The sequence below is a fragment of the Psychromicrobium xiongbiense genome (assembly GCF_030271165.1).
Lineage (GTDB): Bacteria > Actinomycetota > Actinomycetes > Actinomycetales > Micrococcaceae > Renibacterium > Renibacterium xiongbiense.
Genome location: NZ_JASSZH010000026.1, coordinates 1 through 57,367 on the forward strand (window position 1 = coordinate 1; position 57,367 = coordinate 57,367).

The window sequence follows — 57,367 nt, forward strand, 5'->3', positions numbered from 1 at the left end:
CCACACCCCTTTAACACCCCACCCACCCACCAATGAACACCAGGCGACCGGGCACGCGCCACTCCGAGTCATGTAGCCAGGATTCGTGAGTTTGCGAAACAACGTCTTAGGCTAAGTCTTGACTCCTCGATCCGGATGACGACAAGGCAGCCGGCTTTGTCGGTGTGATCCCGGGTCAGCGTGACAAGGAACGCAGATGCGAACACTTGTGCTCAATGCTGGATACGAACCGCTTGCGGTGGTCACCTTCCGCCGTGCGCTGATCTTGGTGCTGGCAGGTAAAGCCTCCATTCTGGCCGAAGACGAGGCGCCGGTCGTCGCACCGCGCAAGACTCTCAGCCGTCCCTCGGTCATTCTGCTCCATCGCTATATCCGACTGCCCTACAGCATCGACACGCCCGTCAGCCGTCGGGGGGTGCTCCGACGCGATGACCATCGCTGCGCCTACTGCGGTGGTTCGGCGAGCACTATCGATCACATTCAGCCCAAGTCCCGGGGTGGTGCGGATTCCTGGGAGAATCTGGTGGCGGCCTGCCTGAGGTGTAATAACCTCAAGAGCGATCACACGCCGGCTGAGATGGGCTGGCGTCTGCGCTTTGTGCCCAGTGAACCGCGCGGGGGGCGCTGGCAGCTCCGAGAACTGGAGCGCTCCACCCCTCAGTGGGATCCCTTCCTGACACAGTTTGCCGCCTGAGCTGTTCCGGGGCACCCTTGTGAGACCTCGGCAGCTTCGTGGTACGCAGGACGCGCCAGCCGGAGCGCCTCTCCGCGTCGGCATGCATGTGTCAGGGTGGAGTGATCATGACTGAAGTACTGAAACACACCTGGGATGAAGCCCGCGCTGCCGCGTTTGCCGCCAGTGAGCCTTTGGCGTTGCGCATGCTTCCTCTCGACCAGGCTGCTGGTGGGGAGCTTCGGACGGATCTGCATGCACCCCGACCGGTTCCGGATCGAGACACCGCCATGATGTCCGGCTGGGCGGTGAATGGTTCGGGCCCATGGATCCCCGTGATCGATCAGAATCGGCTGTTCCCCGGGCAGGCGCAGCAGGTGTCGGCCGATCGTCCGGTTCCGGCGGCCACTCGCGCCGTAGTGGCAGCGGACGATGCCGTGACGGATCTCGATGACGATGGCTTGCCGCGCCTGCGGCTGAGTGAGCGAGTTGCGCCAGGGCATCCGCGCGCAGGTCAGGGGCTGACGATGCCGGGCGGCGAGATCGGTGCCGACGAACTGCTGGTGAAAGCAGGGGAGCGTCTTGAGGCACGGAGCATCGCCCTGGCGCGGCTCGCCGGCGCGTCGTCTGTCCTCATCCGGCCAAGACCTACCCTGCACGTGCAGGCGGGGTCAGCGCGAGTCGGGCGCATCGTTCGCGATCTCTGTGCAGCTTTCGGAGCATTCGAGGCCATGGACGCCCGCGAAACCGCGCTGGGGGACCTTCCACCGGTACCGGAACCGGACCCCGCGGACCTGACGATCGCCCTGGGGGAAGCCGGGCGGCATCGAACGCTGGAGGCCTGGCGCGATCGTCATCCAGCCGCTGGGACGTCCGTGACGGAGGTGGTAGCGGCGGTTGCCCTCGCCGCGGGCAGCTTCAGGCTGGAACGCCTTGAGACCGCGGGAGTGTGTGAAGATCCGTCTGCCGCGGACTCGGCGTCTGTTCCGCTGTTGTTGACGCTGGCTGAAGAACTGGCGCCCGCGCTGCTGGGCATGCTGCTGGCAGTCCCCTCAATCTATGCCGGGCTGAGCGGCGCAAGCTATCCGGAGATTCCGCAGCTTCCGGTGGGTGCCGCGCTGGAAGCCACCGAGGGTCCCAGTCGTCTGTTGCCTTTCAGGGAGATGTTTGGCTTCGCCTCCCCGACGGGTGCGCCACCGAAATCCACCCGACAGGCCACCGCGGAGCCAGGTCGGGTGGCCGAACTGATGCGGGCCCAGGGCGTGCTGGTGGTGCCGCCGAGCGGCGCCAGGATGGGACAGGAACTCCCGGTCCTGCTCTTCGGCTGATCCGGCGTCGGAGCCGAGTCAGCGATCGAGGTGCGCTCTATTTCCATTCTCTGGAAAGCCCACTAAGATTGTTAAGTCCACTTTAGTGATAAAAATACGCGCTCTGCTTCGTAGGAGAACATCTGTGCATGACGATCGTCTGTTGACCGAAGCCCGTCTGGACCGGTTTATCCGTGAGCGTCTGGCTCCGGCAGGCTATCGACGTCGTCTGGCCCTGACCATGACCCGCTGGGACGCGCCGGGAGAGCCGATTCCCTTTGCCGAAGCGGTGCTGCAGACCTTCCGTCCGACCGCGCCTGGCGAGGCCTGGGGCGCGCCCTGGGCTACCACGTGGCTGCATGTGCAGGGGGAGGTCCCTGCGGCTTTCCTGGCCGAAGGCACCTCGGCCGAGATCGTCATCGACCTCGGCTACAGCGAGGAGCTGCCCGGCTTCCAGTGCGAAGGTATTGCCTGGCGGCCCGACGGCACCATCGCCAAGGCACTTTCTCCCCGGAACCGCTACATTCCGCTGGATCTGGTGGCGGAGGATGGCATCATCGATTTCTATGTGGAAGCCGCAGCCAACCCCAATGTGACCCAGAACTGGACCTTTCAGCCCACCACGCTGGGCGACCGTGCCACCGCGGGAACTGACCCGCTGTACCGTCTGGGCGCCATCGAGCTCGCCGAGCGTGATCTTACGGTTTGGGAGCTGCAACAGGATGTCTGGACTCTCTCCGGTCTGATGCACGAGTTGCCGACGGACCTGCCACGCCGCCACGAGATCCTGCGTGCGCTGGAGCGAATGCTCGATGTCATGGACCCCGATGACGTTCCCGGCACTGCCGCGGACGGCCGGGAGGCGCTGGTCGGAGTGCTGGCCAGTCGTGCTTATCCCTCGGCCCATCAGCTGGTGGCTGCAGGCCATGCCCACATTGATTCGGCCTGGCTGTGGCCGGTCCGCGAAACCATCCGCAAATGTGCCCGCACCTTCTCCAACGTGGTGGCGCTGATGGACGAGCACCCGGATTTTGTCTTTGCCTGCTCCTCCGCGCAGCAGCTCTCCTGGATCAAGGAGTTCTACCCGGAGCTCTTTGAACGCATCAAGATCAAGGTGGCCGCCGGGCAGTTCGTTCCAGTGGGCGGCATGTGGGTGGAATCGGACACGAACATGCCCGGTGGTGAAGCCATGGCTCGGCAGTTCGTGGAGGGTAAGAGCTTTTTCCGCCGGGAGTTCGGCATCGACTGTCGGGAAGCCTGGCTGCCTGACTCCTTCGGTTACTCCGGTGCCCTGCCGCAGATCGTGGCCTCTGCAGGCATCGGCTGGTTCCTCACTCAGAAGATTTCCTGGAACCAGGCGAATGTGATGCCGCATCACACCTTCCAGTGGGAAGGCATCGACGGAACCCGGGTCTTCACACACTTCCCGCCGGTGGACACCTACAACTCGGAACTCAGTGGGCGCGAGTTGGCGCACGCCCAGCGCAACTACCGGGAGAAGGGCCGCAGCAATGTCTCGCTGGTGCCCTTTGGCTGGGGCGATGGCGGCGGCGGGCCCACCCGGGAGATGATCGCTGCCGCGCGACGGACGGCGTCGCTGGAGGGATCGCCCGCTGTCCGGATGGGCTCGCCCCGAGAGTTTTTCGAGCAGGCGCAGGCGGATTATCCGGTACCGCCGGTCTGGCTGGGCGAGATGTACCTCGAACTGCACCGGGGGACCTACACCACCCAGGCGAGGACCAAAAAGGGCAACCGACGCAGTGAACATCTGCTGCGCGAGGCCGAGCTCTGGGCCACGACGGCTTCGGTCCGCACGGGTGCTGACTACCCTGCCGAGGAGTTGAAGCGACTCTGGCAGCTGGTGCTGTTGCAGCAGTTCCATGACATCCTGCCCGGCAGCTCCATCGCCTGGGTGCACCAGGACGCCGAACGGAACTATGCCGCCATCGCCCGCTCTGCGGAGGAACTCATCACCGCCTCGCTGCGGGTCCTGGTGGGTGAGGGTGCTACCCCGTTCACCGTCAACGCGGCACCCCAGGAACGCTCCGGGGTTCAGGCCCTCGGCATATCGCAGCCACATGCGAGTGGCCCCGCGGTGACCCTGACCGCGCAGGACGGCGGCTGGGTACTGGACAACGGGATCATCCGGGCTGAGATTGAGGCCACCGGGCGGATCACTTCCCTGGTCGACTACGCCAGCTGTCGGGACGCCATCGCCCCGGGATCCTATGGCAATGTGCTGGAGTTGCATCGCGATACGCCGAATGCCTGGGACGGCTGGGACATTGACGAGTTCTACCGGCGCAATGTGCAGGAGCTGACCGAGGTGTCCGCCTCCCGCGTGGAGGGCGATGAGCGGGAGATGACGCTGGTGCTCGAGCGTCCGGTCGGTCAGTCCGTGGTGGTGCAGCGCATCAGTCTGGTCGCCGGATCACCCTCCCTGGCCCTGAACCAGCAGATTGACTGGCAGGAGACGCAGAAGCTGCTCAAACTCGGTTTTGCCCTGGATCTGCGTGCCGACCGGAGCTTCTCGGAGACCCAGTTCGGCCACATCGCCCGCCCCACCCACACCAATACCTCCTGGGAGGCGGCGAAGTTTGAAATCTGCGCGCACCGCTGGATTCAGGTGAACGAGCCGGGCTACGGCGTCGCCATCTCCAACAGCTCCACCTATGGACATGAGGTCACGCGGAGCGTCCGGGATGCCGACCAGGGGAGCACCACCACAGTGCGCCTGTCCCTGTTGCGGGCACCCCGCTACCCCGACCCGGCCTCGGACCAGGGGGACCATGAGTTGCTGGTGACCGTCCGGCCTGGTGCCGACATCGTCGATGCCGTGGAGGAGGGCTACCGGACCAACCTGCCGCTGCGTCAGATCACCGGTGGTAGTCCGGTGGAGCCGTTGTTCACGGTGACGAATCCCGCGCTCACCATTGAGGCGGTGAAGCTGGCGGAGGACGGCTCCGGCGACCTGGTGGTCCGGTTGTACGAGGCACTGGGGCAGCGGTCCTCCGGGATGCTGCAGGCCAATTTCCCGGTCACGGCCGTGGCGGCGACCGATCTCCTGGAGGATGCTTATGAGCAGATGCCCGGGGGCATCCTGCTGGGTAGTCTTTCAGTGGTCGACGACTCGGTATCGGCTGGCAACGCATCGGTCGATCCGAGCGTGGTCCAGCTTCGGTTGCGACCCTTCCAGCTGGTGACGCTGCGTTTCTCGCGCTGAGTCCTGGGCCCTGAGCACTGGGGTGCTGGGTCCTGGGGTCCGCGTCCGCTGAGCGGGTTCACTGTCCTTCTGCGGCTTACTGTCGGTGCCAGAGACTACTATCGAACGTGGACTGGCTCTGGATGGTTCGGGGCAGTGAGAGGACAACAACACCATGAGTATGGAAGGTGCCGCCTGGCACTCGCTGTGGAGCGCTTCACGGGAAAAGACGGAGGAAGTGGTCAGCCGGGATACGGTCCGGCGGACCCTGGCCTTCGCCCGCCCCTACCGTGCGCGACTGGCGGTGTTCATTGCGCTTTCGGTGGTGGCCGCGGTGATTGCCGTGGCTACGCCCCTGCTGGCCGGGCAGATCGTGGATGCGATCGTGGCGCGGGCAGACCTTCAGCTCGTGGTCACCCTGGCCTTGTTGATCGCGGCTGTTGCCGTGGCCGATGCTGGGGTGAGCATGCTGGTGCGCTGGATCTCCTCGCGACTCGGTGAAGACGTCATCGTGGATCTGCGCACCGCAGTGTTCGATCACGTCCAGCGGATGCCGATCGCTTTCTTCACCCGGACCCGGACCGGTGCGCTGGTCAGCCGGCTCAACAGCGATGTGATCGGTGCCCAGCAGGCCTTCAGCGGAACACTCTCCGGCATTGTCAGCAACCTGGTGACACTGGTGCTGACCGTCATCGTGATGATGCGAACCTCCTGGCAGGTGACTCTTCTGGCGCTGGTGCTGTTGCCGATCTTCCTGATTCCGACCCGGCGGTTCGGCAGAAGGATTGCGGTGCTGCGTAAGGAATCGGCGAATCTGAACGCGAGCATGAGCACTCAGATGACCGAACGGTTTTCCGCCCCCGGCGCCACACTGGTCAAGCTGTTTGGCCGCCCGGCAGAGGAATCCCGGGCCTTCGAAACCCGGGTGCGGCGAGTCAGGGACATCGGCGTTAAAACCACGATGATGCAGTTCACCTTTGTCACAGCGTTGACCTTGGTGTCTGCCCTGGCCCTGGCACTGGTCTACGGTCTCGGTGGCTACTATGCGATCCGGGGGGATCTTGCGGCGGGCGACGTCGTGGTGCTGGCACTGCTGCTGACCCGGCTGTATGCGCCGCTCACCGCGCTGGTCAGCGCCCGAGTGGATCTGATGAGCGCCCTGGTCAGCTTTGCCCGGGTCTTCGAAATCCTGGATCTCAAGCCACTGATCGATGAAAAGCCGGATGCCCGCGCGCTGCCCGCAGGCCCGCTCGGTGTGGAATTTGATGCCGTGCGGTTTGCCTACCCCTCAGCGGACAAGGTCTCACTCGCCTCGCTCGAAGAGGTTGCCACCCTGGACACCCGGGGAGGCGAGGACGTGCTGCACGGGATCAGCTTCCGTGTGGAGCCCGGGCAGACCGTGGCTCTGGTGGGATCCTCCGGTGCCGGAAAGTCGACCGTGGCCCAGCTGCTGGCCCGACTGTACGACCCGGACTCCGGGACGGTCCGTCTGGGCGGCGTGGATCTGCGGGATGTGCGGTTTGACTCTCTGCGGACCTCGCTGAGTATGGTCACCCAGGACGGACATCTGTTCCATGAGACGATTCGGTCCAATCTGCTGCTGGCCAAGCCGGGCGCGAGCGAGGACGATATCTGGTCCGCGCTGGCCAAAGCCCGGCTGGATACGCTGATCGCCTCGCTGCCCGATGGCCTGGATACGGTGGTGGGGGAGCGAGGCTACCGGCTCTCCGGCGGAGAACGCCAACGGCTGACCATTGCCCGACTGCTGTTGGTGCAACCGGCCGTGGTGATCCTGGACGAGGCCACCGCAGCGCTGGATTCGACCAATGAGGCAGCCGTGCAGGCGGCACTGGGTGAGGCGCTGAGTGGACGGACCGCCGTCGTGATCGCGCATCGACTCTCGACCATTCGCGATGCCGATGTGATCCTGGTGGTGGAAGGCGGGCAGATCGTTGAACGGGGAACGCACGAGGAACTGCTGGGTACCCGGGGTCGTTATGCAGAACTGTATGAAACGCAGTTTGCTTCCGGGGATACACACTCCTAGACGGTGTGGACACTCACTGGTCGGCCCTAACCGAGTGGGCGCTCGTCGAGCGGGATGCGGTAGCGTTCGGCAAGAGCTCTGATCATGACCTCGTAGGCCTCGCGGTAGTCCAGGAGTTGCTCATGAAGGATGCCCTCCGGGTACCGTTCCAGCGCCAGAGCGTACCCGCGACACCGGGAAGCATAGGTGTGGACAATGTTCGCCTTGGCCGTCGGGGTGGCCCTGAAACGACCGACCAGCATGATCAGCCAGAAGACCAGGACCACGCCGATGACCAACACCCAGAACCACGGCTGATGGATGGGCGCTGAAGCCACGTCCGCCGTGCTGGTCGCGGCGCCGGTGCGATAGTTGACACACTGATCGCCCGGGCGCATGGCCTGCCCGCCGCAGCTTGGCCCCTCATTCACGACTCGGTAGCCGATGACCCCCAGCACGATAGCGACGAGCAGAGGCACGATGAGCCAGCCCATCCCGTTTCGCCAACGCAGGGCGCTGCGTCGCTCCTCGGCAACGAACCTGGCGGTACTCATGCCGCGCTGGGCGGCGTTCACCAGGCTCAGGGCGCTGCCTTCGGCATCGAGAACCCCCGCTGGGCGACGGATTGCTGCAGGAGGCCCCTGCTGCGGATGTGGCTGCCGGTTGGGCTGTGAGCTGGTCATGATGATTCACTCAGCCTTGGTCGTGGACGGGCTGAACTGATCGTGGGCCTGTTGCCAGATGTCAGGGCGGAAATGCCGGAGCCATGCGCCAAATTCTGACTCATCCCAGCGTCCAGAGGCACTCCGGGAAGGGTTGATGCCTTGCCAGGGGATGCCGCTCGCCTCATCGATTCCCCAGAGTGTTCGGTGCTGCTCGTACTGGGCCTTGACCAGCCCGGAAGCATCGACATCAAGGGCAAGGACGCCGTGGCCGATGAGGCCCAGCGGGTGGCTCGCTGCGAGAACATTGGCGGCGTTAATGGCGCGTCGGCGTTGAGGGGTGCGGTAAGGCCCGATGTTGGGCACTTTGGTGGCTGCTACCAGATCTTGCCAGGCAATGAAACGAGTGGCGTGTGGTTCCCGTGCGGTGATGCCGCGGGCATCCACCGTCAGTGAAGTCCCTTTGACACTCCTGATGAGCATCCGCACCTTGAAAAACACCAGAATCGCCACGATGACGAGGACGATCCCGGCTGCGTAGAGACGCGAGGTCTCAAGTGGCAGTTTGAGCCACAGGATGAACGGCAGGGTGAGCAGGAACCAGAGGAGCACCCCGGCGACCAGCATCAAGATGGTGCCGACGACGATCTGGCTCACGGTATCCCAGACACTCCACACGAAAGGAAAGGTTCTTGGTTGGCGGGGGTCGACAGGGGCGTCTGTCACGATGTCCTCCTCGGGTGGCATGGCGTTGGCCAGCTGTGGAGTCATGCGGCTGACCGCTTGTCCGATTAAGGCTAAAGCGGCTCGGAGAAGGCCTCAATGGGGAGAAGTCCCCATATAAAGGGGATTCCCCGCAGCAGTCGATGCGGAAAGTGCCCGAGACGGGATTCGAACCCACGACCTGCCCTTTAGGAGAGGGCCGCTCTATCCTGCTGAGCTACTCGGGCCGAGTCAGATCACGCTGCCCGGAACGCCAAGAACCGGGCCATCAGCGGACTATGACCACGAAACAGCTTAGCGCAGCGACTCCAACCATGTGTGCACCAGGGGAACCACGCTGGCCCCCTCGCCGCTGGCCGCCGCGACGCGTTTCATGGAGCCGGAGCGGATGTCTCCCACAGCGAAGATACCGCGGACGGCCGTCTCCAGGCTTTCCGGAGGCAACCCGTCCAGCCAGTCGGCTTTGGGCACATCGCGTCCGGTCAGGATGAAACCTCGTCCATCGCGCCGCACCGCTTCCGGCAGCCACCCGCATTCCGGCTGGGCGCCCAGCAGCAGAAACAGCCCGCTTGCCTCGGTCCGGGTCACCTCTCCTGTCTCCACATTGCGGATATCGATCCACCCCAGGGATCCATGGCCGCCTCCGTCGATGATCTCGGACGATCCCTGAACCAGAATGCGCGGATTGTAGGCAATCTCATTGATCAGATAGCTAGACATCGTGGAGCTCAGATCCGGCCGTCGTACCAGAATGGTTACCGACCGGGCAAAACGTGCCAGGTGCACTGCGGCCTGACCCGCAGAGTTCCCGCCGCCGACCACGAAGACGTCGCGGTCCTCCATCTCCCGGGCCGCCGTCATCGCGGTTCCGTAGAACACGCCCGAGCCGACCAGCGCGTCCACCCCCTCCACTCCCAGCCTGCGGTAGTTCACCCCGGGGGCGATGACGACCGCTCGCGCCCGGATGCTGCCCCCGGCAGTGAGCAGCGTGTGGTCCTTCGGGGAGGATTCCAGGCCGTTGACGGACCAGCCGGTGAAGAAACGGGCCCCGAAACGGATCGCCTGACCGCGCGCCCGCTGCGCCAGCCGCATGCCGGAGATACCCCGCGGGAAGCCCAGATAGTTGCGGATCATCGAGCTCGTCCCGGCCTGTCCACCAATGGCCTCGGCCTCCACCACCACGGTGGAGAGACCTTCGGAAGCGCCGTACACGGCAGTGGCCAGGCCCGCCGGCCCGGCACCGACGATCGCCAGATCCACCACCCGGTCCACATCGATATCGCTCGGTGCCCCGTACAGGGAGATGGCGACATCGTGCACTGTGGGGGCACTCACCGGCGCACGGTCATAGGCATGCAGGACCGGGAAAGCGGGTTCACCCTCGATCAGGGCGAGAGACTCCCTCCCCTGAGGGCTCTCCGGGGAGAAGGTTCGCACCGGCATGCCCATCCGGTAGGCAAAGTCGCGCAACGCCACGCTCGCAGCGTCCATCACCGGCGTGATGATCCGCATCGTGTCCACCTCCGGTGCAGCAACGGTGGAGCCCCAGTCGGAGAGCATTTCGGTGACCGCGGTGTGGAATTCCTCGTCCCGGACGCCGCGCGGCATCAGCAGGAAGGCATCGAACTTGCCCTTGGCCAGCCCTGGCCGAAGGGCTTCGGCGTCCTCGCGGAAGTGTTCCCAGTGCGCCGTGACCAGCCGGCGAGCGGTCGGAACGATTCCGCGCCACTCGTGGAAGGCCCTGAGTACCTGCGCATCCGGCAGCCGAGAATCCGCCACGTACAGTGCCACCTGGATGTCCTCAGCCCGCAACTGGGCGGTGAGGTCCAGGGCCTCCCGCGCGCTGTGCGCCACCCGGACGTCGTATTCCCGTCGATAGCGCCAGAACTGCTCTTCCAGCAGAGGACCATGTTCCGCCGAAACCAGTAGAATTGCCGGATTGTTCATGGCTTGAGTGTAGGACCCTCCGTTGGACTGTGGGGGCTGCTGGATAGAGTCGGGTCTATGGGTCGGATCCTGGAAACCTCAGCACACAGCGTGGGACGCAGAACAATCTTCGGTGCCTGGGCCGCGGTCAGTGTGCTTCATGTCTTCATCGTGGAGGCCATCGTTGGCTCGGCCTGGGCCGGGCCGATGCCGTACAACCCGGTAGCGCAGGTGGTCAGCGATCTCGGTGCCGTCCGGTGTGGTGTGCACAACGGACACCTGGTCTGCTCACCACTGCACACCGTGATGAATGTTTCGTTTGAGCTCCAGGGCCTGGCGATGATCCTTGGCGGGCTGTTGTTGAGCAGCACTCTGCTGGGGATTGCCGGGAAGCGTCCGGGGGCGGAGCCGCAACTGCTGGCAGCTCACTGGTCCCGTGCCCTGCTGATGGTCTGTGGGCTGGGCGTCATCCTGGTGGGACTTTTCCCTGAGGACGTGGTTCCCGGGCTGCACTACACCGGTGCGGCGCTCTTCTTCGGTGCGGGGTCTCTGGCCCAGCTGTTGCTGTGGTGGATCTGGTGGAAGCGCAGCCCGGCCTCCTGGGTGTTGCTGAGCTGCGGAGTGATCTCGGTGGCGGCCACCGTGGTGCTGAGTGTCTGCGTATTTTGGCTCAAACTTCCCGGGTTCCCCACTGGGCTGGTGGAGCGGCTAATCGTCTACCCCGTGATACTGGGGTTTGCTGCGGCAGGTCTCACCATTGCCCGCGGCTTGAGCCGGCCCCGACGCCGCAGACTCAGGAGGTCGGGGCAGAGGTCTCCGCAGACGTCTGCCTGAGCCATCCCGGCAGCCTGGAACTGAGCAGCGCCACGCCCGCGGCGAGCACTGAGAACAGCAGAAGGAGCCAGGAGAGGACGACGAGCGCGCTGGCCCAGCCGGTCAGTGCGGCATCCGGGGCGGCCGGGGACACGGCCGCATCCACCAGGATATTGGCCACCAGCTGAACCAGAGCAAAGGCGATGGGGAATGACCAGAGCACCCAGCGCAGGGTCCGACGGCGCACGGTGACTCCGATCAGCAGCAGCCAGGTGAGGCCGAAAATCAGCGGGAACAGCGTCCCCGCAGTTTTGTGCACGTATTGCAGCTGTCCGCGGGCAGCATCGTCCATCGCATCGTGCAAAGAGCTCAGATAACCGGTGTCAAAACCGCCGAGCAGCGAATCAGGCATGGCCAGCCCGTGGGAGAGCTGCGTCATCTGGTTCAGGGTCAGCACGTGGTAGTACCAGAACATGAAAGCGGAGGCCACGACGCCGGCAATGATGATCAGGTGGGCGTTGTTCCTGGTCTGCTGCGGAGTCTGCTGCGAGCTGCCCGCGCTCTGCATGCCGGGAGCCTGGCCTGCAAGAGCGTGATGCGCCAACGGGAAAGTGCCGGGAACGGCCTTGTCGCCGTGCTTTTTCGCGCGTTGCGCGGGGGTTTTGGCCATGGGGTCATTCTAGGCTGAGCATATGTCCAACTCCTTTGAGCCGTTGTTCCCCTCCGGCCAGCCCACCGATGCTGAACTGGCTCAGGCGCTGGTCCGTGCTGCCGGTGACCTCGCGCTGGGTATGCGTGAGCGGGGTCTGCAGGGTGAGCAGAAGACCTCGGTGTCCGATGTGGTCACGGCGGCGGACCGTGCTGCCGAGGCCTTTATCGTGGAGCAGCTGCGCAGATTGCGTCCCGAGGACGGCATCCTGGGAGAGGAGGGCGCGGCCCACGCCGGCACTAGCGGCCGCAGCTGGGTGATCGATCCGGTGGACGGGACCTACAACTTTCTCTCCGGCTCCACCTACTGGTGTTCAGCGCTTGCGCTCAGCCAGGATGCTGCGGGCCATGACTCTGCGAGCTATGGTGCCGCGGGTCAGAATGCGAAAGACCCCCAGGTGCTCTATGGTGCCGTCTACCAGCCGCAGGAGGGCAAGCTCTGGTGCGGCGGGCCGGGCCAGCCGAGCACTCTCAACGGAGTCTCCCTGGAGCCGCTGGAAGACCTTCCGCTGGGCCTTCTGAGCGCAGGAACCTATCTGCACCCCACCTGGCTGGGGGTCCCCGATGCGCGTGATCCCTGGCTCGCAGCAGCTGGCCAGCTGGCGACTTTCCGTCTGCTCGGCTCCGGCTCCTGCGATCTGTCCCGGGTGGCGCAGGGTGAGTTGGGCTGTTGGTTCCAGCATTCCACTGCGCTCTGGGACTGGCTGCCCGGCAAAGCGATCGTCCGTGCCGCTGGTGGGGACACCGCCATCGTGACCGTCCACGGTCTGGACTGGTTCCTGGCCGGGAGCCCGATGGCGGTCCGTGAGTTGTCGGCGGCCTTGCGTTCTGCCTGATGGCAGGGCTGGCCCGAGCGACTGTCGGACCCAGCGCCTAAACTGGATGGACCATGGATATGCTCTTTGACCCGCGCAGGCCTGCCACCGGGGGACCCGGACCTTTTCCGACTTCCGACGACACCCAGGCAGCGGAAGAGCGGAGCCGGGAGCTGCTGCAGGGGCTGAATCCGCAGCAGGAAGCCGCCGTGGTGCATTCGGGTTCGCCGCTGCTGATTGTGGCCGGCGCCGGCTCGGGCAAGACCCGGGTGCTCAGTCACCGGATCGCCTACCTGCTCGCCACCGGACGGGCACACCCCGGCCAGATCCTGGCCATCACGTTCACCAATAAGGCCGCGGCGGAAATGCGTGAGCGGATCGAGGCGTTGGTGGGGGACCGGGCCAGGAGCATGTGGATCTCCACCTTTCACTCCTCCTGTGTGCGGATTCTGCGCCGCGAGGCGGCCACCGTGGGGCTGAGCTCCAGCTTCTCGATCTACGATTCGGCGGACAGCCTGCGACTGATCACCCTGGTGGCCAAGGGCCTTGACCTGGATCCGAAACGCTTTGCGCCCAAGGCGATGCAGCACAAGATCTCAGCGCTGAAAAACGAGCTGATCGACGATGACGCTTTTGCCAGCACGGCGAGCGACCCTTTCGAACAAGGGGTGGCGGAGGTGTACCGGGGGTATACCCAGCGGCTGCGGCAGGCCAATGCGCTGGACTTTGATGATCTGATTGCGCAGACCGTCTGGATGTTCCGCGCTTTCCCGGGGGTGGCGGATTACTACCGGCGTCGCTTCCGCCACGTGCTGGTGGACGAATACCAGGACACCAACCATGCGCAGTACTCCCTGGTCCGGGAAATTGTCGGAGAAGAGCCCGAGCAGGCGGAGCTGACCGTCGTGGGCGACTCCGACCAGTCCATCTACGCCTTCCGCGGCGCGGATATCCGCAACATCGTCGAGTTTGAGCAGGACTACCCGAACGCTCAGACCATCAAACTGGAGCAGAATTACCGCTCGACGCAGACCATCCTCAGCGCAGCGAACGCGGTGATCGAGAAAAACCCGGACCGGCCCGCCAAGCGCCTCTGGACCGCGGAGGGCGACGGCGAGAAGATCGTCGGCTATGTGGCCGAAAATGAACATGAGGAAGCCCGGTTCATCGCCGAGGAGATCGACCGGCTGCAGGACGAAGAAGAGCTCCGTCCCGGTGATGTGGCGATTTTCTACCGGACCAATGCCCAGTCCCGCTCGATCGAGGAAATCCTGATGCGAGTGGGACTTCCCTACCGGGTGGTGGGCGGCACCCGGTTCTACGAGCGCAAGGAGGTCAAGGACGCGCTCGCCTACCTGCGCGTGCTGGTCAATCCGGACGATGACGTCAACCTTCGCCGTATTCTCAACGAACCCAGGCGTGGCATCGGGGATCGGGCGGAAGGCGCGGTGGCGGCGCTCGCCGAACGCGAACGGACCTCCTTCATGGCGGCTCTGCGGCGTGCCGATGAAGCTCCCGCCATGGCCTCGCGGAGCATCAATGCGGTGCGTGGCTTTGTCACGACCATCGATGAGCTCACCGCCATTGCTGAGGCCTCGGGGGCTGCTGCCGCGCTGGAGGCGGTGCTGGATCGCTCGGGTTATTTGGAGGGCCTGCGTGCCAGCAGCGATCCCCAGGACGAGTCCCGGGTGGAGAATCTGGCGGAACTGGTCGCCGTCGTGCGCGAATACGAGCGGGACAATCCCGAGGGGTCGCTGACCGATTTCCTCGAAGGCGTCGCATTGGTGGCCGATGCCGACCAGATCCCGGACGCTCCCGGTTCCGATACCGAGGCGGCGGTGGCGGAAGCGCGACGCCTGGGCGTGGTGACACTGATGACACTGCACACCGCCAAGGGGCTGGAATTCCCGGTAGTCTTCCTGACCGGTATGGAGCATGGGATTTTCCCGCATGCACGCTCCGCAACGGATGAGAAGGAGCTGGCCGAGGAACGCCGACTGGCCTATGTTGGCCTGACCCGGGCACGGAAACGGCTGTATCTGACCCGCTCCGAGGTGCGCAGTCTCTGGGGGCAGAGTCAGTACAACCCGGCGAGCCCCTTCCTGGACGAGGTGCCGCCCGCGCTGATCGACTGGAAACGCGAAGGCAGCGTCCGGACGATTCCCTCGATCGGCTCCTCCGGCTTCGGGCGGGAACGCTACGGGGGTTCCTCCTGGGGCGCTGGAACCTCCTGGGGTACCCGTGCTCCCGGGGCCGCGGTGGGCGGTCGGGATGAAGGGATTCTGCCGCCGAGCCTGTCCTCCCGGACCGTCTCCGCCAAGGCGGCCCAGGACATTCCGGCGCTGGTGACCGGCGATGCCGTGCGGCATGCGACCTTCGGCGATGGCACGGTGCTCTCGGTGGAAGGGGTAGGAGAGAAGGCTGTGGCCAAGGTGCGTTTCGGCGCAGAAGAAAAGCGATTGATGCTGCGGTTTGCACCTCTGGCGAAAATTACTGGAGAGTAACCGACGAGGTTGTGCAGACCCTTTTCTGTCTCTGGATGTCCGGCTGAGTAATCGGAAGGATAATACCCTTGTCTTGAGCCGAAATGACTAAAAAAATTCATGGTCTAATTCCTTGACAGGGCGTACGCTATGCCTCGTCACATCATTACTTCCGGGGGGAAGACCATGGCTCTGCGTCGTAGCCTGATGAGGATCATTTCCGCTGTTTCACTGATCGGCCTGGCCGTTTTCGGAGCCGGTATTTCACCGGCTGCTGCGGCGACCTCAAGCACTCTCAACGTCACCATCACCACTTCCTCGCCGCAGGCACAGCTGCCTGCTCCCGGGAGTTGTGCAGCAGGTGCGGCAAACCAGTATTACCAGGCCATCACCTTTCAGACGCACGGCGTCGGAAATATCTCCCTGGCGTTCGCGCTGAAGACCGATGTTGCAGTCACAGCGACCCTGTATCAGGGGGCATTTCTGGATTTCGCTCCAGGAGCGAATTGCTACATTCTGGCTAAGAATGTCCCTGCGGGCAGCACCGGTGTGACCATGAACACCGGCTACAACAATTCAGGATTGCCGGCTTTCCCTGACCAGACCTGGGTGGTGGTGTTCTCGACGGCAAGCCCTGGCGCTGGGGTGCATGCCAGCGGCACGCTGACCACCAACCTCGGAACTGTCGACCCCGCGCCCGTGGTTCCGGTCAGCATCACGACGGCCAGCCTTCCGCCGGCGCAGGTAGGCGTCGCATACTCTGCGACGGTCATCGCGAGCGGAGGTACCGCTCCGTATAGCTACACCCTGAGTGGCGGATCGCTCCCTGCGGGCCTGACACTGAGCTCCGCTGGCGTGATCAGCGGTACTCCCACCGCAGCAGGAGCCTTCGCTCCGACGATCACGGCCACGGACACCCTGTCCGCCATCGGTAGCAAGGCGCTCCCGCTGACCGTGAATGCTCCGACCCTGACCATGCTGCCGCCCACCGGTGTCTTCTCCGGCGTGGCAGGCACGCCGTTTTCCTTCAGCTTCACCGCCACCGGTGGCACTGCGCTATACGCCTCCAGTCTGACGCTGCTCAGCGGTAACTTGCCCGCTGGGCTGGTGGTGACGGCATCGGGCATCAGCGGAACGCCCACCGCTGCCGGGTCGGCAACCTTTGCTGCGAAATCAACGGACAGCAGCACGGGCACCGGAGCGCCGTTCAGCGTGACCACCATTTATACCGTCACCATTGCGGCACCTACGCTGGCCATCACCCCCACAACACTTATGCCCATGACGTACGGGGCAGCATTCAGCCAGACCTTGACCACCAGCGGTGGCGCGGCGCCGTACACCTATGTGTTTTCCAATGGGCCGCTACCGGCAGGCCTGACCTTGACGGGCGCCGGAATTCTTTCAGGCACCCCCACCCATAGCAGAAGCTACTCCTTCAGCGTCACCTCCACCGACACCAATGGCTTCAGCGTTCAGCGGAACTACACCGGCACAGTGGCCAGCCCCACCCTGACGCTGACTCCGCCCACCCTGCCGGCTCCGGTCTATGACCAGCCGTACAGTCAGGCCCTGGCAGTCTCCGGTGGCGGCATCGCGCCCTACACCTACGCCGTGACCTCGGGTGCGCTTCCGACGGGGCTGGCGCTGGACGGCTCCACCGGTGTCATCTCCGGGACAACCCACAGTCCAGGCACCTTCACCTTCGTGGTTCAGGCGACAGACGCCTATGGGATGTCAGCGAACACGGCGTATTCGGTGACGGTGCTCGCGCCGCAGATTGTGGTGATCTCTCTGATCAGCCCGCTGGGATGGGTGCAGGTTCCGTACCCACAGCTGGGTCAGGAATTTTCCGTCACCGGTGGTGCTGGGCCCTACACGCTGAGCGTTAGCTCCGGCACTCTTCCGCCAGGTCTGAGCATGGACCCGAGCGGGCAGATCTCCGGGACTCCCACGGCCGCCGGAGTCTTCCCCATCATCGTGCGGGCTACGGATGCCTTTGGCAGCACGGGAGATGGCAACGCTACCGTGTTTGTCGACCCGCCCCAATTCACCCTCACTCCACCCACGATCCCCGCAGCCCAGGTGGGAAACCCCTATTCTCAGCAACTGCAGGCTAGCGGTGGCCTGGGGCCTTGGCACTTCGCGGTGCAGCAGGGCAGCCTGCCCGCGGGACTGACGCTCAGCGATTCCGGCCTGATCAGTGGCACGCCCACCACCTGGGGGCTCTTTTCCTTCATTCTGGGCGTCACTGACAGCAGCCTGGCACCCGGGCCCTATGCGGGAACCTCTTTGCCGTACCTTCTGGTGGTGGTACCGGCACCGCTGACGATCGGCCCTGCGATGCTACCGGCTCCGATGCCCGGTGCTGCCTATACCGCCACCCTGGCAGCACAGGGAGGGGTGGCTCCGTACGGCTATTCCATCAGCACGGGGCACCTGCCCACGGGTCTGAGTCTGAATGCCGCCACCGGCGAGATTACTGGGACCGCCACGATGGTGGGAGCCTTCAGTTTCACGGTCACGGTGACCTCCGACGACGGCCAGACGGCCAGCCAGGACTACACCCTCACGGTGCCTTCCGCGGCGCTCAGCCAGATCGGCTCGCTGCCGGCCGGACAGGTGGGGACTGCCTACCATGGCCAGCTGAACATCCAGGGTGGTACCGGCCCGTATACCTTCAGTCAGCAGGCAGTCCCTCAGGGCGGCTCTGGCACCTCGATTGTGGTGGCTCTGACCGGCGTCGGGCTACCCGCAGGGCTGAACCTTGCGGCGAATGGCACACTCACCGGAACACCCACCACGGCGGGGGACTACACCTTCCAGGTGGTCGTGACGGATGCCTACGGATCCACCGCCAGGCTGACCGTGCCACTGAGCATTGCAGCGGCGCCTCCCGTGCTCAACCCCCGGGCACCCAGTGTTCTCGCCCCCGCCGGGGTGACGGTGAACCCTGTGGTCGCCGACGGTAGCCCGGTACTAGCGGAGACCGGCATCGCCTCGATCGCACCGCTACTGTGGACGGTCGGTCTGCTCCTTGCCGCTGGGCTGGCGCTTCTGACGGTCGCCCGACTGCGTCGACGTCACTGAGCCTGCACCCGGGTGCGGCCCGCGTCTTCGGCAGACAGGTGCCGGGTGAACGGATGGTGAGTGGATGTTGAGCGAATCCGGGCTGATGCGGCAAGCTTGATCCATGAAATGGAGCAAAAAGCCAAGGGTGCTGCTGGCCGTCGCCCTGGCCATTGCGGTGGCCACCCTCTGTTCCGGCTGCTTCACGGTGATTGATCCGGACCCGCGGCTCAGTCCTGCCAGCTCCCCGGCGTCCTATCTGGCCCGGATCAAGGCGGCGAGCCTGGTCCAGCCCACCTCGACGGCGGCACAGACCAGTAGTGCAGGCGTGAACGCCTTTGTGGTGCCGGGGCGCGATGTGGCCTGTGTTATGACGACCTCCAGGGGAGGCCATCTGAACACGCCGCTGGAGCCCAATGACTATGGCAATACCGCCAATCAGCCCTTCCCGGTGGTCCCGGTGGTGAGTTGTGAGCTGGCGGCCTACCCGGACCCGCAACCGCAGGACGCAGCCTCCGACTGTGCGAAGACCGGCATCGGCTATCGCGGCGGCGCCGTTCTGCTCTCGCCGGAAGCGGTGGTGTACGGTTCCTGCCGGGCAGGTCTGAACGGCATGGAAGCGTCCGGTGACGATAGCAGCAGCACCAAGAAGCTGATCGCTTCGCTGCCGGCTCTGGCGGACGGGGCCGCTCTGGAGGCTCAGGGCTATCGTTGCGCCTCACTGGATGGCGGGGTGGCCTGCGCAAATCTGGCGCAGGGCGTCGGCTTCTTCGTCAACAAGACCAGCTACCAACTTTTCGGGCCCGGGCAGCGACCCACGGGCTCATCTACGGGCTCATCTGCGGGCAGTCCCACACCCAGCCATTGACCGCTCCGGGCCGGTCTCAGGGAAGGATTCGCGCCATATCTTGTCCTAAATGTGGGCTTACTCACTAAACGGGTACTCTGGGAGCGGCGGAATACACCGCTGCACTAGAGTTCCCTGTGGGGCGCTGGAAGGTCCTGGATGGACTTGAGGGCTGTGGCCCGGGCCGGTGTCCTGCAGTTGCAGAAGAGATACTTCTGTTCTGCATCCCAAACTACTTCGACGTAGAAGGACTTGAGCCCGTGGACCTGTTTGAATACCAGGCGCGCGACCTGTTTGAAGCACACGGTGTCCCCGTGTTGGCAGGCATCGTGGCGACGACACCGGAAGAAGCCAGAGAAGCTGCTGCGCAGATCGGCGGCGTGACCGTCGTCAAGGCGCAGGTCAAGGTCGGTGGCCGTGGCAAGGCGGGCGGTGTCAAAGTCGCCAAGACCGCAGACGAAGCCTTCACCTATGCCCAGGACATCCTGGGGATGGACATCAAGGGCCACACCGTGCACCGCGTGATGATCGCTCAGGGCGCGGACATTGCGGAGGAGTACTACTTCTCCGTTCTGCTTGACCGGGCCAACCGCAACTACCTGGCCATGTGCTCGGTGGAGGGCGGTATGGAGATCGAGCAACTGGCCGTGGAGCGCCCCGAGGCTCTCGCCAAGGTCGCCATTAACCCGGCCGTCGGCATCGACCGTGCCAAGGCTGAGGAAATCGTGGATACCGCAGGCTTTGCCGCGGATGTTCGCGAAGGCGTCATCGAGACCATCCTCAAGCTCTGGGACGTCTTCACCGGTGAGGACGCGACGCTGGTGGAGGTGAACCCTCTGGTCAAGACCGGCGATGGGCGCATCCTGGCTCTGGACGGCAAGGTCTCCCTGGACGAGAACGCCGCATTCCGTCACCCGGAGCACGAGGCCCTTGAGGACAAGGCTGCCGCCGATCCGCTGGAGGCCAAGGCCAAGGAGCATGACCTCAACTACGTCAAGCTCGATGGCGAGGTCGGCATCATCGGTAACGGTGCAGGTCTCGTGATGAGCACGCTCGACGTGGTCGCCTACGCCGGCGAAAACCACGGCAACGTCAAGCCCGCGAACTTCCTGGACATCGGAGGTGGCGCCTCGGCTGAGGTGATGGCCGCCGGCCTCGACGTCATTCTCAATGACAGCCAGGTGAAGAGCGTCTTCGTCAACGTCTTCGGCGGGATCACCGCCTGTGACGCTGTCGCCAACGGCATCGTCAAGGCGCTGGAAATCCTCGGTGATGAGGCGAACAAGCCGCTCGTCGTGCGCCTTGACGGCAACAACGTGGAGGAAGGCCGCCGCATTCTGGCCGAAGCCAACCACCCGCTGGTCACTCAGGCGGACACCATGGACTCCGGTGCTGACAAGGCCGCTGAGCTGGCCAACTCCAACTCGGCGAACGCTGCGAAGTAAGGGCTTACGACAATGTCTATCTACCTCAACAAAGATTCCAAGGTCATCGTCCAGGGCATCACCGGCGGCGAAGGTACCAAGCACACCGCGCTCATGCTCAAGGCCGGCACTCAGGTGGTCGGTGGTGTGAACGCCCGCAAGGCAGGCACCACTGTCAGCCACACGGATGCCGCCGGTAACCCGGTGGAGCTGCCCGTCTTCGGCGGCGTGGCTGAGGCCATGGAAAAGACCGGCGCGGATGTCTCCATCATCTTCGTGCCCCCGGCGTTCACCAAGGATGCCGTGGTCGAGGCGATCGAAGCCGGCATCGGCCTGGTCGTCATCATCACCGAAGGCGTGCCGGTTCAGGACTCGGCCGAGTTCTGGGCGCTCGCACAGTCGAAGGTCGATGCCGACGGCAAGCAGATCACCCGCATCATCGGCCCGAACTGCCCCGGAATCATCACCCCTGGCGAATCGCTGGTCGGCATCACCCCGAACAACATCACGGGCAAGGGCGGTGTAGGCCTGGTTTCCAAGTCCGGCACCCTGACCTACCAGATGATGTACGAACTGCGCGACCTGGGCTTCTCCACCGCCATCGGCATCGGTGGCGACCCGGTGATCGGCACGACCCACATTGACGCTCTGGCCGCTTTCGAGGCTGATCCGGAGACCAAGGCGATCGTCATGATCGGCGAGATCGGCGGCGACGCCGAGGAGCGGGCCGCGGAGTTCATCAAGGCGCACGTGACCAAGCCGGTCGTCGGCTACGTGGCGGGCTTCACCGCACCGGAAGGCAAGACCATGGGTCATGCCGGCGCCATCGTCTCCGGCTCCGCCGGTACCGCACAGGCCAAGAAGGAAGCCCTGGAGGCTGCCGGCGTAAAGGTCGGCAAGACCCCGTCTGAGGCTGCGCGACTGCTGCGCGAGGTCTACCCCGGCTGACACTATCGCTGAAAATCCATCGGCCGCCCGCTCCCACTGGGAACGGGCGGCCGATGTCGTTATCCGGGCGACTGTTGTCAGGAGGCAAGCATCTGGTCGAGGCGCTCGTAGCCTTCACGGATGCCGTGTTCCATGCCGGACTCGACGAAACCGTCGCGTGAACCCTGGTCCGGGAACACCGAGCGCCCGTGGAGTCGGCATCGGCCGCCATCGAGCCTTTCGAAACTGACGGACTCCAGGGCGACGATGTCGGGGAAGCCGAGATACTCGAAGGTTTGAATCACGAGCTCGTTCTCCCGGATGGTGTGGAAGCTGCCGCGGAAGTCATAGCGGTTGCCTTCGGCATCGAGGTTGGCGTAGGCATAGTGGCCGCCGCTGCGGAAGTCATAGTCGTCGACTTCCAGCGAGAGGCCGTTCGGGCCCAGCCAGTGCTTGAGCAGATCAGGGTTCTGATGGGCGGCGAAGACGGCTTCGACGGGGAAGCCGAATTCACGCTCATAACTCATGAAGGGTTGGCCCTCAGGGACGCTGAGGACGAGCGGATTGGTCATGATCTTCCTCTTTCCGTGCTGTTGTGGTGGGTTGGTGCGCCGTCCCCTTGTCAGGGAGGCCGTGGGTGGAGAGAGCATGCAACGTTGCGTCCAGCTCCCGGAACTGGCGTTCTTTGGTCAGGCGGTACTGATCCAGCCAGGCGGTCAGAGTCTCCAGCCGGGCCGGATTCAGGTGCACGGGTCGGCGTTGGGCGTCCCGTGACCGGGTGACCAGCCCCGCGGACTGCAGAACCTGGATGTGTTTGGAGACCGCCTGTTTGGTGATCCTGAAGGGCTCGGCCAGCTCATTGACTGTCGCCGGTCCGCGACTGAGCCGGGCGATCAGCGATCTGCGGACCGGGTCAGCAAGTGCCGCAAAAGCGGTATCCAGCTCTGCTTCCTCGTTCATCTGCCTCATCTCCCGAGCATCTTTTGTGATCAATTAAATAATTGATCAATCAGATGATTGATTACATCTTCAGCCTTATGGCTGATGCCTGTCAAGGGGTTGGCGGTCTACAGTGGTCAGGCTGTGGAGATGTGGCTGCGCTGTGAGCGAACCGGGGCTGACACACTGTCAGTGGCCAGAGGTACGCTGTCTTTTGTCTCCCCAGCACCCGTTTGCACCCATCCTGTGAAATGTCACGAGCATTTCGCTGACTGCGTGAGGTCACCATGCTTATCAAACTTCTCCGCCGGTACGGCAAGCGATATATCCCGTATATCCTTGCCGTTCTGGTGTTCCAACTCGTAGCGACCATCGCTGCGCTCTATCTGCCGAGCCTCAATGCCCAGATCATTGACCAGGGGGTGGCCAAAGCGGACACCGGCTACATCTGGAACGTCGGTGGCGTGATGCTCATCGTCGCCCTGGTCCAGGTAGCTGCGGCCGTGGCCGGGGTCTACTACGGGTCCAAGGCCTCGATGGCGGTCGGTCGCGATCTGCGCCGCAGCGTCTTCCGTAAGGTCACCAGCTTTTCCGCCCAGGAACTGGGCAAGTTCGGCGCGCCCACCCTGATCACCCGCGGGACGAATGACGTTCAGCAGGTTCAGATGGTCTTGCTGATGGGCCTGAACTTCATGGTCATGACGCCCATCATGTGCATCGGCGGCATCATCATGGCGCTCCGCGAAGATCTGGCCCTCTCCTGGCTGGTCTGGGTTTCGGTGCCCTTGCTGGTGGCCGTGGTGGGATATCTCGTCTGGTTGCTGATGCCACTGTTCAAGTCCATGCAGGGCAAGATCGACAAAATCAACGGTGTGCTGCGTGAGCAGATTGTTGGCATCCGGGTGGTCCGGGCCTTTGTCCGCGAACCCTACGAGACCAAGCGCTTCGATGCCGCCAATGAAGACCTGACCAAGGTCTCGATGCGCGTCGGCTACATCTTCGTCCTGATGTTCCCGCTGATCACCATGATCCTGCACCTGGCGACCTCCGCTGTGCTGTGGTTCGGTGGGCAGCGCGTCGATCTGGGCCAGATGCAGGTGGGCTCGCTCACCGCATTCCTGCAGTACCTGTTGCAGATCCTGACTGCGGTGATGATGGGCACCTTTATGGCCATGATGATTCCCCGTGCCGTGGTCTGTGCGGAGCGTATCGGTGAGGTTCTGGATGTTGAGCCGAGCCTTCACCTGCCGGAGAAGCCAGTGGAGCCAGCCGCGATGGAGGGCATCGTGGAGTACCGCAACGTGACCTTCGCTTACCCGGGTGCTGAGTCGCCGGTGCTCAAAAATATTTCGTTCACCGCCCGGCCCGGGGAGACCGTGGCGATCATCGGTCCGACGGGTGTGGGAAAGAGTACGTTGCTTTCGCTGCTGCCGCGCCTGTATGACGCTGGTGCGGGGGAGGTGCTCCTGGATGGCGTCCCGGTCACCGAACTGAGCAGGCAGGCCATCACGTCCCGGGTCTCCATGGTGCCGCAGAAACCGTATCTGTTCTCCGGAACCATCGCCTCCAATCTGCGGTTTGGCCGCCCGGATGCAGGGGACGAGGTGTTGTGGGATGCCCTGACCGTGGCTCAGGGAGCGGATTTCGTCCGGGAAAAGAGCCGTGGTCTGGATTCGAGGGTCGCCCAGGGCGGCACCAACGTCTCGGGCGGTCAGCGGCAGCGGCTGTGCATTGCCCGCACGCTGGTCACCGAGCCCAAGGTGTACCTCTTTGACGATTCTTTCTCCGCACTCGACGTCACCACGGATGCACGTCTGCGGAGAGCGCTCAAGGCCAAAACTGCCAACGCCACGGTGATCATCGTGGCCCAGCGAGTCGCCACCATCGTGGAGGCAGATCAGATTCTGGTCCTGGACAACGGCGAGATCGTCGATCGTGGAACCCACGAGGAACTACTCGAATCCTCGACCACCTATCAGGAGATTGTCGCCTCGCAGATCAGTGCGGAGGAAGTCGCATGAGTAAGACTGAAGCAACCCCCGAGGTCGTGAACGACGATGACTTCGAGGAAGAGGAGTTCAAACCCACCGAGATGGATGGGGACATGTTCGGCGGTGCCCCGGCCAAGAAAGCCAAGGCTTTCTGGCCCTCCGCGAAGCGCCTGATCGGGCTGCTGCGTCACGAGTGGCTGGCCCTGGTGCTGATCTTTGCCGCGGTTGCCGTGTCCGTGGTGCTCACCGTCATCGGCCCTAAGATTCTGGGTCAGGCGATGAACGTGATCTTTGATGGTGTGATCGGCAAGGGGCTGCCGTCTGGGGCGACCAAGGAGCAGGTGATCGATGGCGCGCGGGCGGCCGGGCAGACCGACTTCGCGAACATGCTGGCTGCCTCCAACGTGGTGCCCGGTCACGGTATCGACTTCAACAGGCTCTCCTTCCTGATCATCGTGACGCTCTCCATCTATTTCATCGCCTCCGTCTTCAACTGGTTCCAGGGATTCCTGCTGAATACGGTGGTGATGCGGGCCATCCGTAAGCTCCGTGCCGATGTGGAAGCCAAGCTCAACCGGTTGCCGTTGAGCTACTTCGACACGGGTCAGCGAGGAGACGTGCTCTCCCGGGTGACCAATGATGTGGACAACGTCCAGCAAGGACTCCAGCAAGCCTTCTCCCAGCTGGTCAGTTCCGCCCTGTTGTTGGTCGGGTTCACCATCATGATGTTCGTGGTGTCCTGGGAGCTCGCGCTGATCGCGCTGGTCGCCATCCCGCTCTCCGGGATCGTGGTCGCCATGATTGGCGCCCGCAGCCAGAAGCTCTTCGCTGCGCAGTGGAAGAGCACGGGGGCACTCAATGGCCAGATCGAGGAATCGTTCTCCGGGCATACCTTGGTCACCCTGTTCGGTCGTGAACAGGACATGCTGGAGCGCTTCGATGAGCGCAATGAAAGCCTGTACCGCTCGGCGTTCGGGGCGCAGTTCGTCTCCGGCATGATGATGCCGATCATGCAATTTGTGAACTACCTCAGCTATGTGGGGATCGCCGTGGTCGGTGGGCTGCGGGTCGCCTCAGGCCAGATGACGCTCGGCGATGCGACGGCCTTCATCCAGTATTCCCGTGAGTTCAATCAGCCGCTGACCCAGATGGCGGGCATGGCCAATATGCTCCAGTCCGGCGTCGCCTCGGCGGAGCGAGTGTTTGAATTCCTGGATGCTGAGGAGCAGGATCCGGAGACTGCGGTGGAGACGCTGCCGGCCAGGACCGACGGGCACGTTGAGTTCGAGCATGTGACCTTCAGCTATGTTGAGGACAAGCCGCTCATCGAGGATCTGTCCTTTGCCGCGCGCCCGGGGGCCACCGTCGCCATCGTGGGTCCGACCGGCGCCGGAAAGACCACCCTGGTCAATCTGGTGATGCGCTTCTATGAGCTCAACTCGGGGCGGATCACTCTGGATGGTGTGGACATCACGCAGATCAGCCGGGCGGAGCTGCGCTCCAAGGTGGGCATGGTGCTTCAGGATGCCTGGCTCTTTGGCGGGACGATCTACGAGAACATCCAGTACGGAAATCTGGACGCCACGGAGGAACAGATCATGGCGGCCGCCAAGGCCACCTACGTTGATCGGTTTGTCCGGGCTCTGCCGGATGGTTACCAGACCGTCCTGGATGACAACGGCGAGAATGTCAGCGCTGGCGAGATGCAGCTGATCACCATTGCCCGGGCTTTTGTGGCCAACCCTTCTCTGCTGATTCTGGATGAGGCGACGAGCTCGGTGGATACCCGCACCGAGGTCCTGGTGCAGAAGGCGATGGCTGCTCTGCGGACCGACCGGACGAGCTTCGTGATCGCCCACCGCCTTTCGACCATCCGGGATGCCGACACCATTCTGGTGATGGAGGCGGGACGAATCGTGGAGCAGGGCAATCACCACGAGCTGCTGGAGCGGCAGGGCCCGTATTACCGGCTCTACATGTCCCAGTTTGCCGGGGGAGAGCCCGAGGAGGACCAGCAGGGCGCGAGAGATCGCGTCGGCGTGTAAGTTCCTGTCAGCACAGTCCCCGCAGAGGCGGTGGCCCCTCCCTGGGGTCACCGCCTCTGGTGTGTCACCGAAGGTTTCGGGAATAATTAGTTGTCTTAAGCATGTTGTTGAAGTATAGTTGCTGACGGCAAACAATTACTGAGGGGTGTCATGGCGCAGATCGCCACCGTGGGAAGCATTGAGACCTCCACCGCAGAGCGTTTCGTGGATGGAGTCCTGGCGATCCAGCGACTGGGGCGCTGCATCGCTCACGCCCGCGGACTCAGCGGTGAGCAGGGGCTGGCGCTTCAGGGTGTGCTGCAGACCATGCAGGGCTCTGAGGGCATCAGGGCCACCGAAATTGCGGCCCGGCTGGGGCTCAGCGCCTCGGTGCTCAGCAGGCACCTGGCGGAACTGCAGGAGCGTGGGCTGATTGAGCGCCATACCGATCCGGGGGACCGCAGGGCCCAACGGCTGACGCTCTCCGCCCGGGGGCGCGGGGCCGTTCAGGAAGCCAGGAATCGCCAGGCTGCGCTGGTCCGTGAAGCCCTGGAGGGTTGGGAGGAGTCCGAGGCGGAGTCCGCCGTCGCCCTCCTGGACAAGTTGGTGACCACTTTGGAGAATTCATTCCGGTCGAGGACGCCCGGAGCAGACAAGGCGGGCGCGCACAGCGACTCCGCCATTTTTACCACCTCGCCCGCGGGGAATGAAGAAGGAATGAAGTAATGGCACACCAGGCCGTTCCGGCAGTCACGCCCACCGATTCATCGGTGATGACGCATCGACAGATTCTGGAGGCACTCACGGGCCTCCTGGCCGCGCTCTTCACCGCGATCCTGAGCTCCACCATCGTGGCCAATGCCCTGCCCACCATTATGAGCGATCTCAAGGGGACGCAGACCGATTTTGCCTGGGTCATCACGGCGGCACTGCTGGCCAACGCAGCTACGGTGCCGATCTGGGGCAAGCTGGCGGACCTGTTCAATAAGAAGCTCCTGATTCAGCTGAACATCGTGGTCTTTGTGATCGGTTCGGTCTCGGCCGGGCTGAGCCAGAATATTCCTCTGCTGTTGACCGCTCGGGTGTTGCAGGGCGTTGCCATGGGCGGTCTGACCGCTCTGGCGATGGCGATCATCGGCAGTATGATCCCCCCGCGTGACCGTGGGCGTTATTCCGGGTACATGGGTGCAACGATGGCCGTGGCTACGGCCGGTGGCCCGCTGTTGGGTGGGCTCATTGTGGACAGCCCGCTGGGCTGGCGCTGGACCTTCTACCTCTGCGTTCCGCTGGCCATCGTCGCCCTGATTCTGCTGCAGAAGACCCTCAAGATCAGCCATGTTCGCCGTCACGCCACCATCGACTGGCTCGGTGCACTGCTGCTGGTCTCCGGTGTCTCGATCCTGCTGATCTGGGTCTCCTTTGCCGGAAACCCTGAATACTACGACTGGTGGTCCTGGCAGACCGTGGCGCTGGTGGGCTCCGGGGTTGTTTTGCTGGCGGTCATGATCCTGGTGGAATCCAAGGTCTCCCAGCCGATCATTCCGCTCAAGATCGTGGCCACGCGGACCACCGCCCTGGCCATTCTCGCCTCGGTTGCCGTGGGCATCGCCATGTTCGGCTCCTCGACGTTCCTGGGCCAGTATTTCCAGCTTGCCCGGGCAGCCACACCCACCGAAGCCGGCCTGCTGACCTTGCCGATGATCGCCGGCAACCTGATCGGCTCGGTGGTCTCCGGTCAGTTGATCAGCCGCTTCGGACGCTGGAAGATCTTCCTGATCATCGGCTCGGTGCTGCTGATTGGCGGCCTTGGCCTGACCGGAACCATCAATCACACCACGGACCTGTTCCTGGTGGGGGTCTACACCCTGACGCTCGGCCTCGGCCTGGGGCTACTGATGCAGAACCTGGTGCTGGCCGTCCAGAACACCGTCCGGGCACAGGACATCGGTTCGGCGAGCTCCTCGGTGGCATTCTTCCGGACCTTCGGCGGTGCCATCGGCGTCTCGGTGCTCGGTGCTGTGCTGGGCAATCGGGTCACTACGCTGTCCACCGAGGGGCTCGCTCAGCTCGGCATCCATCAGAAACCCGGCTCCTCCAGTGCCAGTCTGGACCTGAACGACCTGCCCGCCCCCGTGCGCGATGTGATCCGGGCAGCCTATGGGGATGCGACGGCGTTGATTTTTATGGTCGCTGCAGTGATCGCAGTGGTGGCGTTAATCTCGGTGCTGTTCATCAAGGAACAGGCCCTGCGCCGCACGATCGACCTTAAGGAGCCCGTGGTGACACCGGTCCGGACGGCCGGCGTAGGTTCTGAGGTTTCCAGTAGTGATCTTGCCAGCAGCGACCTTGACCGCGAATTCGCGCAGCTGCTTGCTGAGGATACGGTGAGTGCCCCGGCCACCTCGGGCCTGCCACTGGTGACGGAGGCGCAGGCCGCACCAACGCACCTCGCGGCTGCGCCAAAACGTGGACGCCACGTCGCCGAAGGCTGAGTGCCAGACGCTCAGCCGGTGACGGTACCGAAAGCCAGCCCCAGCAGATAGGTCACGGCCGCCGCACCCAGGCCGATGACCAGCTGCCGCACTCCACGAGCCAGGGGTGGGGTGCCGGAGAGCAGGCCCACGATGGCGCCGGTCCCCACCAGGGCGAGCCCGACCAGAGCGATGGCAATGCCTACGGCCAGCCACCCGGAGAGGCCGATGATGAAGGGCAGCACCGGGATGACGGCTCCGGAGGCAAAGAAGCAGAAGCTTGAGGCCGCTGCGCCGAAAGCTGTGCCGACTGTCTCGTGGGCGTCTGCCTCGCCATCGGCCGGGGAAGTGGGATTGAAGGACAGGCTCGGGTCGCAATCGCAATCGCAGTCGTAGAGGCCCAGACGTTCGGCCGCCCGGTGTTCGGCATCTGCCAGACTCATGCCCCGTGCCCGGTACACCAGCACCAGTTCGTTGGCATTCAGGTCCAGCGCCTTCGCGGCGGAGAGCGTGATCTGGGTCGGCAGGGTGGCGGTGAGCAACTCGCGCTGCGAGCGTACCGAAACGTATTCACCGGCGCCCATCGAGAGGGCTCCGGCCAATAACCCGGCGATGCCGGCCAGTAGCATCGTGTGCGAGCCAGCCCCGGCACCAGCCATGCCCATCAGCAGCGAGAGGTTGCTCACCAGACCATCGTTGGCTCCGAAGACGGCAGCCCGGAAGGTCCCGGAGAGCCGGTTGCGGCCGCGGGTGGCCAGTGCGCGGATCACCTCTTCGTGAATGGCCTCATCGGCGGCCATCGTCTCGGTGGCATCACTGTCTGTGGCGTAGGGGGAGCGGGACTCGGCGCGCTGGGCCAGAGCGAGAACGAAGACCGAGCCGAAGTTCCGGGCAAAGAATCCCAGCAAGCGGTTGTTGAGGGAGGCCTTGCGGGTAGTGCTGGCGTGCGGGCCGAGAAGAGCGAGCCAGTGATGCTCGTGGCGACCTTCCGCCTCCGCGAGGGCCAGCAGAATCTCGCGTTCCTCGCCACTGCGACGCTCGGCCAGTGCCCGGTACACGGCGGCCTCGGCGCGTTCATCGGCCAGGTAGCCCTGCCATCGCTTGATCTGTGCAGCACTCGGTGGGGCAGAATCTGGCTGGGCTCCGGAGGGTGTCGATGAAGGGTCTGAGGGCGTGGCGGAAGGCATCATTCTCCTTGGGTTCGCCTCACTGTATCCGGATTTTTCACGGTTTTTCGGCTGGCACCCCTCGGTTCTCCGCTTCGGTATGCCTCAACCGCGGCCGTCGTTGGAGCTACCTCCGCCGTCGACTCAGCCGACGTGGACCCAGGGCCGGTGTTCCAGGTCAGGCTCCGCCTCGCGGAGCACCTCCCGGGTCACCGGCGCGATCTCACCTTCACCGGTGAACAGAAATTTGAGCATATTGGTGACCGGATTGCCCTCGGTCCACCGGAAGTACACATGCGGCATCAGCCCCGTCGCATCGCGCAGATGCAGCAGCACCGCAGCAATGGTGTTGGGCACGTTGTTGCTGTGCACACTGAGAATCTTGTAACCATGCCGACGCACGCCCACTACCGTCAGCGCCTGCTCAAAGTCCGAGGAATCGTCCACGCTGACCTCGATGAACATCACCTGGTCCGGATCGGGCAACTGGTTCACCGAGGCCACCTGGCGGACCTTGTGACGGTAGGCGGAGGCGCTCGTCCTGCGCGGGTCGTGGGCGATGATCCGCAGCGGACCATCCTCGGTAGCGGCCACCATCTCCAGTGCGGCGTCATCGAGTCGGATGTGCGTGGAGCGCAATTCAAAGGAGCGTCGCACCCGACTGAGCAGGCTGACCACCAGGATGCCCAGGATGAACAGTGCTGCAATGCGCAGACCATCCGGGCGCTCAATGGAGTTGGCAACCGTGGTGTACAGGAAGACCACGGAGATGGCGGCGAAGGCGATCATCCGTCCCTTCTGCTTTTTCCGGCGGCAGGAGATCGTGACCGCCACCGCCGCCGAGGTGATCAGCACCAGCACGCCAGTGGCGTAGGCGCCACCCTGGGCGTTGACGTCGGCATCGAAGATCAGCGTGATCAGGAAGGCGATGGCGATGAACACCAGCACTAGCGGACGCAGAGCCCGCGCCCAGGCCGGTGCCATGCCGAAGCGCGGCAGGTAGCGCGGCACCAGATTGAGCAGACCCGCCATGGCGGAGGCTCCGGCGAACCATAGGATGGCGATGGTGCTCAGATCGTAGGCCGTGCCGAATCCGTCGCCCATCAGGCCATGGGCCAGGTAGGCCAGTGCACGGCCGTCCGCCTTGCCACCGGACTGGAATTCCTGGGCCGGGATCAGGATGGTGGTGGCGATGCTGGAGGTGATCAGGAAGGTGCTCATGATCAGGGCGGCGGTGGTCATGAGGCGGTGGGCGCCACGGATCCGGCCGGTCGGGTTCTCCGGTGTGTCACTGGGATCGCCCTTGATCTGCGGCATGACCGCCACGCCGGTTTCGAAGCCGGAGAGGCCCAGGGCCAGTTTGGGGAAGACCAGCAGCGCGACGGCCACCAGCATGATCGGGTTCCCGTGCTGGGTGGTCAGCGCCATCCACCAGTCGTTGACCTGAACGGAGCTGTGGAACGCCTCGACGAGGGCGGCGAACACCACCACGGCGTTGAGCATCAGGTATACGGAGACCAGCACCAGTGCCACTCCCATAGCCTCTTTGAACCCGCGCAGGAACACGGCGCCGAGCAGAGCGACCAGCACCAGGGTGATCAGCAGGTTCTGGCCATGCAGAAAGCCGGGAGTGAAGGGGTTTTCCACCACGTGTGCTGCAGCATCTGCGGCGGAGAGAGTAATGGTGATCATGAAGTCGGTCGCTGCAAATCCGAGCAGTGCGAGCACGAACAACTTGCCCCACCAACGGGGGAACAGACGCTCCAGCATGGCGATGGACCCTTCGCCGCGCGGGCTTTCCCTGGCCACCCGCCGATAGACCGGCAGTGCGCCCAGGAGTGTCACGGCTACCAGCACGATGGTCGCCAGCGGGGCCAGGACGCCCGCAGCGAGTGCCGCGATGGCTGGCTGGTAGCCCAGGGTGGAGAAGTAGTCCAGGCCGGTGAGACACATGACGCGCCACCAGGACTGCGGCTTTTCCGCTTCTTCGTGACGCCTGCTGGGCTTACCGGAAGGCTGGGGCATGCCTTCAAGAAGCCAAATTTTGAAGGCTTCGAGCCCGCGTGCCTTGGGCCGTGAGCCTGGCTCGAACGGCGCTCTGGACAAGGAGGTCACGATATTCCTTTCGGTGACTGGTCTGCGGCCAGCCACTGGACTCTAGCATCCGGGATTCCCCCCTCAGGTGGATTTTGACGAAATCTTTATGGTGCTGGGGGAGGGACACGTACACATCACAGATAACTGACTGAAGCTGAGTGAAATGCTCTGCTTTGAATCGAAAGGCTCCAGTAGATGCCGAGCCCGTCGTCGCGCGTCCCGAACCCTGACACAGCTATCCACGTCCTGGAGGAGTAGCCCCATCCCCGGGAGGCCGGAATATTCAGCGATTGCATACCGTTGGATAGATAGATGCAAACGTATCTTGATGAATGAAGGTGTGGAAGTGAGCGGGTTGGCAACGGAACGATCCATCGTGGTGATCTCGGCAGGGCTCGGGGCGCCCTCGTCCAGCCGCCTGCTGGCCGATCAGATGGCGGCAGCGGCCTCGGTGGCCGCCGCGGAGCGTGGGGTGGCTGCGCGACTGACCGTCGTGGAACTGCGCGATCTCGCGGTCGACATCGCTCAGTATCTGGTCAGCGGGACGGCAGCCTCAGCCTTGCGGGACGCCTTGCGTGCCGTAGAGCAGGCCGACGGCCTGATCGTGGTGACCCCGGTGTATTCCGCTTCCTACAGCGGCTTGTTCAAGTCCTTCTTTGACCTGATCGACCCGGTCTCGCTGCACGACGTGCCGGTGCTGCTGGGAGCCACCGGTGGTTCCATGCGGCACTCCCTGGTGCTTGACCACGCGCTGCGACCCTTGTTCAGTTACCTGCGCGCCGCCATTACGCCGACCGGTATCTATGCCGGTCCGGATGACTGGGCGGCCAGCGACTGGGCGGCCAGCTCCCACGGCCAGTCTGAGCTCGATTCGGAGCTGAGTCAACGGGTCGTCCGCGGTGCTCAGGAATTCGCCCAGGCGATGGCGCACCGACCGGTCCGCAGCCCGAGGGCACTGCTCGCGCTGCCTGCGGCAGCGGCGGAGCCCGTGGAGCAACCTCCCGCGCGGCGCCAGGCCACGGAGCGGCTGTCCAACGGGCTGCAGGCCACCGCCTGAGTGTTATTTCCGCTTGCCCCGGTCCAGCAGCAACGCCAGGCCGATGGCCAACAGCCAGAAGTCCTTGGCCATGGCGGTTCCCGCCGCTGTGGGGCGAATGCCATCCGGCTTGGTCAGGCCCGGGGTCTTGAGATACAGGTACACCATGCCGGAGGCAAAGCCGGTCAGCGCCAGCCCGGCCAGTCGGCTCGGAATGAACGGCAGCAGCAGGGCCGAGCCCACGCCCAGCTCGGCATAGCTGAGATAGCGGCCAAAGCGCTCCGGTTCCAGGGACTTCAGCTGAGGGAAGGCATTGAGTGCCAGCTGCTGCAGATGTTCCGCACTGGCCTCATCCAGCGAGAGCTTGCCCGCACCGGAGTTCAGGATGAAGGCGCCGCTGGCGAGTCGAAGGGCCAGGTGGCTGAGTCGGGGTGCCATGGTCTTCCTTTCAGTAGATACTGCGAACCTACCGTTTCATCGACTCGCGGCCAAGGGCACCTTTCCGGGTGACTTCCTGGTAATGCTCGATGAGCTGGCCACAGACCGCCGTCCAGGTGCGCCCCTGAACCGAGGCATGGGCGGCATGGGCAAAGGCGGCGCGCTTGGCGTCATCGCCCGCCAGATCCTGGACATAGGCTCGGAGCTCGGCGAGATTCCCGGGCGTGTACAGCCAGCCCGTGCGTGAATTGTCCACCAGATCCAGCGGGCCGCCGCGGCCCGTCGCGACCACCGGAACGCCTGAGGCCATCGCCTCCTGGATGGTCTGGCAGAAGGTTTCGAATTCGCCGGGGTGGACAAAGAGATCGAAGTCCGCCATGGCGTGTGCCAATTCCTCGCCGCCCAGGAACCCGGCGAAGTACGCCTGGGGGAGCTGAGCCTCCAGCTGGGCTCGCAGCGGGCCGTCGCCGATGATGACAAGCCGCGTCCCCGGCAGATCAGCCAACACGGCCAGGTCCTCCACCTGCTTTTCGGCAGCCAGCCGCCCCACATAGCCGATCAGCGTCCGGCCCTCGGCTTGCGCGGCCCGGCGTAGTACGCCATTGCGCTTGGTCGGATGGAAACGTACGGTGTCCACGCCGCGTCGCCACAACTGCACCCGCGGAATCCCGTGCCCCCGGAGCTGATTGAGGGCAAAGCTGGATGGCGCCAGCGTGCGATGGGCGAGCATGTGGATGTTCTCCACCCGGTTCCAGGCCCAGTTTTCCAGGAAAGGCACACCGTAGCGCGCCGCGTAGGAGGGGACCTCGGTCTGATAGATGGCGACGCTCGGGATACCGAGCTGCTCTGCCGCCCGCACGGCACGCCAGCCGAGCTCAAAGGGGGAGGCGAGGTGAACGACGTCCGGGGCAAAATCGATCAGAATCCGTTTGATCCGGTGAAGCCAGCCGAAGGCCACCCGCAGGTCCGTATACCCGGCCATGGGCAGCGCCGGAACCCGCAGGATCGGGGTGCCGTGCACAGAGCGGGGGGCCAGCGGATCCGTGCTGGAGGGCGCGATGACGAGCGCCTGATCCCCGCGGGACTTCAGATGCTCCAGCACTTTCAGCAGGGAGTGGGTGACGCCATTCATATTCGGCAAAAACGATTCGGCGAAAATTGCGATCCTCACGCTTCCAGCATCCGCCTGCCGCGTTGATGGCCGGATGCCGCCCGGTGTCGTGTCGCCGAAGTTCAGGTGAACAACGCGTGGCCGCGGTCCGGTGGACGGGCCCACCGAGGCGGATCCGGCCGTCTGCGGCGAGGCCGCATGGCTGCTTCCGGCTGACATGACACCATGGGGGACGATGAAACTCACCCGTGCACAGGATGGCCAGCGTGGCCTTCCCATGCCTTTATGGCTTCAGGGAGTCTGGGAAGCGATCCAGTTGGGCGTGCTGACCGCGCTACTGGCTGTGATGCCGCTGGCTGCCGTCTACTTCACCGGCGGCTTCGGCAGCCCGAGCCTTGACGCCACCGCTCGACTCGGTGGTCAGGCCTGGTTGTTGATCCATGGCGTTCCGCTACAACTGACCTTTCTGGACGGGGCATCCTCCGGGGCGACCCGCACCGGAATGCTCACCCTCATCCCCTTGGCCTTCACGGTGATCCCCTTCGTATTGGCCCTGCGTGCCGGTCGTCGGCTGGCCAGGGCCTCCTATACCGATCAGCTGTGGCAGGCTCTGCTGGGGACTGCCGTGGTCTACGCTGCCCTGGGCCTGGCCACCGGTTACCTGTGCAAAACACCCCAGGTCTCGGCATCGCTGGTGGCGGCGTCGCTGGTTCCGCTGATTCCGGTGGGCCTCGGACTGGTCTTCGGGGCGCGGAGGGAAGCGGGGAGCTGGGGCAGGCTGGTCGGCTTCGACCGGGCAGCCTGGATCGCACGCACCGGGCAGACCTCGCGCTGGGCGGGTTCCTATGCCTGGGCCGTGATGAGGTCAGCCGGGGTGGCGGTCATCATCGCCCTGGGGCTGGCAAGTCTGCTATTCGCCGTGAATCTGGCCCTGCACTGGGCCGAGGTGGTGGCAGTTTATGAAGGACTGCGTGCCGGTCCGGTGGGCGGTGCCGCTCTGACCGTTGCTCAGCTGGGCTACCTGCCGAATCTGGCGGTGTGGACGCTGGCCTGGTCCAGTGGTTCCGGCTTTGCCCTGGGCATCGGATCCACCGTGGGCCCGCTGGCCACTTCGGTGGCCCCGGTGCCGGCGATCCCGCTGCTGGGTGCACTGCCGGTGGGGCAGCTGAGCTGGGGCGTGGCTGCGATGGCGATTCCCGTGCTGGCCGGGGTGCTGGCGGGGTGGTGGTTCCTGCGTGAGGGGGAGAATCATCTGGAGGAATGGCTGCACCTGCGGTTGCGCGAATCCTGGCTGGCCACCGGTCTTTCCACTCTGGCGCTCGCCGTCTGCACCGGAGCCGCTGCGGGCGTCATCGGCGGGGTCCTGGCCTGGCTCTCGGGTGGCTCGGTGGGAGTCGGACGGCTGACCGAGATCGGCCCTGATCCACTGACGACGGCGGCCTGGCTGGCTGCGGAGGTGGCCGTCGGTGTGCTGATCGGTCACTCGGCGGCTCCGTGGCTGGAAGCTCCCCGCGGGGATTCCAGCACTGAGGATCACTAACGCCTAACGCGCTCCCAGCCTTCGCAGGCTCAGGCCGGGGCCCTCCCGCGGTAGCGCCTAACGCGCTCCCAGCCTTCGCAGGCTCAGGCCGGGGCCCTCCCGCGGTAGCGCCTAACGCGCTCCCAGCCTTCGCAGGCTCAGGCCGGGGCCCTCCCGCGGTAGCGCCTAACGCGCTCCCAGCCTTCGCAGGCTCAGGCCGGGGCCCTCCCGCGGTAGCGCCTAACGCGCTCCCAGCCTTCGCAGGCTCAGGCCGGGGCCCTCCCGCGTTAGCGCCTAACGCGCTCCCAGCCTTCGCAGGCTCAGGCCGAGGCCCTCCCGCGTTAGGCTGGTCCTCATGCGTATTGTCGTTTTAGTCTCCGGCACCGGCTCCAATCTTCAGGCTGTGATCGATGCGGTCCAGCGGGGAGCGCTGCCCGTGGAGATCGCCGCGGTGGGTTCAGACCGACCAGGGACCTACGGCATCGAACGCTCCGCCGCCGCCGGTCTGGAAACCTTTGTGGTGGACTTCTCCGCCTTTGACAGCCGGGCTGACTGGGATGCTGAACTGCTCCGGGTGGTGCAGTCCTACCAGCCGGATTATGTGGTTTCCTCCGGATTCATGCGAATCGTCGGCCCAGAGTTCATTGCCGCCTACCCGCAGCGCTACCTCAACACCCACCCGGCCTTGCTGCCGTCTTTCCCGGGTGCGCATGGAGTCAGGGATGCCTTGGCCTATGGGGTCAAAGTGACCGGCTGCACCATCATGTGGGCCGATGCCGGGGTGGATACCGGTCCGATTATCGCCCAGCAGGCGGTCAAGGTGTCTGACCACGATGACGAAGCGTCCTTGCACGAGCGGATCAAGGTGGCCGAACGCGAACTGCTCCTGGAGACCCTCGCTCACCTCGCCTCAGCCCAGGACAGGTTAACCCAGGACGGGTCAGCCCAGGACGGCGGCGACGGCCTGCGCGGTGAGTCGTGAGGCGCCGAAGGTCGTCACCGTCGCCAGCGGCGTCGGCGCGGTCGGGCTCAGGCCGGTGTTGAGGCAGACCGCTGCCGGATTGAGTTCAGCCAGTCGCGCCAGCGCCTCCCATTGCACTGTCCCGGGTCGCACCTCGTTCGCGATCACCAGATCGGGTACATCGCCTCTGAGATTGCGGCGCAGCGGGCGGGTGGACTCCAGCACGCCGACCACTGCGTCGACAAAAATGGATCCCTGATTGTCCACCGCCATATTGTGTGCGTCCCGCAGATCGTGAACGGTCAGCTCGCCCGGCACTTGCAGAGTCAGAGCGGCCGATCCCTTGAATGCGCGCGGCAGAATGCCGGGCCAGTCCGCCGAGGGCGGCGGCATGGGCGCGGTGGTGCCCAGGGTGTTGGCGAGGTCCCGGGCCAGCGCCCGGTTCCGTTCCCCTGCTTCGCGCAGGCGCTCCAGCGGCAGAACGCCGCTGCTCACAGCCGCCAGGAGCGCATTGCGAACCTCCAGATAATCCGCCCGATCCAGATCCGTCCCGGGATAGTTGGCCGGGTTCCCGACGCAGAGCAGATCGAGCCCGGCCAGAATCGCCCGGACCGCACCCTCACCTGAGCCCACGGTGGCCCGGATGGCACCCATATCCAGGGCATCGCTGATCAGCAGACCGCGGAACCCGCCCTCACGCAGCAGCGCAACTGCCCGTGGATTGTTGGTGGCTGGCTCCTCGCCCAGAGCCGGAATCACCAGATGGGCACTCATCATGGCCTGGACGCCGTGGGCCGCCGTGGCCAGGAACGGTGCCAGATGCGTGGCCCGGAACTGTTCCAGAGGAAGCTCGATGCGCGGCAGCCCGTGATGCGAGTCGCTTTGGGTATCGCCGTGCCCCGGGAAGTGCTTGGCACAGGCAGCGACCCCCTGGCGCCGAATACCCACGGTCATCGCACTCGCATGTCGGGACACCAGTTCGGTGCTGGCGCCGAAGGACCGCACACCGATCACCGGATTGGCCGGGTTGGTGTTCACATCCGCCACCGGCGCAAGGACCAGATTCACTCCGACGCTCCGGCACAGCGCCCCGATCTGCGCTCCGGCGGCCTCCGTGAGCGCGGTATCGTCCAGTCGGCCCAGCTGCGCGGCACTCGGCAGCAGCGAACCGGTGCCGCTCTGCAGCCGTGTGACGTCGCCGCCTTCCTCATCGGCGCCGATCAGAGCCAGCGGGTTGAGCCCGGTGATCTGTGCGGATAGGGCGGCCAGCTGTTGGCCAGTGGCGTCATCGCCGGCGATGTTCTGCTTGAAATAGACGACGCCGGCCAGCCCCTGAGTCAGCGCCTCGGCCAACCAGCTGGGCAGGCTGGTCCCCAGGAATCCTGGCCAGATGACGGCGTTGACGTCCCGGAGAAGCTGCTCTGAGCGCTCTGAATCCATTGGGTGAACCTATGTGCCGCCATGACGGGTGTCAATGCGTTGCTCCCACCGTCGACGTGTCCCGCCCTGCCAGCCTCGCTAAACTGGGTGCGTATCCACCCACTTCGCGGTCCCGCTGCTCTGGCACCGTACCGCGGCCACCCCCGGAGAGTGCTGTGTCTGAATCGAATGCTGAAACTCAGATCGTGTCCGTAGATTTCGTCCCGATCCGACGCGCTCTGATCTCCGTCTATGACAAGACCGGGGTGATCGAACTGGCCACCGGCCTGCATGCGGCAGGCGTCAGCATCGTCTCCACCGGTTCCACCGCCCTGCGGATTCGTGAGGCAGGAATTCCGGTCACCCGCGTGGAGGAAGTCACCGGTTCAGCAGAGATGCTCGATGGGCGCGTCAAGACCCTGCACCCGCGAATTCATGCTGGCATCCTGGCTGACCGCCGCCTGGAGGACCATGTCCGGCAGCTCGCGGACGCGCAGATTGAGGCTTTCGACCTGGTCGTGGTGAACCTCTACCCCTTCGTGGACACGGTGCGCTCCGGGGCCGACCGTGACGCCGTCGTGGAGCAGATCGACATCGGCGGCCCGTCCATGGTCCGCGCGGCCGCCAAAAACCACGCTTCGGTGGCCGTCGTCGTGGATCCGGCACAGTACCCGGAGGTCATCCTGGCCGCGCAGGGCTCCGGGTTCAGCCTGGCTGAGCGTCAGCGACTCGCGGCGGCAGCCTTCGCCCATACGGCGGCCTATGACACTGCAGTTGCTTCCTGGACGGCCCGCCAGTTCGCCGACGGAGCTGAAGGTGCCGCCTTCCCGCCCTACCTGGGGCTGGCTCTGGAACGCTCCGAGGTGCTCCGTTATGGGGAGAACCCGCACCAGCCCGCGGCGCTGTACGTGGACAAGGCGGCCGGGGCGGGCATTGCCCAGGCGGACCAGCTCCATGGCAAGGCGATGAGCTACAACAACTATGTGGACGCCGATGCCGCCCTGCGCGCCGCCTTCGACTTCGATCAGCCGGCGGTGGCGATCATCAAGCACGCCAATCCCTGCGGCATCGCGGTGGCGACGGCAGGCCCGGACGATGCCGATCCGGTGGCCGTGGCGCATGCCCGCGCGCACGCCTGTGATCCGCTCAGTGCCTATGGCGGCGTGATCGCGGTGAACCGGCCAGTCACGGCTGGCCTGGCCGCCAACCTCAAGGGTGTGCTGACCGAGGTCATCATCGCCCCGTCCTTTGAGCCGGAGGCGCTGGAGCGACTCCAGCTGCGCCAGGACATCCGTCTGCTGACCCTTCCCGAGGGTTACCAGCGCGATGAGGCTGAATTCCGTCAGGTCTCCGGCGGGATGCTGGTGCAGATGACGGACACCCTGGAGGCCGATGGCGACGACCCGGCAAACTGGCAGCTGGTGGCCGGTCCGGCAGCGGATGAGGCCACATTGAATGATCTGCTCTTTGCCTGGCGGGCCATCCGCGCCGTGAAGTCGAACGCCATTCTGCTCGCCAAGGACGGCGCCTCGGTCGGCATCGGCATGGGCCAGGTGAACCGGGTGGATTCCTGCAAGCTTGCGGTGGAGCGGGCCAACAGCCTGGAACTGGACGATGCCGGCAACCCGGTGGAGCGGGCACGCGGGGCCGTGGCGGCGTCCGACGCGTTCTTCCCGTTCGCTGACGGGCTCCAGATCCTGATCGACGCGGGCGTCCGCGCCGTCGTTCAGCCGGGTGGATCCAAGCGCGATCCCGAGGTGATCGAAGCCGCCCAGGCGGCCGGCGTGACGCTGTACCTGACCGGTGCCCGACACTTCTTCCACTGATTCTGCCGAGTCGAGGCCCCAGGGGTTTGCCTGAGGATATGTGAACGACGACGGCACCGCGCCGTCGTCGTTCACATATCCGGCTAGCGTCCGCGTGCCTTCCGGCTAGCGAGTACGCTGGGATGGCTATATCCCTGAAGATAAACAGCAGTAGGAGACGCCCTGATGGCCAAGATCATCTACACCCACACCGACGAAGCGCCCATGCTGGCGACGCATTCGTTCCTTCCGATCGTCAAGGCATATGCCTCCCACGCGGGTGTGGAGATTGAGACCCGGGACATCTCCCTGGCCGGACGTATCATCGCCACCTTCGGCGATTTCCTCACCGAGGAGCAGCGCATCGGCGACGCCCTCGCGGAGCTCGGCCAGCTGGCCAGGACGCCCGAGGCCAATATCGTCAAGCTCCCGAACATCTCGGCCTCCATTCCTCAGCTCAAGGCCGCCATCGCCGAGCTCCAGGGGCAGGGCTACGCGCTTCCGGACTACCCGGACAGCCCCTCCACGGAGGAGGAGACGGACATCCGCGCCCGCTACGACCGGATCAAGGGCTCCGCCGTGAACCCCGTTCTGCGCGAGGGCAACTCGGACCGCCGTGCGCCGTTGTCCGTTAAGACGTATGCCCGCAAGTACCCGCACTCGATGGGGGCCTGGACCCCCGAGTCCAAGACCAACGTCGCCACCATGGGCGTGAATGACTTCCGTTCCAATGAGCAGTCCGTGACGCTGGCCCAGGATGACGTCCTGACGATCCAGGAGGTCTTTGACGATGGTTCGGTCGAGGTACTCCTGAAAGACCTCAAGGTCCTGGCGGGCGAGGTGGTGGACTCCACCGTCCTGCGTGCTGCCGCCCTGGACGAGTTCCTGGCCGCCGCCGTGCAGCGCGCCAAGGAGGAGGGTGTGCTCTTCTCCGCTCACCTCAAGGCCACCATGATGAAGGTCTCCGACCCGATCATCTTCGGCCACGTGGTCAAGGCGTACTTCCACGAGCTTTTTGCCACCTACGGAGAGCAGCTGGCCGCTGCAGGACTCAGCGCCAACAACGGCCTCGCCGCGATTCTGGGCGGGATCGACGAGCTCCCGGAGGGCATCCGTGAAGATGTCCGCAGCCTGATCGCCAAGGGCCTGGAAGAGGGCCCTGCCCTGGCCATGGTGGACTCGGACAAGGGCATCACCAATCTGCACGTCCCCTCCGATGTGATCGTTGACGCCTCCATGCCTGCCATGATCCGCACCTCCGGCCACATGTGGGGCCCGGACGGCAAGGAGCACGACACCCTGGCCGTGCTGCCGGACTCCAGCTACGCCGGTGTGTACCAGGTGGTCATCGATGACTGCCGCGCCAACGGAGCCTTTGACCCCACCACCATGGGCACTGTCCCCAATGTTGGCCTCATGGCGCAGGCAGCCGAGGAGTATGGCAGCCACAACAAGACCTTCGAGATCGCCAGGGCCGGCACCGTTCAGGTCGTTGCCTCGGACGGCACTGTCCTGATGGAGCACACCGTGGAGCCCGGCGACATTTGGCGTGCCTGCCAGACCAAGGACATTCCGGTCCGCGACTGGGTGAAGCTGGCAGTTACCCGCGCCCGCGCCTCTCAGACCCCGGCCGTCTTCTGGCTGGATGAGACTCGCGCGCACGACGCTCAGCTGATCGCCAAGGTCACCGAGTACCTCAAGGACCACGACACCGAGGGCCTGGATCTGCGCATTCTCTCTCCGGAGGAGGCCACCAAGTTCACTGTGGAGCGCCTGCGCCGTGGTGAGGACACCATCTCCGTGACCGGCAACGTACTGCGTGACTACCTGACGGATCTGTTCCCCATCCTGGAACTGGGCACCAGTGCCAAGATGCTCTCCGTGGTCCCGCTCATCAACGGCGGCGGCCTCTTCGAGACCGGAGCGGGCGGTTCGGCCCCGAAGCACGTCCAGCAGCTCGTCTCCGAAGATTATCTGCGCTGGGATTCCCTGGGTGAGTTCTTCGCCCTGGTTCCGTCCTTCGAGCTGTACGCGGAACAGGCCGGTACGCCGGGTGCCAAGGTCCTTGCCGATACCCTGGATCGTGCTACCGGTACCTTCCTGCTGGAGAACAAGTCCCCGGGACGCAAGCTCGGTACCATCGACAACCGCGGCTCCCACTTTTACCTGGCGCTCTACTGGGCCCAGGAGCTGGCGGCGCAGCAGGAGGACGCGGCCCTGGCGGAGGCCTTCGCGCCGCTGGCTGCCGCGTTGTCCGAACAGGAGCAGTCCATCGTCGCGGAACTGCTCGCGGTGCAGGGGCATGCGGTGGAGATCGGTGGCTACTATCGCCCGGATGAGGCCAGGGTCTTTGAGGTCATGCGCCCTTCAGCCACGCTGAACGCGCTGGTGGATGGCTTCAGCGCCTAGTCTTCTCGGTCTTCTGCACCGAGGGTCGGTGAGTAACGATGACGGCCGGTCACCTTCCGTGGAGGGTGACCGGCCGTCGCTGTCCTTAAGGCGTGGCTGGGGGTGTCATCCGGGACCATGGGGAGAACTCTCCATCGCGAATCATCGGACGATTGACTACAGTGTGATCGTGCACCGAATGGTTATTCGGTGCGCTTGTCGCCGAACCATCTGAAGGATCGCCATGTTCACTGCTGCTGTCACCGCCCTCTCGAGCGTGCCGTCGCGTACGACCACCGTCGATAGCGCCGTCTTCACGGCCGCGGGTTGGTTCTTCGCGATTGCCGGTATCGCGCTGATCGCGACCTCATTCCTGCCCAAGCTCAAGAGCGGCGGTCGGCTGCTCGGTATCATCGTGGGCGTTCTCATCGCGGGGTATGGCATCTACCTTGAGTTGCCGACCACGACCAATGGCTGGTTCAGCCTGTACTTCTTCATCCTGCCGGTCGGTCTGATCATTCGGAACATCGCGGCCTCGGTGCAGGGCCGTAAGCCCCCGGTGCAGCCCATGTCTCATAACCCTGGCGGCTACGTGCCCGGTCAGAACCCGAGTGGCTATGTCCCCGGTCAGAACCCGAGTGGCTACCAACCCGGCCAGATGCCTCAGTCAGGCCAGGCAGCTCCGCACGGCCAGGCAGCTCCGTACGGTCAGCCTGCTCAGCCTGGGCCGGCGGACAACCAGCCTGGCTATGGCCAGGCACCACAGGCGCCGTATGGTCAGCAGCAGCCCTACGTTCAGCAGCAGCCGGGTCAGCAGCCCTACGTTCAGCCCACGGATCCCACGGCCTGACCCCTGCGCCGCAGTCATCTCAGGACACCCCGTTTGCCATGTGGCAGGCGGGGTGTCCTGCTCTGAGATGCTGTGATCTTCGACACGCCGGGTGTGTCGCGGAAACCGTGCAGAATCACCCGCGAAACACGCCGGAAGCGGAATCGAAACCTTCTCCGAGCCGGACCCCGGAATCCCGGGGAACTTGCCTCGACCTGGCTGCCCCGGCGAGAGAAATTGGCTGAAATCCCGAGCTCTTCGTTACCCGATCTTTTCCCGATACTTGTGTCCAGAAACCGCAAAGTGGCTGTATTGTTCAGACACATATTGGGTGTGACGCCAACCACACGATGGTAGGCGCGCGCTTTGGTTTCGGGAGGGAATCTTGATGTATCGAAAGAAAATCCTGGCCTCGATGGCCGTCGTAGCCACGGTGGGCCTGCTCATGAGTGCCTGTGCTAATCAGAGTGGCGGTGGCGACTCCACGGGTTCAAGCAGCAATAAGATCGACATCCCCGTGATCTCCTCGATCAACGTTCCAGCCAATGCCGTTCTGCCCAAGGGCAACGGTAAGGCGACGTGTCCGGCAACGACGACTCTGGCCTATGTGGGTGCCCAGACGGGCCCCAACGCCCAGCTCGGTGTGAATATCTACAACGGCATTCAGCTGGCTATCAACGAGCACAATGCCAGTAACCCCGGCTGCCAGGTGCAGTTCAAGAAGTTCGACACCGAAGGTTCGGCAGACAAGGCCACAGGCCCGGTCACGGAGGTCACCAACCAGGCGAGCATTATCGGCGTCGTCGGTCTCCCGTTCTCCGGTGAGTCCAAGGCAACCGGAAACATCTTTGAACAGTCCGGACTGGTCCACATCACGCCGTCCGCGACGGCCCCCGTGCTGACCACCAACGGATGGACCACCTTCTTCCGCGGCCTGGGCAACGACGCGGTTCAGGGTCCTGCCGCGGCAACCTTCCTCACGGATAAGTTGCAGGCCAAGAAGATCTTCGTGGTGCAGGATGATTCCGAGTACGGCATCGGCCTGGGCTCGGCTGTGACGGACAAGCTGAATTCTTCCGCGAAAGACAAGCTGGCTGGAACCGAAAAGGTCACCACCGGCCAGAAGGACTTCTCCGCGGTGATTTCGAAGATCCAGAATGCCAAAGCGGACGCCGTCTTCTACGCCGGCTACTACGCAGAAGGCGCCCCCTTCGATCAGCAGCTGGTCAACAAGGGCTGGGCCGGGACCTTCATCGGTCCGGATGGCGTCAAGGACGATCAGTTCATCAAGCAGGCTGGCGATGCCTCATCGAACGCCTACTTCACCTGCCCCTGCATCCCGGGTGAGTTGATTCCGACGTTTGCCACGGCGTACAAGGGCGTATCGAACGGTGCCGAACCTGGCACCTACTCGATTGAAGGCTACGATGCCGCCACGGTGCTGCTCTCCGGCATCGACGCTGGCAAGCAGAGCCGCGCGGACCTGCTGAGCTGGGTCAAGTCCTATGACAAGGACGGCCTGAGCAAGCACTACAAGTGGGACAGCAAGGGCGAGCTGGCGGCCCCGACGGTCTACGGATACAAGGTCCAGAACGGCAAGATCGTTCCGATTGGTCCGATCGGCGGCTGACCTCAGATCATGACAGGGCTGTGGGGCCCGGCAACCTTGGACCCCACAGCCCTGCCATGACCGGGACTCTCACGTCGGAACAACCGTCAGGAGCGCGCCATGCTCGTCAGTATTCTTCACGCCGCGGCCGCCGCGGCCGCCGCGCCGCAGCTCGTCCCGCAGCTGGTTCCCGTTGATGGCGAATGGATCACCTTCGACGTCAACTCGCTGGCCGAAAACTTCTGGTCCGTCACCTTTGACGGGCTGACCTTCGGTGCCATCTATGCGCTGATCGCACTGGGATACACCCTGGTGTACGGCGTGCTCAACCTCATCAACTTCGCCCACTCCGAGGTGTTCATCGTCGGCTGTTACGGCGTGGTGTTCACCCTGACAGCGCTGGGCTTTGGCCCCTCAGCACCGCATCTGAGCATCGGTGCCATCCTGTTGAATCTTCTGCTGGCCATCATCGTCGCCATGGTGGCCTCGGCTGTTACCGCCTTCCTGCTCGAGCGACTGGCCTACCGCCCCCTGCGCAGGAAAAATGCGCCGCGGCTGGTCTTTCTCATCACCGCCATTGGCGCCTCTTTTGTCATCCAGTACTCCTTCTTCCTCTGGCGGGGCGCCAATCCTGAACCTGCGGTGACGATGTTCAAACCCACCCCGATCTTTGAGGTTTTCGGCACCATCATCGATTCGCAGCAGATCATCATCGTGGTGGCTGCGTTGATCATGATGATCGTGGTGGATCAGTTCATCAGCCGCTCCCGCACCGGACGCGGCATCCGCGCCGTGGCGCAGGACCCGGATACGGCGACCCTGATGGGCGTCAACAAGGAACGGATCATTGTCACGACCTTCGTCATCGGCGGTCTGCTGGCCGGTGCTGCAGCGTTGTTCTACGTGATGAAAGTGCCCTCCGGTGTGCAGTACAACGGAGGGTTCATCCTCGGCATCAAGGCCTTTGCGGCCGCAGTGCTGGGCGGCATCGGCAACGTCCGCGGCGCGCTGGTCGGCGGCCTGCTGCTGGGCCTGATCGGCAACTACGGCCAGATCCTGCTGGGCAATTCGCAGTGGACCGACGTGGTGGCGTTCATCGTGCTGGTGCTGGTCCTGCTGATCAGACCCCAAGGCCTGTTGGGCCAGACCCTGGGAAGGAGCAAAGCATGAGCGCGCACGCTTCGACCAGCCGCAGATCAGCGTCCGGAGGAGGTCTTTTCCGGGCCTGGGGCGAGAAATGGCGGATGCTGCCGCGCTGGCAGCAATGGGGCTGGCTCCTGATCATCGTGGTGCTGGCCTATCTGCTGCCCGTACTGAACCCGCCCATCATCACCACCGAGCCCGGGACCAACTTCGCCATCGCCTGTTCCCAGATGGCCATTTTCGCCCTGGTCGCCGTCGGCCTGAACATCGTGGTCGGCTATGCGGGCCTGCTGGACCTGGGGTATGTGGCCTTCTACGCGGTGGGCGCCTATGTGACGGCCATGCTGACCAGCCCGGACTCGCCGTTCCTGAAGATCCCATATCTGTGGACGATCCCGGTCGCCATGGCGGTGACGATGTTCTTCGGCGTGATCCTGGGCATTCCCACTTTGCGCCTGCGCGGCGACTATCTGGCGATTGTGACCCTGGGCTTCGGCGAGATCATTCGCATCCTGGCCACGATCATCCCGGCGATGAAGGGGCAGGTGGGCTTCCAGAACATCGGGCGGCCGCCGGGCGAGGATGCGGCAGGAGTTCCCATTTTCTCCAACTCCAACGGAACGCCCTGGTACTGGCTGACCATCACGATCATTATCGTGGTGCTGCTGCTGGTCGGCAATCTGGAGCGCAGCCGGGTGGGACGGGCGTGGATCGCCATCCGCGAGGATGAGGACGCCGCCGAGATCATGGGCGTTCCGGTCTTCAAATACAAGGTCTGGGCCTTCGCCCTCGGCGCAGCAGTGGGCGGTCTTTCAGGGGCACTGTTTGCCGGGTCCACGGGCTTTGTGAACAACCAGAAGTTCGATGTCCAGACGTCGATCCTGTTCCTGGCAGCCGTGGTTCTCGGCGGCGCGGGCAACAAGGTCGGCGCCATCATCGGTGGAGCCCTGGTGGCCTATCTGCCGCTGCGATTCACCGAGATCGCGCCTTATAAGTACTGGATCTTCGGCCTGGCCCTGGTCCTGCTGATGATCTTCCGGACGCACGGCCTGCTGGCCGCCCGGCAACATCTGCTCGCCTATGGTCGCTCCGTCTACGTCAAGCTCGCTCAGAAGCCTGGTGCCGGTGCTCCACCCGGCGGTGCCGCCGGTTCCAGGACCGTGGCCGGAGAAACCCGTGAAGAGGGGGCGGGAGCATGAGCGAATCGCTGACGCCCGGTTCCGGGGCGCCCCGTGAAGTGGCCGATGCCGCCAGTCCAGGCGAGCAGGAAGCGCTTGAGGCGGTGATTGACACTGCGGAGCTGGAAGAGAAGGGCATCGATCTGGAGGTGGCCGAGGCGGCAGCACCGGAGCGCGAGTTTGCGGTGCCGGTGGGCGATGACCTGGTGACCGTTCAGAACCTCACCATGAAGTTCGGCGGGCTGGTCGCGCTGGACGACGTCTCCTTCTCGATCAAGCGCGGCGAGATCCTCGGGTTGATCGGCCCCAACGGGGCGGGGAAGACCACCTGCTTCAATGCGATGACCGGGGTGTACAAACCCAGCAGTGGCAAGGTGTTGCTGGAGGGAGTGTCCATCGGTGGCAAACAGCGGCACAAGATCACCCGGCTGGGCCTGGCCCGCACCTTCCAGAACATCCGACTGTTCGGTGAGATGACGGCGCTGGAGAACGTCGTCGTGGGTCTCGACGCCCGGCACCGCACCAGTGTGGGAGGAGCGCTCCTGCGGCTGCCCACTCATGTGCGGGAGGAGAAATCCTCCATCGAGCGGGGGATGGCCCTCCTGGAGTTCGTGGGCATTGCGGAGCATGCCAATGACCTGTCCCGCAATCTGTCCTACGGATCCCAACGGCGTCTGGAAATCGCGCGGGCACTGGCCACTGATCCCAAACTGCTCTGCCTGGATGAGCCCGCAGCGGGCTTCAACCCGGCAGAAAAAGAGGGCCTGATGGAACTCATCCGCACCATTCGGGCCGATGGGTACACGATCCTGCTGATTGAGCACGATATGAAGCTGGTGATGGGCGTGACCGACCGGATCGTGGTGCTGGAGTTCGGTAAGAAAATCGCCGATGCTGTGCCGAAAGAGATTCGCGAGGACCCCAAAGTCATTGCCGCCTACCTGGGGGAGCCTGAAGATGAGTCTGCTTGAGCTCAAGGACGTTTCCGTGTTCTACGGGCGGATCCAGGCGCTGGAACACATGAGTTTCAGCGTGGAATCCGGGGAGATCGTCTCGCTGATCGGCGCCAATGGTGCGGGCAAGACCACCACCATGAAGACTATCTCCGGCCTGCTGAACCCGACCCACGGCACCATCCACTTCGAGGGTGAGGACGTGACGAAGGTCAAGGCTCATCTGCGGGTGGTGCGCGGGATCTCCCAGGCACCGGAGGGCCGGGGGATTTTCCCGGGGATGACGGTGGCCGAGAACCTGGACATGGGAGCCTTTGGTCGGGCGGATAAGTCCGGGCTGAGCGGGGATCTGGAGCGGGTCTTCGACCTGTTCCCGCGGCTGAAGGAGCGCCAGAAGCAGCTGGGAGGCACCATGTCCGGTGGTGAGCAGCAGATGCTCGCCATTGGCCGGGCGCTGATGTCCGACCCGAAGCTGCTCTTGCTCGACGAGCCGTCGATGGGGCTCGCACCGCAGTTCATCAGGCAGATCTTCTCGATCATTGCGGAGATCAACAAGCAGGGCACCACGATCCTGCTGGTGGAGCAGAACGCGAATCAGGCGCTGGCCAAAGCGGACCGGGCGTTCGTCCTGGAGACCGGGAAGATCACCCATGAGGGAACCGGCAAGGAGCTGATGGCGAATCCCGCCATCAAGGAGGCCTACCTGGGGGCTTAGCCTCCACTCTTCGCTGAGTGTCGAGGTAACGCTGTATTGCGGTGGCGTGAAAACAGCGTGAGAACAGCGTTACCTCGACACTCAGCGCGAATAAATTCAGTCGCGTGCGTCCTGCGGGTAGCTCACGCCCAGCTGGGCGCGGACGCCATCGAAGAGACGCATGATGTCGACACTGTCCTGCCAGGGCATGGTTGGGCTTTCGGTCAGGCCCTGCTGGATGCATCGGGTGACTTCGCGCAGCTCGTAGGTGTACCCGGAGCCGTAAACTTCGAACTCCTCGATCCGGTCCAGTCCCCAGTCGGTGCCATTCCAGTCGGCACAGACCCGGATCTGTGAAGGGTTGTTGACCGAATCGATGGTCTCCACGAAACCCAGGGATCCACAGACCGAGGCGACCCGAGGGCTCTGGGACACCAGCGAGCTCTGCAACTGGGCGAAAGCGCCACCCGGGTAGCCCAGAGTGATGGCATTCTGCGTGTCCACGCCCCAAGGGGTCAGGCCGCCGACGGCGTGCAGGGACTCGGGTGCCCCCAGAGTGCCCCAGGCCCAGAGCAGCGGGTAGACCGTGAGGTCCAGCAGTGCGCCACCGCCGGCTTCCGGAGCCCAGATGCGCGAAGCAGGATCGACCGGAGCAGGGAAGCCCAGATCTGCGCGAACCCATTGCACCTGGCCGATGGTGCCTTCACGGATGATCTCCAGGGCGCGCTGAATCCCGGGCACAAAACGAGCCCACATGGCCTCCATCAGGAACAACCCGCGCTCGCCGGCCAGAGCCACCAGCTCCTCGGCCTGCCGGGCGTTGAGGGTGAGCGCCTTCTCGCACAGGACGTGCTTGCCTGCCTCCAGTGCAGCCTTGGCGACCTCATAGTGCTGCCCGTGCGGGGTGGCTACATACACCACGTCCACCGCTGGGTCGGCACAGAGCGCCTGGTAGCCGGACACGCCGGCATCGTCCGCGTACCAGCGGGTCACGCCGAATTCTTCAGCGAAAGCGCGGGCCGATTCCGCACTCCGGGAGGAGACCGCCTGAAGAGTCGCATCCTCCAACAGCGCCAGATCGCGGGTGACCGTGTGGGCGATGCCACCGGTGGCCACCACCCCCCAACCCAGGGAGCGGCCCGTGGCGGTCAGGGGGTTGGGGAATCCGTCGTCGTACCAGTCCGGGCGGGCGATGTAGGTTTTCATCTGCTCATTGTGGCACCTCATTGTGACAGTGCTGAGACACGTTATGCCTTGTTGCGCCATCCCCGCCATGAAAGTGTCGAGGAAAGAGAAATAACTGTATGAACTGTATGAGTGTGTGCTGAGGAGATGCGATGAGGATTTTGCGGCGAGTGGTGTTCCCGGTGGTCTGGCTGGTGATTTTCGCGGTGATAGCCCTGGCCCTGGTCAAAATCGCCTTCATGGACGGATTGAAGCCGACCAGCAGCACGGCCTTCCCCCAGGCCACCGTGGCGCCCGCAATCGTGCCCGTTACCCGCGGCACCATCAACAATGTGGTGGAAGTCAAGGGCTCCCTGGTCACCGATCCGGCGGTTCCAGTGCTCTCCAACGCCGCAGGAACGGTGGTGAAGATCTTCGTGGATCCGCAGGCCACCGTGGCGGCAGGGGATCCGTTGTTCCAGGTGAAATCGATGGTCCAGAGCACCACGGCAGCGCCAGCCGCCGGATCTACCGGGAACGGAACCGGCAAGGGCGATGCGGTACCGGCTGCGCCCACCTACCGTTACCAGAATGTGCTGGCGCCTGCTGCAGGAACCCTTCAAAACTTCACTTTGCTGCTGGAACAGCAGGTGAGCGTGGGGCAGAACCTCGGTGGCGTGGTCTCCGGCAGCCTCTCTGCGCAGGCGAGCCTGACCGCCGAGCAGCAGTACCGGCTGCTGGGCCAGGTGACCCAGGCGACGATCACGGTCAATGGCGGCCCGGCACCCTTTGACTGCGGCACGGTGGCCTTCGGGGCAGCGGATGCCGCTGTGCCGAACGCCGGAGGCGCGGGAGCCACAGGTACAGAGGCGAAAGCCGGTGCCATGCCCGGGCCAGCGGCACCGGGAAGCGGTTCATCCTCCGGCAGCCCCACCACAGGCAAAGTCAGTTGCGCGATCCCGGCCGGTACTCCGGTGTTCTCTGGCCTGGGCGCGACGATGCAGCTGACGGCAGGCAGCGCGAAGAACGTGCTGGTGGTGCCGCTGAGCGCGGTCAAGGGCAGCTTCAAATCCGGTCAGGTCTGGGTCGCCACGGACAAAGGCCAGGAGAAGCGCGACGTCGAACTCGGCCTCAACGACGGCAAGCAGGTGGAGGTGACCAAGGGGCTGGCGGAAGGGGAACGCGTCCTGCAGTACGTCCCGGGCGCGCCCGCACAGAATTGCCCGCCCGGCGCGCCGTGCCCGCCAGGCGGTAATCCCGGCGGTGGACAACCGATGACCGGCAACTCGAACGGGGCCGCAGGGTGAGTGCTGAACTGTTGGTCCGCCTGGAGGGTGTGACACGGACTGTTTTTCTACCCAACGACGATCAGCTGGACATCCTCCGCGGCATCGACCTGGAGCTGCGCGAAGGGGACCATACCGCCATCGTGGGACGCTCCGGTTCCGGGAAGTCCACGCTGCTCAACCTCCTGGGCCTGATCGATCGTCCGTCGGCCGGCAGTCTGGAATTCAGAGGGAAGAACGCCCATCAGATCAGCGACACCCGACGGGCACGGCTACGGGGTTCCAGCATCGGCTTCGTGTTTCAGCAGTTCAACCTGCTGCCGGGCCGCAGCGCCTTGGAGAACGTCATGATGCCGCTGATGTATTCGGGCCGCGACTTCTGGCGTCGGCGGCAACTGGCCACCGACATGCTGGTTCAGGTGGGTTTGGAAGACCGCCTGGAGGCCTCGCCATCGCTGCTCTCCGGTGGCGAGCAGCAGCGAGTCGCCATTGCCCGCGCCCTGGTGCGCAGACCACAGCTCATCCTGGCCGATGAGCCCACCGGGGCGCTCGACGTGACCACCGGGCAGGCGGTGATGAAGTTGCTCGACGAGGTGGCAGCGCAGACTGGGGCGGCTCTGGTGACGATCACCCATGATCTGGCGGTGGCCCGGTTGGCCCGGACCCATTTTCGCCTTGAGGAAGGTCAGCTGAGCGAGGATCCCTCGCTGGCCGCTGCTGCCGTGGAGGTGGCGGTATGACCGGCTTCATCGCAGCCCTGGTGGGAGCCTGGGGCGAATTCCGGGTCCAGAAGACCAGGGTTCTGCTCTCCCTGGTGGGGGTGGCACTCTCGGTGGCGGCCCTGACCGCGGTGGTCGGCATCGGCGATCTGATGCGGGCCGGGATCACCCAGAATCAAGAGAAGTGGGGCGGCCGGACCGCCACGCTGCAGCTCTATATCGGCAGCGACACCGGAACGCCCATCGCGGGTGGCCAGGAGAAAATTGATCAGGTCCTGCAACGGTATGGGCTGAAGGACTCATCGAGCACCCGCACCGAAGGGCAGGCCCAGTTCCAGTTTGTCCAGGGCGTGGCGCCAGCCCGGGTCACGTTGGTGGACCCACCGTATGGGACGATCCACCGGGTCACAGTGAGCCGTGGGCAGTGGTTCGCCGCTGATGACGCCCAGCGGCTGGCGCCAGCCATGGTGGTGAATGAGAGTTTCTATTCGAGGATGGGCCGCCCTGATCTACAGCGCGCTCCGGAGGTGGGGGTGATCGGTGAAACCCCGGTGACCGCCATCCTGATCGGTGTGGTGCCCGATGCCGATCCCTCCGGCTCCCCGGCCGCTTACCTCTTGCGCAACAGCCCGGCGGCAGGTTCGGTGGCGGCCTTCCAGGGTGGCGTCAGCCAGGAGATCTGGGTGGATCCGCAGCAGGCTGCGCGGGTGTCCGCGGCGCTGCAGAGTGATCTCGCGGCAGCCTTTCCGGGCGCGCACGTGAACATCAACCGGAGTGACTTTGCCGCTCAGGGCGATCCTTTCGCCATCGTCCAGTGGGGAGCCGCAGGAGTGGCGATCCTGGTGATGTTTCTCGGTGTGCTGAGCCTGCTGAACATCACCATGGTCACCATTCGGCATCGAGTGCGGGAGATCGGCATCCGGCGCAGTTTCGGGGCTACCGGGAGCCGGGTGTTCTTTTCGGTCATGCTCGAATCGGTGGTCGCCACAACAGCGGCCGGGATCCTGGGTGTGATGCTCGCGATTGCCGTGGTCAAGAACCCCTGGATCGAGTCGAAAATCGGCCAGGGGCTCACCGAGTACCCACCCTTTCCGCTGAGCGCAGCCCTGCTGGGGCTCGGGGCGGCGGTTCTGGCCGGCGTGATTGCCGGGTTGCTCCCGGCCATCGTCGCGGTCCGGATCAAGGTCATCGACGCTATCCGCTTCTAACCGGGGACCACCCGCAGCGCTGCCCTTGGGCAACGGACCACGGCCTCCTGAGCGTCCTCCCATTCGGAGGCGGCGATGGCGATCTGCGAGCGGTCCTCGGCCGGCCGGTCCGTGACCAGCGGGTAGCCGAATTCGTCCTGTTCCAGATGCTGCGGCAGCAACTCGATGCACAGGCCCCTGCCCTCGCAGCGCGTCCAGTCGATATGCACGATGGCGGCCGGTCGACGCATCAGCCCACCTCCAGTCGGCGGGCCCCGAGGGGCTGAGTGTGGGCCTGTGGCCTGGCCGAACCGGCGAGGCAGCGGCCATGCGCATGCGCCAGTAGGTCCTCATGAAAGACCGTCAGTGCATCGGCAATGAACCGGGCACTGCCGTCCGGATGATGACAGGCGCCCCGCCCAGGGAGCAGACCCACCAGGTGGTTCAACCGGGCCAGCTCGGCGCCGGACTGCCCCTGGAATCCACTATCGCCGTGCACCAGATCCCGGAAGAGGCCCGCCACAGACGGCAGACCAAAACGGCAGGGACCACACTGCCCGGTGGACTGCGAGGCGAGGTAATCGGCAATCCGGCTGCTGGCGCGCAGGCCGCACTGGCCCCGGGGCAGCGCGTAGAGAATCCCGGCCCCGGGCGCCATCCCCAGCGGTCCGCCGAGAGTGAGCCTCTGAATCTGATCCCGGGGGACCCAGCAACCGTGATACCCACCCACCAGCAGTGCCTCCACCCTGTCTACGCCGATGCCGCAGTAACCCAGGACCTCGGCCAGTCCCACCCCACCGGGCACTTCAAGAACCCGGGGCTCGCCATCGCCAAAATGCACGGTGACCAGCCGGGTCCCCGGATCAGTGGAGGTGCCCACGCTGCGGAACCATGCCGCTCCGAACCGGGCCAGCAGACCGAGCTGGGCGAGCGTCTCCACATTGTTGACCAAGGTGGGCCGGCCCTTCAGACCACGGGTGCTCAGCCGGTCCACATGGGTTCGCGGGGTGCTGCGGCCGGTGGCGATGGCCTGCACCACCGCACTGGCCTCGCCAGCGATGAACCGTGCTTCCGTCTGCACCAGGACGGGGCGCTTGCGGGTGCCTTGCGCGCCTGCCGGACGGGCTGCGATGGCTGCGGACAGCTCGGGGATCTCCGTGGAGAGGCAGAGGTAGCTGGCCTTGGCGCCGACCAGTCGGCTGGCTACCGCCAGCCCATCAAGCACCAGGTGCGGCGCATGGGTGAGCAGGGTGCGGTCCTTCTCGGAAAGCGGTTCGCCTTCCACCCCGTTGGCCACGACCACCGGTGACATCGTCAATCCTGCGGAATCCGCGGCGGAACGCACCGCCTCCACTTTGCGCCAGAGCGGGAACTGCGCGCCCCCACGGCCGGTCAGCCCGGACTCGGCGAGCAGAGTGAGCCAGGCTGGCCCGATGCCGGCCAGATCGAGCGCGCCGAAACGGGCTACGTGCCGGGACCAGTCGGCCCGGTTCCCTGCCGCGAAAAGTCGCCGGGCGCCATCGGGCGCCAGCGGGCCGGGTACCGGGGCAGGGGCGGCACTCACGCCCAGGTCCTTTCCTCGAGGTGGGAGGCCAGATGCGAGGTACGGGTGAACGTGCGGGAAAGCCGCCAGATCAGGGCGAGCAGAACGGCGAGCGCAGAAGCCGCGCTGAGCACCAGGAACCAGGTGCTCAGCCCATCGGTGCCATTGCCCAGCCCGTGCAGCAGAGCCAGCGGCCACAGGGCGTAAACCAGCCAGTGCACCAGGCGGAAGGCTGCAGGCCCGATGCGCACCCGGAGCAGGCCGGTGAGCACGATGGCGATCAGCAGGTCGAAGGCCACCGTTCCCAGTCCCTGCCAGAACGGATCGTGCGCGGCAAGGAACGGGAGCACCAGGTTGGCCAGACTCAGCTGGGCGAAGGAATCAAAAAGCAGCGTGACGATATGAAGCAGAACAAAGAGGCCGGAAAGCAGCGCGATATTTCGGTGCACCAGAGACAGCGAAACCCGTGAGAGTCCACCTCCGCGGGTGCCGGTGAGCGATCGGCCGGAGCGGGACACGACGCCGAGCACGATCGAGAGGGTGATCAGCAACAGGGCCGTGACCCCGCTGATCCGCCCGGTGGCCCAGAGCACCTCATCCATGGTGCTGTACCTCCTCAGGCCAGCTACCCAGGGTGTGAACCCGCCCATTGGCTGCCACCAGCCGGGCGGGAAGCCCCTGTTCGCGCAACCACTGGAGTGCTTCGGTTCCTTTGACCAGAGCGGCGGTACTCAGCGAATTGGCCTCCAGCGCGGTAGGAGCCACCACGCTTGCCGTCCGCCAGTGTGGCACCACCGGAATCCCCCAGCGTGGATCCAGCACATGGATGACGTTCTGGCCGCGGTGTGACCAGCGGCGTTTCTGAGTGCTGGAGGTGGCCACCGCCCACCCCTCGGCCAGCGTGAGGTAGCAGGGCGCGTCATGGTCGGTATCCTGCACCAGGATTTCCCAGGAACCCGGCGGCGGGCCGGCAGTGGCCAGATCCCCGCCCAGACTGACCAGGATGCCGCAGCCCAGCTGCCGGTGGAGCGCGGCGACCAGAAGATCGGCGGCATAGGCTTTGGCGCTCGCACCCAGATCCAGCACCGTGCCCTGGGGCAGGAAGAGCAGCGTTCCCTCGAGCCGGATCTCCCGCCAGCGGGGGCTGCGCGCGGGCCAGCTGCGCATCTGCAGCTGATAGCGGGCCTCGGCACCGGCCAGATCGTCGGGCCCGGAGGCAGGGCTCAGTTCTGCCAGATCGCGGTCGTAGCCCCAGAGCGAGAGGTCACGCCCCAGAGTGGGATCGACGGCACCGTCGGTCCGTTCGGCGGCGATCAGTGACGCCCGCAGAAGATCTGCCAGCAGACTGCTGACCGGAATGCCCGCCGTGGAGCCCTGAGGATGCAATTGACGCAGCTCCGAGTCGGGATCGAAGCGGCTGCAGGCCTGCTGAACGTCAGCCAGAAAAGAGTGGGAGCGCTCGATGGCGGCTGGCAGGACGGCGGGATCGGTCACCACCACGCGGGCCGGGCTACCCCAGATCTGCCATTGTGCACTGGCCCAGGTGTCGTACCGGTGGATGTCCACCCTGGTGGGTGCATCCAGCACGCCAGTCCGCGTTGCGTCCGGCATCTCAGGACCCCGAGGAATGGCCGTGCCTCCCGCTACCTCCGGGGAGGACCGGCATCGGGGACGCCGGTGTGTTCGGGCTGGTCTGGCTGTTTGAGTTGGTCTGGCCGCCCGGAATGGTGGGCGTGGTGCTGGAGGAGCCTGTGGTGTTGCTGGCTGAGCTCTGCGGCATCGTCCAGTAGATGGCCGTTCCGCCGACCGCAGTGAGCGCAATGCCAGCCACACTGGCTGCCGTGGTGACGGCACGTGCAGCACGCTGAGCCTGGTGTTTGACGGCCATGAGGGGGTTCTTTCCTGCGACAGTTCTGATTCCCAGGAGTTCCTGGAGCTCCGCCGACGATTCCGGTCGGTCACTCCAGTGTGCAGGAGGCACTTAGCCGGAAGCTGAGAAAGGCTTCAACGCCAGACAAGAAGGTTTCACGCAGGAGATGTCGGGGCAGCACGACCAGACATGAAGGAGGCGGCTCTCCCTGCAGGGAGAGCC

The 57,367-nt window shown here is 64.7% G+C and carries 46 protein-coding genes and 1 tRNA gene; 29 read left to right on the forward strand and 18 right to left on the reverse strand.

What is annotated here, in order from left to right; genetic code table 11:
* Positions 1-196: 196 nt before the first annotated feature.
* The 4 genes from QQM37_RS10460 to QQM37_RS10475 all read left to right on the forward strand — a co-directional run bounded on the left by QQM37_RS10460 (position 197) and on the right by QQM37_RS10475 (position 7,229).
* Complete coding sequence (locus tag QQM37_RS10460; protein ID WP_285727248.1) at positions 197-694, forward strand: HNH endonuclease; 498 nt, start codon at positions 197-199, stop codon at positions 692-694.
* 107 nt (positions 695-801) lie between these two features.
* Positions 802-2,001, forward strand: coding sequence for a MoeA family protein (locus QQM37_RS10465; protein WP_285727250.1), 1,200 nt, complete (start codon positions 802-804; stop codon positions 1,999-2,001).
* Positions 2,002-2,125: 124 nt separating this feature from the next.
* The gene (locus tag QQM37_RS10470) at positions 2,126-5,203 is read left to right on the forward strand and encodes an alpha-mannosidase (RefSeq protein WP_285727251.1); all 3,078 of its coding nucleotides are present in this window, start codon (positions 2,126-2,128) and stop codon (positions 5,201-5,203) included.
* Positions 5,204-5,357: 154 nt separating this feature from the next.
* Positions 5,358-7,229, forward strand: a complete 1,872-nt coding sequence (locus tag QQM37_RS10475; RefSeq protein WP_285727253.1) for an ABC transporter ATP-binding protein — start codon at positions 5,358-5,360, stop codon at positions 7,227-7,229.
* Between the two features lie 26 nt (positions 7,230-7,255).
* Here QQM37_RS10475 and QQM37_RS10480 read toward each other — a convergent pair whose 3' ends face one another.
* From QQM37_RS10480 to QQM37_RS10495, 4 genes are all read right to left on the reverse strand, one after another.
* Complete coding sequence (locus QQM37_RS10480) at positions 7,256-7,891, reverse strand: hypothetical protein (protein ID WP_285727255.1); 636 nt, start codon at positions 7,889-7,891, stop codon at positions 7,256-7,258.
* Positions 7,892-7,897: 6 nt separating this feature from the next.
* On the reverse strand, positions 7,898-8,596 hold the full coding sequence (locus QQM37_RS10485; RefSeq protein WP_285727257.1) for a hypothetical protein: 699 nt from the start codon (positions 8,594-8,596) through the stop codon (positions 7,898-7,900).
* Between the two features lie 150 nt (positions 8,597-8,746).
* A tRNA-Arg gene (locus QQM37_RS10490) sits at positions 8,747-8,820 on the reverse strand.
* A 67-nt stretch (positions 8,821-8,887) separates the two neighbouring features.
* On the reverse strand, positions 8,888-10,540 hold the full coding sequence (locus tag QQM37_RS10495; RefSeq protein ID WP_285727259.1) for an NAD(P)/FAD-dependent oxidoreductase: 1,653 nt from the start codon (positions 10,538-10,540) through the stop codon (positions 8,888-8,890).
* A gap of 57 nt (positions 10,541-10,597) precedes the next feature.
* Here QQM37_RS10495 and QQM37_RS10500 point away from each other — a divergent pair, with 57 nt between their 5' ends.
* Positions 10,598-11,353 carry a DUF998 domain-containing protein gene (locus QQM37_RS10500; RefSeq protein WP_285727261.1) on the forward strand — a complete coding sequence of 252 codons (756 nt, stop codon included), beginning with the start codon at positions 10,598-10,600 and terminating at the stop codon, positions 11,351-11,353.
* On the opposite strand, the gene QQM37_RS10505 is transcribed toward QQM37_RS10500, so the two are convergent.
* Positions 11,313-12,002 carry a hypothetical protein gene (locus tag QQM37_RS10505; protein WP_285727263.1) on the reverse strand — a complete coding sequence of 230 codons (690 nt, stop codon included), beginning with the start codon at positions 12,000-12,002 and terminating at the stop codon, positions 11,313-11,315. The two genes, QQM37_RS10500 and QQM37_RS10505, sit on opposite strands and share 41 nt — an antisense overlap.
* 22 nt (positions 12,003-12,024) lie before the next feature.
* Between QQM37_RS10505 and QQM37_RS10510 the strand changes: the two genes are divergently transcribed.
* The 6 genes from QQM37_RS10510 (at position 12,025) to sucD (ending at position 21,626) form a co-directional block, all read left to right on the forward strand.
* Positions 12,025-12,876, forward strand: a complete 852-nt coding sequence (locus tag QQM37_RS10510; RefSeq protein ID WP_285727265.1) for an inositol monophosphatase family protein — start codon at positions 12,025-12,027, stop codon at positions 12,874-12,876.
* 53 nt (positions 12,877-12,929) lie between these two features.
* On the forward strand, positions 12,930-15,359 hold the full coding sequence (pcrA, locus tag QQM37_RS10515) for a DNA helicase PcrA (protein WP_285727267.1): 2,430 nt from the start codon (positions 12,930-12,932) through the stop codon (positions 15,357-15,359).
* Between the two features lie 129 nt (positions 15,360-15,488).
* The gene (locus tag QQM37_RS10520; RefSeq protein WP_285727269.1) at positions 15,489-18,428 is read left to right on the forward strand and encodes a beta strand repeat-containing protein; all 2,940 of its coding nucleotides are present in this window, start codon (positions 15,489-15,491) and stop codon (positions 18,426-18,428) included.
* 103 nt (positions 18,429-18,531) lie between these two features.
* Positions 18,532-19,275: a hypothetical protein gene (locus QQM37_RS10525; protein WP_285727270.1), complete on the forward strand. Its 744-nt coding sequence runs from the start codon at positions 18,532-18,534 to the stop codon at positions 19,273-19,275.
* Between the two features lie 239 nt (positions 19,276-19,514).
* On the forward strand, positions 19,515-20,699 hold the full coding sequence (sucC, locus tag QQM37_RS10530) for an ADP-forming succinate--CoA ligase subunit beta (protein WP_285727271.1): 1,185 nt from the start codon (positions 19,515-19,517) through the stop codon (positions 20,697-20,699).
* A gap of 12 nt (positions 20,700-20,711) precedes the next feature.
* Positions 20,712-21,626: a succinate--CoA ligase subunit alpha gene (sucD, locus tag QQM37_RS10535; protein WP_285727272.1), complete on the forward strand. Its 915-nt coding sequence runs from the start codon at positions 20,712-20,714 to the stop codon at positions 21,624-21,626.
* 77 nt (positions 21,627-21,703) lie between these two features.
* Here the strand turns inward: sucD and QQM37_RS10540 are convergent, their stop codons facing one another.
* Positions 21,704-22,177 (reverse strand): SRPBCC family protein, encoded by a 474-nt coding sequence (locus QQM37_RS10540; RefSeq protein ID WP_285727273.1) that lies wholly within the window; start codon positions 22,175-22,177, stop codon positions 21,704-21,706.
* The gene (locus tag QQM37_RS10545; protein WP_285727330.1) at positions 22,146-22,565 is read right to left on the reverse strand and encodes an ArsR/SmtB family transcription factor; all 420 of its coding nucleotides are present in this window, start codon (positions 22,563-22,565) and stop codon (positions 22,146-22,148) included. The genes QQM37_RS10540 and QQM37_RS10545 overlap by 32 nt, the downstream gene beginning before the upstream one ends.
* 266 nt (positions 22,566-22,831) lie before the next feature.
* On the opposite strand from QQM37_RS10545, the gene QQM37_RS10550 reads away from it, so the two are divergent.
* The 4 genes from QQM37_RS10550 to QQM37_RS10565 all read left to right on the forward strand — a co-directional run bounded on the left by QQM37_RS10550 (position 22,832) and on the right by QQM37_RS10565 (position 29,051).
* Positions 22,832-24,565 (forward strand): ABC transporter ATP-binding protein, encoded by a 1,734-nt coding sequence (locus QQM37_RS10550; RefSeq protein ID WP_285727275.1) that lies wholly within the window; start codon positions 22,832-22,834, stop codon positions 24,563-24,565.
* The gene (locus QQM37_RS10555; protein WP_285727277.1) at positions 24,562-26,580 is read left to right on the forward strand and encodes an ABC transporter ATP-binding protein; all 2,019 of its coding nucleotides are present in this window, start codon (positions 24,562-24,564) and stop codon (positions 26,578-26,580) included. The genes QQM37_RS10550 and QQM37_RS10555 overlap by 4 nt, the downstream gene beginning before the upstream one ends.
* Positions 26,581-26,730: 150 nt before the next feature.
* Entirely contained in the window at positions 26,731-27,285 is a 555-nt protein-coding gene (locus QQM37_RS10560; protein ID WP_285727279.1) for a MarR family winged helix-turn-helix transcriptional regulator, read from the forward strand.
* Positions 27,285-29,051: an MFS transporter gene (locus tag QQM37_RS10565; protein WP_285727281.1), complete on the forward strand. Its 1,767-nt coding sequence runs from the start codon at positions 27,285-27,287 to the stop codon at positions 29,049-29,051. Before QQM37_RS10560 ends, QQM37_RS10565 begins: the two co-directional genes overlap by 1 nt.
* Positions 29,052-29,062: 11 nt before the next feature.
* On the opposite strand, the gene QQM37_RS10570 is transcribed toward QQM37_RS10565, so the two are convergent.
* Positions 29,063-30,217 (reverse strand): VIT1/CCC1 transporter family protein, encoded by a 1,155-nt coding sequence (locus tag QQM37_RS10570; protein WP_285727283.1) that lies wholly within the window; start codon positions 30,215-30,217, stop codon positions 29,063-29,065.
* 123 nt (positions 30,218-30,340) lie between these two features.
* Positions 30,341-32,311: an APC family permease gene (locus QQM37_RS10575; RefSeq protein ID WP_285727285.1), complete on the reverse strand. Its 1,971-nt coding sequence runs from the start codon at positions 32,309-32,311 to the stop codon at positions 30,341-30,343.
* Positions 32,312-32,639: 328 nt separating this feature from the next.
* On the opposite strand from QQM37_RS10575, the gene QQM37_RS10580 reads away from it, so the two are divergent.
* A complete protein-coding gene (locus QQM37_RS10580) occupies positions 32,640-33,350 on the forward strand; it encodes a CE1759 family FMN reductase (RefSeq protein ID WP_285727287.1) in 711 nt (236 codons plus the stop codon).
* A gap of 3 nt (positions 33,351-33,353) precedes the next feature.
* Here QQM37_RS10580 and QQM37_RS10585 read toward each other — a convergent pair whose 3' ends face one another.
* Positions 33,354-33,767 (reverse strand): DoxX family membrane protein, encoded by a 414-nt coding sequence (locus tag QQM37_RS10585; RefSeq protein ID WP_285727290.1) that lies wholly within the window; start codon positions 33,765-33,767, stop codon positions 33,354-33,356.
* Positions 33,768-33,795: 28 nt separating this feature from the next.
* Positions 33,796-34,938 (reverse strand): glycosyltransferase family 4 protein, encoded by a 1,143-nt coding sequence (locus QQM37_RS10590; RefSeq protein ID WP_285727332.1) that lies wholly within the window; start codon positions 34,936-34,938, stop codon positions 33,796-33,798.
* A gap of 175 nt (positions 34,939-35,113) precedes the next feature.
* Between QQM37_RS10590 and QQM37_RS10595 the strand changes: the two genes are divergently transcribed.
* A complete protein-coding gene (locus tag QQM37_RS10595; RefSeq protein WP_285727292.1) occupies positions 35,114-36,418 on the forward strand; it encodes a cell division protein PerM in 1,305 nt (434 codons plus the stop codon).
* Between the two features lie 334 nt (positions 36,419-36,752).
* Positions 36,753-37,379 (forward strand): phosphoribosylglycinamide formyltransferase, encoded by a 627-nt coding sequence (gene purN, locus QQM37_RS10600; RefSeq protein ID WP_285727294.1) that lies wholly within the window; start codon positions 36,753-36,755, stop codon positions 37,377-37,379.
* Here the strand turns inward: purN and QQM37_RS10605 are convergent.
* Positions 37,338-38,798 (reverse strand): glycoside hydrolase family 3 protein, encoded by a 1,461-nt coding sequence (locus QQM37_RS10605; RefSeq protein WP_285727296.1) that lies wholly within the window; start codon positions 38,796-38,798, stop codon positions 37,338-37,340. The two genes, purN and QQM37_RS10605, sit on opposite strands and share 42 nt — an antisense overlap.
* 185 nt (positions 38,799-38,983) lie before the next feature.
* Between QQM37_RS10605 and purH the strand changes: the two genes are divergently transcribed.
* From purH to QQM37_RS10645, 8 genes are all read left to right on the forward strand, one after another.
* Positions 38,984-40,603 carry a bifunctional phosphoribosylaminoimidazolecarboxamide formyltransferase/IMP cyclohydrolase gene (purH, locus tag QQM37_RS10610; RefSeq protein ID WP_285727298.1) on the forward strand — a complete coding sequence of 540 codons (1,620 nt, stop codon included), beginning with the start codon at positions 38,984-38,986 and terminating at the stop codon, positions 40,601-40,603.
* Between the two features lie 165 nt (positions 40,604-40,768).
* Positions 40,769-42,991, forward strand: a complete 2,223-nt coding sequence (locus QQM37_RS10615) for an NADP-dependent isocitrate dehydrogenase (protein WP_285727300.1) — start codon at positions 40,769-40,771, stop codon at positions 42,989-42,991.
* A gap of 223 nt (positions 42,992-43,214) precedes the next feature.
* Complete coding sequence (locus QQM37_RS10620; RefSeq protein ID WP_285727302.1) at positions 43,215-43,820, forward strand: hypothetical protein; 606 nt, start codon at positions 43,215-43,217, stop codon at positions 43,818-43,820.
* Between the two features lie 367 nt (positions 43,821-44,187).
* Positions 44,188-45,429 carry a branched-chain amino acid ABC transporter substrate-binding protein gene (locus QQM37_RS10625; RefSeq protein ID WP_285727304.1) on the forward strand — a complete coding sequence of 414 codons (1,242 nt, stop codon included), beginning with the start codon at positions 44,188-44,190 and terminating at the stop codon, positions 45,427-45,429.
* A 99-nt stretch (positions 45,430-45,528) separates the two neighbouring features.
* A complete protein-coding gene (locus tag QQM37_RS10630; protein ID WP_285727306.1) occupies positions 45,529-46,578 on the forward strand; it encodes a branched-chain amino acid ABC transporter permease in 1,050 nt (349 codons plus the stop codon).
* Complete coding sequence (locus QQM37_RS10635; RefSeq protein WP_285727308.1) at positions 46,575-47,750, forward strand: branched-chain amino acid ABC transporter permease; 1,176 nt, start codon at positions 46,575-46,577, stop codon at positions 47,748-47,750. Before QQM37_RS10630 ends, QQM37_RS10635 begins: the two co-directional genes overlap by 4 nt.
* Positions 47,747-48,700 carry an ABC transporter ATP-binding protein gene (locus tag QQM37_RS10640; protein ID WP_285727309.1) on the forward strand — a complete coding sequence of 318 codons (954 nt, stop codon included), beginning with the start codon at positions 47,747-47,749 and terminating at the stop codon, positions 48,698-48,700. Before QQM37_RS10635 ends, QQM37_RS10640 begins: the two co-directional genes overlap by 4 nt.
* Positions 48,687-49,397, forward strand: a complete 711-nt coding sequence (locus QQM37_RS10645; RefSeq protein WP_285727311.1) for an ABC transporter ATP-binding protein — start codon at positions 48,687-48,689, stop codon at positions 49,395-49,397. The genes QQM37_RS10640 and QQM37_RS10645 overlap by 14 nt, the downstream gene beginning before the upstream one ends.
* A gap of 96 nt (positions 49,398-49,493) precedes the next feature.
* Here the strand turns inward: QQM37_RS10645 and QQM37_RS10650 are convergent, their stop codons facing one another.
* Complete coding sequence (locus QQM37_RS10650) at positions 49,494-50,582, reverse strand: Gfo/Idh/MocA family protein (RefSeq protein WP_285727313.1); 1,089 nt, start codon at positions 50,580-50,582, stop codon at positions 49,494-49,496.
* Between the two features lie 131 nt (positions 50,583-50,713).
* On the opposite strand from QQM37_RS10650, the gene QQM37_RS10655 reads away from it, so the two are divergent.
* The 3 genes from QQM37_RS10655 to QQM37_RS10665 are packed head-to-tail and all read left to right on the forward strand — an operon-like array spanning position 50,714 to position 53,753.
* Complete coding sequence (locus QQM37_RS10655) at positions 50,714-51,847, forward strand: permuted SH3 domain-containing protein (protein ID WP_285727315.1); 1,134 nt, start codon at positions 50,714-50,716, stop codon at positions 51,845-51,847.
* A gap of 29 nt (positions 51,848-51,876) precedes the next feature.
* Entirely contained in the window at positions 51,877-52,566 is a 690-nt protein-coding gene (locus QQM37_RS10660) for an ABC transporter ATP-binding protein (protein ID WP_285727317.1), read from the forward strand.
* The gene (locus tag QQM37_RS10665; protein ID WP_285727318.1) at positions 52,563-53,753 is read left to right on the forward strand and encodes an ABC transporter permease; all 1,191 of its coding nucleotides are present in this window, start codon (positions 52,563-52,565) and stop codon (positions 53,751-53,753) included. The genes QQM37_RS10660 and QQM37_RS10665 overlap by 4 nt, the downstream gene beginning before the upstream one ends.
* Here the strand turns inward: QQM37_RS10665 and QQM37_RS10670 are convergent.
* Genes QQM37_RS10670 through QQM37_RS10690 form a run of 5 tightly spaced genes read right to left on the reverse strand, consistent with a single transcriptional unit; the run spans position 53,750 to position 57,163 of the window.
* Positions 53,750-53,983 (reverse strand): ferredoxin, encoded by a 234-nt coding sequence (locus tag QQM37_RS10670; protein ID WP_285727320.1) that lies wholly within the window; start codon positions 53,981-53,983, stop codon positions 53,750-53,752. The two genes, QQM37_RS10665 and QQM37_RS10670, sit on opposite strands and share 4 nt — an antisense overlap.
* Positions 53,983-55,296: an NADH-ubiquinone oxidoreductase-F iron-sulfur binding region domain-containing protein gene (locus QQM37_RS10675; protein ID WP_285727322.1), complete on the reverse strand. Its 1,314-nt coding sequence runs from the start codon at positions 55,294-55,296 to the stop codon at positions 53,983-53,985. Before QQM37_RS10675 ends, QQM37_RS10670 begins: the two co-directional genes overlap by 1 nt.
* A complete protein-coding gene (locus QQM37_RS10680) occupies positions 55,293-55,877 on the reverse strand; it encodes a ferric reductase-like transmembrane domain-containing protein (protein ID WP_285727324.1) in 585 nt (194 codons plus the stop codon). Before QQM37_RS10680 ends, QQM37_RS10675 begins: the two co-directional genes overlap by 4 nt.
* Entirely contained in the window at positions 55,870-56,886 is a 1,017-nt protein-coding gene (locus tag QQM37_RS10685; RefSeq protein ID WP_285727326.1) for an FAD:protein FMN transferase, read from the reverse strand. The genes QQM37_RS10680 and QQM37_RS10685 overlap by 8 nt, the downstream gene beginning before the upstream one ends.
* A 1-nt stretch (position 56,887) precedes the next feature.
* Positions 56,888-57,163, reverse strand: a complete 276-nt coding sequence (locus QQM37_RS10690; RefSeq protein ID WP_285727328.1) for a hypothetical protein — start codon at positions 57,161-57,163, stop codon at positions 56,888-56,890.
* Positions 57,164-57,367 lie beyond the last annotated feature (204 nt).

Bases quoted from the DNA above. Each gene is read 5' to 3' on its own strand.
- QQM37_RS10685 (WP_285727326.1), bottom strand. From the start codon at position 56,886: ATGCCGGACGCAACGCGGACTGGCGTGCTGGATGCACCCACCAGGGTG.
- QQM37_RS10505 (WP_285727263.1), bottom strand. From the start codon at position 12,002: ATGGCCAAAACCCCCGCGCAACGCGCGAAAAAGCACGGCGACAAGGCC.
- QQM37_RS10545 (WP_285727330.1), bottom strand. From the start codon at position 22,565: ATGAACGAGGAAGCAGAGCTGGATACCGCTTTTGCGGCACTTGCTGAC.
- QQM37_RS10640 (WP_285727309.1), top strand. From the start codon at position 47,747: ATGAGCGAATCGCTGACGCCCGGTTCCGGGGCGCCCCGTGAAGTGGCC.
- QQM37_RS10680 (WP_285727324.1), bottom strand. From the start codon at position 55,877: ATGGATGAGGTGCTCTGGGCCACCGGGCGGATCAGCGGGGTCACGGCC.
- QQM37_RS10525 (WP_285727270.1), top strand. From the start codon at position 18,532: ATGAAATGGAGCAAAAAGCCAAGGGTGCTGCTGGCCGTCGCCCTGGCC.
- pcrA (WP_285727267.1), top strand. From the start codon at position 12,930: ATGGATATGCTCTTTGACCCGCGCAGGCCTGCCACCGGGGGACCCGGA.
- QQM37_RS10605 (WP_285727296.1), bottom strand. From the start codon at position 38,798: ATGGATTCAGAGCGCTCAGAGCAGCTTCTCCGGGACGTCAACGCCGTC.
- QQM37_RS10625 (WP_285727304.1), top strand. From the start codon at position 44,188: ATGTATCGAAAGAAAATCCTGGCCTCGATGGCCGTCGTAGCCACGGTG.
- QQM37_RS10570 (WP_285727283.1), bottom strand. From the start codon at position 30,217: ATGCCTTCCGCCACGCCCTCAGACCCTTCATCGACACCCTCCGGAGCC.
- QQM37_RS10555 (WP_285727277.1), top strand. From the start codon at position 24,562: ATGAGTAAGACTGAAGCAACCCCCGAGGTCGTGAACGACGATGACTTC.
- QQM37_RS10565 (WP_285727281.1), top strand. From the start codon at position 27,285: ATGGCACACCAGGCCGTTCCGGCAGTCACGCCCACCGATTCATCGGTG.
- QQM37_RS10495 (WP_285727259.1), bottom strand. From the start codon at position 10,540: ATGAACAATCCGGCAATTCTACTGGTTTCGGCGGAACATGGTCCTCTG.
- QQM37_RS10480 (WP_285727255.1), bottom strand. From the start codon at position 7,891: ATGACCAGCTCACAGCCCAACCGGCAGCCACATCCGCAGCAGGGGCCT.
- QQM37_RS10665 (WP_285727318.1), top strand. From the start codon at position 52,563: ATGACCGGCTTCATCGCAGCCCTGGTGGGAGCCTGGGGCGAATTCCGG.
- QQM37_RS10650 (WP_285727313.1), bottom strand. From the start codon at position 50,582: ATGAAAACCTACATCGCCCGCCCGGACTGGTACGACGACGGATTCCCC.
- QQM37_RS10550 (WP_285727275.1), top strand. From the start codon at position 22,832: ATGCTTATCAAACTTCTCCGCCGGTACGGCAAGCGATATATCCCGTAT.
- QQM37_RS10500 (WP_285727261.1), top strand. From the start codon at position 10,598: ATGGGTCGGATCCTGGAAACCTCAGCACACAGCGTGGGACGCAGAACA.
- sucD (WP_285727272.1), top strand. From the start codon at position 20,712: ATGTCTATCTACCTCAACAAAGATTCCAAGGTCATCGTCCAGGGCATC.
- QQM37_RS10655 (WP_285727315.1), top strand. From the start codon at position 50,714: ATGAGGATTTTGCGGCGAGTGGTGTTCCCGGTGGTCTGGCTGGTGATT.
- QQM37_RS10460 (WP_285727248.1), top strand. From the start codon at position 197: ATGCGAACACTTGTGCTCAATGCTGGATACGAACCGCTTGCGGTGGTC.
- QQM37_RS10540 (WP_285727273.1), bottom strand. From the start codon at position 22,177: ATGACCAATCCGCTCGTCCTCAGCGTCCCTGAGGGCCAACCCTTCATG.
- QQM37_RS10560 (WP_285727279.1), top strand. From the start codon at position 26,731: ATGGCGCAGATCGCCACCGTGGGAAGCATTGAGACCTCCACCGCAGAG.
- QQM37_RS10465 (WP_285727250.1), top strand. From the start codon at position 802: ATGACTGAAGTACTGAAACACACCTGGGATGAAGCCCGCGCTGCCGCG.
- QQM37_RS10670 (WP_285727320.1), bottom strand. From the start codon at position 53,983: ATGCGTCGACCGGCCGCCATCGTGCATATCGACTGGACGCGCTGCGAG.
- QQM37_RS10475 (WP_285727253.1), top strand. From the start codon at position 5,358: ATGAGTATGGAAGGTGCCGCCTGGCACTCGCTGTGGAGCGCTTCACGG.
- purN (WP_285727294.1), top strand. From the start codon at position 36,753: ATGCGTATTGTCGTTTTAGTCTCCGGCACCGGCTCCAATCTTCAGGCT.
- QQM37_RS10620 (WP_285727302.1), top strand. From the start codon at position 43,215: ATGTTCACTGCTGCTGTCACCGCCCTCTCGAGCGTGCCGTCGCGTACG.
- QQM37_RS10635 (WP_285727308.1), top strand. From the start codon at position 46,575: ATGAGCGCGCACGCTTCGACCAGCCGCAGATCAGCGTCCGGAGGAGGT.
- QQM37_RS10520 (WP_285727269.1), top strand. From the start codon at position 15,489: ATGCCTCGTCACATCATTACTTCCGGGGGGAAGACCATGGCTCTGCGT.
- QQM37_RS10630 (WP_285727306.1), top strand. From the start codon at position 45,529: ATGCTCGTCAGTATTCTTCACGCCGCGGCCGCCGCGGCCGCCGCGCCG.
- QQM37_RS10615 (WP_285727300.1), top strand. From the start codon at position 40,769: ATGGCCAAGATCATCTACACCCACACCGACGAAGCGCCCATGCTGGCG.
- QQM37_RS10645 (WP_285727311.1), top strand. From the start codon at position 48,687: ATGAGTCTGCTTGAGCTCAAGGACGTTTCCGTGTTCTACGGGCGGATC.
- QQM37_RS10595 (WP_285727292.1), top strand. From the start codon at position 35,114: ATGAAACTCACCCGTGCACAGGATGGCCAGCGTGGCCTTCCCATGCCT.
- QQM37_RS10690 (WP_285727328.1), bottom strand. From the start codon at position 57,163: ATGGCCGTCAAACACCAGGCTCAGCGTGCTGCACGTGCCGTCACCACG.
- QQM37_RS10585 (WP_285727290.1), bottom strand. From the start codon at position 33,767: ATGGCACCCCGACTCAGCCACCTGGCCCTTCGACTCGCCAGCGGCGCC.
- QQM37_RS10510 (WP_285727265.1), top strand. From the start codon at position 12,025: ATGTCCAACTCCTTTGAGCCGTTGTTCCCCTCCGGCCAGCCCACCGAT.